Source organism: Agrobacterium sp. 6Ca8 (assembly GCF_055382765.1).
Window position 1 is genome coordinate 1953027 of record NZ_AP026434.1, and the last position, 57671, is coordinate 2010697.

Annotated in this window: 53 protein-coding genes, 1 tRNA gene and 2 pseudogenes (2 of these 56 cut by a window edge); 44 read left to right on the forward strand and 12 right to left on the reverse strand. The window is 59.7% G+C overall.

Annotation, left to right across the window (positions count from 1 at the left end):
• A protein-coding gene (locus ACZ5A6_RS23040; RefSeq protein ID WP_004431639.1) for an MFS transporter crosses the window boundary here: on the reverse strand, positions 1-846 show its 5' portion. The gene continues 459 nt to the left of window position 1, outside the view; only the first 846 of its 1305 coding nucleotides appear in the window; the start codon lies at positions 844-846; the stop codon falls past the left edge of the window.
• A 222-nt stretch (positions 847-1068) separates the two neighbouring features.
• Between ACZ5A6_RS23040 and ACZ5A6_RS23045 the strand changes: the two genes are divergently transcribed.
• From ACZ5A6_RS23045 to ACZ5A6_RS23065, 5 genes are all read left to right on the forward strand, one after another.
• Positions 1069-2184, forward strand: coding sequence for an RHE_PE00001 family protein (locus tag ACZ5A6_RS23045; protein WP_174060204.1), 1116 nt, complete (start codon positions 1069-1071; stop codon positions 2182-2184).
• A 257-nt stretch (positions 2185-2441) separates the two neighbouring features.
• Positions 2442-2672 (forward strand): helix-turn-helix domain-containing protein, encoded by a 231-nt coding sequence (locus tag ACZ5A6_RS23050; RefSeq protein WP_004431634.1) that lies wholly within the window; start codon positions 2442-2444, stop codon positions 2670-2672.
• A gap of 224 nt (positions 2673-2896) precedes the next feature.
• Positions 2897-4147, forward strand: a complete 1251-nt coding sequence (locus tag ACZ5A6_RS23055; protein WP_174060203.1) for an adenylate/guanylate cyclase domain-containing protein — start codon at positions 2897-2899, stop codon at positions 4145-4147.
• 232 nt (positions 4148-4379) lie between these two features.
• Entirely contained in the window at positions 4380-5372 is a 993-nt protein-coding gene (gene iolG / locus ACZ5A6_RS23060) for an inositol 2-dehydrogenase (RefSeq protein ID WP_464111416.1), read from the forward strand.
• Positions 5373-5636: 264 nt separating this feature from the next.
• Positions 5637-6521 (forward strand): DMT family transporter, encoded by an 885-nt coding sequence (locus ACZ5A6_RS23065; protein ID WP_174060201.1) that lies wholly within the window; start codon positions 5637-5639, stop codon positions 6519-6521.
• 23 nt (positions 6522-6544) lie between these two features.
• On the opposite strand, the gene ACZ5A6_RS23070 is transcribed toward ACZ5A6_RS23065, so the two are convergent.
• Positions 6545-7600, reverse strand: coding sequence for an ornithine cyclodeaminase (locus tag ACZ5A6_RS23070; protein ID WP_065688790.1), 1056 nt, complete (start codon positions 7598-7600; stop codon positions 6545-6547).
• Between the two features lie 13 nt (positions 7601-7613).
• On the reverse strand, positions 7614-8534 hold the full coding sequence (rocF, locus tag ACZ5A6_RS23075) for an arginase (protein WP_174060200.1): 921 nt from the start codon (positions 8532-8534) through the stop codon (positions 7614-7616).
• Positions 8535-8666: 132 nt separating this feature from the next.
• On the opposite strand from rocF, the gene ACZ5A6_RS23080 reads away from it, so the two are divergent.
• Together ACZ5A6_RS23080 and ACZ5A6_RS23085 are read left to right on the forward strand one after the other, a co-directional pair.
• A complete protein-coding gene (locus tag ACZ5A6_RS23080; RefSeq protein ID WP_004431612.1) occupies positions 8667-9104 on the forward strand; it encodes an Lrp/AsnC family transcriptional regulator in 438 nt (145 codons plus the stop codon).
• A 123-nt stretch (positions 9105-9227) separates the two neighbouring features.
• Positions 9228-9301, forward strand: a tRNA-Gln gene (locus ACZ5A6_RS23085).
• A gap of 122 nt (positions 9302-9423) precedes the next feature.
• Here ACZ5A6_RS23085 and ACZ5A6_RS23090 read toward each other — a convergent pair.
• The 5 genes from ACZ5A6_RS23090 to bioB are packed head-to-tail and all read right to left on the reverse strand — an operon-like array spanning position 9424 to position 14516.
• Positions 9424-10410: a beta-ketoacyl-ACP synthase III gene (locus tag ACZ5A6_RS23090; protein WP_174060199.1), complete on the reverse strand. Its 987-nt coding sequence runs from the start codon at positions 10408-10410 to the stop codon at positions 9424-9426.
• A 2-nt stretch (positions 10411-10412) separates the two neighbouring features.
• Positions 10413-11726: an adenosylmethionine--8-amino-7-oxononanoate transaminase gene (locus ACZ5A6_RS23095; RefSeq protein ID WP_174060198.1), complete on the reverse strand. Its 1314-nt coding sequence runs from the start codon at positions 11724-11726 to the stop codon at positions 10413-10415.
• Entirely contained in the window at positions 11723-12361 is a 639-nt protein-coding gene (bioD, locus tag ACZ5A6_RS23100) for a dethiobiotin synthase (RefSeq protein ID WP_004431604.1), read from the reverse strand. Before bioD ends, ACZ5A6_RS23095 begins: the two co-directional genes overlap by 4 nt.
• Complete coding sequence (locus ACZ5A6_RS23105; RefSeq protein ID WP_464111417.1) at positions 12358-13500, reverse strand: 8-amino-7-oxononanoate synthase; 1143 nt, start codon at positions 13498-13500, stop codon at positions 12358-12360. The genes bioD and ACZ5A6_RS23105 overlap by 4 nt, the downstream gene beginning before the upstream one ends.
• A complete protein-coding gene (gene bioB, locus ACZ5A6_RS23110) occupies positions 13497-14516 on the reverse strand; it encodes a biotin synthase BioB (RefSeq protein ID WP_065688784.1) in 1020 nt (339 codons plus the stop codon). Before bioB ends, ACZ5A6_RS23105 begins: the two co-directional genes overlap by 4 nt.
• A 222-nt stretch (positions 14517-14738) precedes the next feature.
• Here bioB and ACZ5A6_RS23115 point away from each other — a divergent pair, with 222 nt between their 5' ends.
• The 9 genes from ACZ5A6_RS23115 to ACZ5A6_RS23155 all read left to right on the forward strand — a co-directional run bounded on the left by ACZ5A6_RS23115 (position 14739) and on the right by ACZ5A6_RS23155 (position 21708).
• Positions 14739-15185: an acetyltransferase gene (locus ACZ5A6_RS23115; protein ID WP_174060197.1), complete on the forward strand. Its 447-nt coding sequence runs from the start codon at positions 14739-14741 to the stop codon at positions 15183-15185.
• 105 nt (positions 15186-15290) lie between these two features.
• The gene (locus tag ACZ5A6_RS23120) at positions 15291-16190 is read left to right on the forward strand and encodes a helix-turn-helix transcriptional regulator (protein ID WP_174060196.1); all 900 of its coding nucleotides are present in this window, start codon (positions 15291-15293) and stop codon (positions 16188-16190) included.
• Between the two features lie 123 nt (positions 16191-16313).
• Positions 16314-17237, forward strand: coding sequence for a hypothetical protein (locus ACZ5A6_RS23125; protein ID WP_013762015.1), 924 nt, complete (start codon positions 16314-16316; stop codon positions 17235-17237).
• 88 nt (positions 17238-17325) lie between these two features.
• Entirely contained in the window at positions 17326-17739 is a 414-nt protein-coding gene (locus ACZ5A6_RS23130) for a hypothetical protein (protein ID WP_174060226.1), read from the forward strand.
• An 87-nt stretch (positions 17740-17826) separates the two neighbouring features.
• Positions 17827-18057, forward strand: coding sequence for a hypothetical protein (locus ACZ5A6_RS23135; protein ID WP_004431588.1), 231 nt, complete (start codon positions 17827-17829; stop codon positions 18055-18057).
• Positions 18054-19517: a TolC family protein gene (locus tag ACZ5A6_RS23140; RefSeq protein WP_112191898.1), complete on the forward strand. Its 1464-nt coding sequence runs from the start codon at positions 18054-18056 to the stop codon at positions 19515-19517. The genes ACZ5A6_RS23135 and ACZ5A6_RS23140 overlap by 4 nt, the downstream gene beginning before the upstream one ends.
• A 14-nt stretch (positions 19518-19531) precedes the next feature.
• Positions 19532-20881, forward strand: coding sequence for a multicopper oxidase family protein (locus tag ACZ5A6_RS23145; RefSeq protein ID WP_149916418.1), 1350 nt, complete (start codon positions 19532-19534; stop codon positions 20879-20881).
• A gap of 41 nt (positions 20882-20922) precedes the next feature.
• Positions 20923-21399: a cupredoxin domain-containing protein gene (locus ACZ5A6_RS23150; RefSeq protein ID WP_149916417.1), complete on the forward strand. Its 477-nt coding sequence runs from the start codon at positions 20923-20925 to the stop codon at positions 21397-21399.
• 24 nt (positions 21400-21423) lie between these two features.
• Entirely contained in the window at positions 21424-21708 is a 285-nt protein-coding gene (locus tag ACZ5A6_RS23155; protein WP_004431579.1) for a copper-binding protein, read from the forward strand.
• A 140-nt stretch (positions 21709-21848) separates the two neighbouring features.
• Here the strand turns inward: ACZ5A6_RS23155 and ACZ5A6_RS23160 are convergent, their stop codons facing one another.
• Positions 21849-22634 (reverse strand): phosphatase PAP2 family protein, encoded by a 786-nt coding sequence (locus ACZ5A6_RS23160; RefSeq protein WP_464111418.1) that lies wholly within the window; start codon positions 22632-22634, stop codon positions 21849-21851.
• 170 nt (positions 22635-22804) lie between these two features.
• Here ACZ5A6_RS23160 and ACZ5A6_RS23165 point away from each other — a divergent pair, with 170 nt between their 5' ends.
• The 14 genes from ACZ5A6_RS23165 to ACZ5A6_RS23230 all read left to right on the forward strand — a co-directional run bounded on the left by ACZ5A6_RS23165 (position 22805) and on the right by ACZ5A6_RS23230 (position 40459).
• Positions 22805-23503 (forward strand): response regulator, encoded by a 699-nt coding sequence (locus tag ACZ5A6_RS23165; RefSeq protein WP_115062526.1) that lies wholly within the window; start codon positions 22805-22807, stop codon positions 23501-23503.
• The gene (locus tag ACZ5A6_RS23170) at positions 23500-24657 is read left to right on the forward strand and encodes an ATP-binding protein (protein ID WP_112290724.1); all 1158 of its coding nucleotides are present in this window, start codon (positions 23500-23502) and stop codon (positions 24655-24657) included. Before ACZ5A6_RS23165 ends, ACZ5A6_RS23170 begins: the two co-directional genes overlap by 4 nt.
• Positions 24658-24977: 320 nt before the next feature.
• Complete coding sequence (locus ACZ5A6_RS23175; RefSeq protein WP_112290721.1) at positions 24978-26006, forward strand: 2-dehydropantoate 2-reductase N-terminal domain-containing protein; 1029 nt, start codon at positions 24978-24980, stop codon at positions 26004-26006.
• 48 nt (positions 26007-26054) lie between these two features.
• A complete protein-coding gene (locus ACZ5A6_RS23180) occupies positions 26055-26633 on the forward strand; it encodes a TetR/AcrR family transcriptional regulator (RefSeq protein ID WP_112290719.1) in 579 nt (192 codons plus the stop codon).
• Positions 26630-27232: a 2-hydroxychromene-2-carboxylate isomerase gene (locus ACZ5A6_RS23185; protein ID WP_112290717.1), complete on the forward strand. Its 603-nt coding sequence runs from the start codon at positions 26630-26632 to the stop codon at positions 27230-27232. The genes ACZ5A6_RS23180 and ACZ5A6_RS23185 overlap by 4 nt, the downstream gene beginning before the upstream one ends.
• A gap of 121 nt (positions 27233-27353) precedes the next feature.
• The gene (locus ACZ5A6_RS23190; RefSeq protein WP_112290714.1) at positions 27354-28760 is read left to right on the forward strand and encodes an FAD-binding oxidoreductase; all 1407 of its coding nucleotides are present in this window, start codon (positions 27354-27356) and stop codon (positions 28758-28760) included.
• 18 nt (positions 28761-28778) lie between these two features.
• Positions 28779-31073: a molybdopterin guanine dinucleotide-containing S/N-oxide reductase gene (locus ACZ5A6_RS23195; protein ID WP_112290711.1), complete on the forward strand. Its 2295-nt coding sequence runs from the start codon at positions 28779-28781 to the stop codon at positions 31071-31073.
• A gap of 462 nt (positions 31074-31535) precedes the next feature.
• The gene (locus ACZ5A6_RS23200) at positions 31536-33185 is read left to right on the forward strand and encodes an ABC transporter substrate-binding protein (protein ID WP_112290708.1); all 1650 of its coding nucleotides are present in this window, start codon (positions 31536-31538) and stop codon (positions 33183-33185) included.
• A gap of 37 nt (positions 33186-33222) precedes the next feature.
• Complete coding sequence (locus ACZ5A6_RS23205; protein WP_003518071.1) at positions 33223-34230, forward strand: ABC transporter permease; 1008 nt, start codon at positions 33223-33225, stop codon at positions 34228-34230.
• On the forward strand, positions 34227-35075 hold the full coding sequence (locus tag ACZ5A6_RS23210; RefSeq protein WP_464111419.1) for an ABC transporter permease: 849 nt from the start codon (positions 34227-34229) through the stop codon (positions 35073-35075). The genes ACZ5A6_RS23205 and ACZ5A6_RS23210 overlap by 4 nt, the downstream gene beginning before the upstream one ends.
• Positions 35054-36793, forward strand: a complete 1740-nt coding sequence (locus ACZ5A6_RS23215) for a dipeptide ABC transporter ATP-binding protein (RefSeq protein WP_003518066.1) — start codon at positions 35054-35056, stop codon at positions 36791-36793. The genes ACZ5A6_RS23210 and ACZ5A6_RS23215 overlap by 22 nt, the downstream gene beginning before the upstream one ends.
• Positions 36790-37869 carry an LLM class flavin-dependent oxidoreductase gene (locus ACZ5A6_RS23220; protein ID WP_112290705.1) on the forward strand — a complete coding sequence of 360 codons (1080 nt, stop codon included), beginning with the start codon at positions 36790-36792 and terminating at the stop codon, positions 37867-37869. The genes ACZ5A6_RS23215 and ACZ5A6_RS23220 overlap by 4 nt, the downstream gene beginning before the upstream one ends.
• Before the next feature lie 192 nt (positions 37870-38061).
• Positions 38062-39165, forward strand: coding sequence for an LLM class flavin-dependent oxidoreductase (locus tag ACZ5A6_RS23225; RefSeq protein ID WP_003518064.1), 1104 nt, complete (start codon positions 38062-38064; stop codon positions 39163-39165).
• Positions 39166-39277: 112 nt separating this feature from the next.
• Complete coding sequence (locus ACZ5A6_RS23230; protein WP_025595261.1) at positions 39278-40459, forward strand: acyl-CoA dehydrogenase family protein; 1182 nt, start codon at positions 39278-39280, stop codon at positions 40457-40459.
• A gap of 25 nt (positions 40460-40484) precedes the next feature.
• Here the strand turns inward: ACZ5A6_RS23230 and ACZ5A6_RS23235 are convergent, their stop codons facing one another.
• Positions 40485-42005, reverse strand: coding sequence for an MFS transporter (locus tag ACZ5A6_RS23235; RefSeq protein WP_025595262.1), 1521 nt, complete (start codon positions 42003-42005; stop codon positions 40485-40487).
• 142 nt (positions 42006-42147) lie between these two features.
• Here ACZ5A6_RS23235 and ACZ5A6_RS23240 point away from each other — a divergent pair, with 142 nt between their 5' ends.
• The 5 genes and pseudogenes from ACZ5A6_RS23240 (at position 42148) to ACZ5A6_RS23260 (ending at position 45932) form a co-directional block, all read left to right on the forward strand.
• Entirely contained in the window at positions 42148-43005 is an 858-nt protein-coding gene (locus tag ACZ5A6_RS23240) for a LysR family transcriptional regulator (protein ID WP_003518061.1), read from the forward strand.
• A 1-nt stretch (position 43006) separates the two neighbouring features.
• Positions 43007-43492, forward strand: a pseudogene (locus ACZ5A6_RS23245) (aromatic-ring hydroxylase C-terminal domain-containing protein); the annotation flags it as partial.
• Positions 43493-43637: 145 nt separating this feature from the next.
• On the forward strand, positions 43638-44420 hold the full coding sequence (locus tag ACZ5A6_RS23250) for a pyrroline-5-carboxylate reductase (RefSeq protein ID WP_112290702.1): 783 nt from the start codon (positions 43638-43640) through the stop codon (positions 44418-44420).
• A 43-nt stretch (positions 44421-44463) separates the two neighbouring features.
• Positions 44464-45308, forward strand: a pseudogene (locus tag ACZ5A6_RS23255) (PhzF family phenazine biosynthesis protein).
• 27 nt (positions 45309-45335) lie between these two features.
• Positions 45336-45932: an NUDIX domain-containing protein gene (locus ACZ5A6_RS23260; RefSeq protein WP_065663190.1), complete on the forward strand. Its 597-nt coding sequence runs from the start codon at positions 45336-45338 to the stop codon at positions 45930-45932.
• A gap of 145 nt (positions 45933-46077) precedes the next feature.
• Here ACZ5A6_RS23260 and ACZ5A6_RS23265 read toward each other — a convergent pair whose 3' ends face one another.
• Together ACZ5A6_RS23265 and ACZ5A6_RS23270 are read right to left on the reverse strand one after the other, a co-directional pair.
• Positions 46078-47001 (reverse strand): SMP-30/gluconolactonase/LRE family protein, encoded by a 924-nt coding sequence (locus ACZ5A6_RS23265; protein ID WP_162696521.1) that lies wholly within the window; start codon positions 46999-47001, stop codon positions 46078-46080.
• Positions 47002-47036: 35 nt separating this feature from the next.
• Positions 47037-47750 (reverse strand): GntR family transcriptional regulator, encoded by a 714-nt coding sequence (locus ACZ5A6_RS23270; protein ID WP_003518055.1) that lies wholly within the window; start codon positions 47748-47750, stop codon positions 47037-47039.
• A gap of 106 nt (positions 47751-47856) precedes the next feature.
• Here ACZ5A6_RS23270 and ACZ5A6_RS23275 point away from each other — a divergent pair, with 106 nt between their 5' ends.
• The 9 genes in view from ACZ5A6_RS23275 to ACZ5A6_RS23315 are tightly spaced (at most 57 nt apart) and all read left to right on the forward strand, a layout consistent with a single transcriptional unit that may run on beyond the window.
• Positions 47857-48909 (forward strand): Gfo/Idh/MocA family protein, encoded by a 1053-nt coding sequence (locus tag ACZ5A6_RS23275; protein ID WP_112290700.1) that lies wholly within the window; start codon positions 47857-47859, stop codon positions 48907-48909.
• Positions 48902-49918, forward strand: a complete 1017-nt coding sequence (locus ACZ5A6_RS23280) for a Gfo/Idh/MocA family protein (RefSeq protein ID WP_112290697.1) — start codon at positions 48902-48904, stop codon at positions 49916-49918. Before ACZ5A6_RS23275 ends, ACZ5A6_RS23280 begins: the two co-directional genes overlap by 8 nt.
• The gene (locus tag ACZ5A6_RS23285; RefSeq protein WP_013761991.1) at positions 49915-50988 is read left to right on the forward strand and encodes a Gfo/Idh/MocA family protein; all 1074 of its coding nucleotides are present in this window, start codon (positions 49915-49917) and stop codon (positions 50986-50988) included. The genes ACZ5A6_RS23280 and ACZ5A6_RS23285 overlap by 4 nt, the downstream gene beginning before the upstream one ends.
• Positions 50989-51010: 22 nt before the next feature.
• Positions 51011-52279 carry an ABC transporter substrate-binding protein gene (locus ACZ5A6_RS23290; protein ID WP_065663186.1) on the forward strand — a complete coding sequence of 423 codons (1269 nt, stop codon included), beginning with the start codon at positions 51011-51013 and terminating at the stop codon, positions 52277-52279.
• Positions 52280-52336: 57 nt separating this feature from the next.
• Positions 52337-53305: a carbohydrate ABC transporter permease gene (locus ACZ5A6_RS23295; protein ID WP_003518048.1), complete on the forward strand. Its 969-nt coding sequence runs from the start codon at positions 52337-52339 to the stop codon at positions 53303-53305.
• On the forward strand, positions 53298-54341 hold the full coding sequence (locus ACZ5A6_RS23300) for a carbohydrate ABC transporter permease (RefSeq protein ID WP_464111420.1): 1044 nt from the start codon (positions 53298-53300) through the stop codon (positions 54339-54341). Before ACZ5A6_RS23295 ends, ACZ5A6_RS23300 begins: the two co-directional genes overlap by 8 nt.
• 23 nt (positions 54342-54364) lie before the next feature.
• On the forward strand, positions 54365-55444 hold the full coding sequence (locus tag ACZ5A6_RS23305; RefSeq protein WP_112290694.1) for an ABC transporter ATP-binding protein: 1080 nt from the start codon (positions 54365-54367) through the stop codon (positions 55442-55444).
• 38 nt (positions 55445-55482) lie between these two features.
• Complete coding sequence (gene araD / locus ACZ5A6_RS23310; RefSeq protein ID WP_003518044.1) at positions 55483-57207, forward strand: L-arabinonate dehydratase; 1725 nt, start codon at positions 55483-55485, stop codon at positions 57205-57207.
• A 16-nt stretch (positions 57208-57223) separates the two neighbouring features.
• On the forward strand, positions 57224-57671 hold the 5' portion of the coding sequence (locus ACZ5A6_RS23315) for an NAD-dependent epimerase/dehydratase family protein (RefSeq protein ID WP_112290692.1). It continues 350 nt past the right edge of the window; the window shows 448 of its 798 coding nt (coding positions 1-448); its start codon is at positions 57224-57226; its stop codon lies beyond the right edge, outside the window.

A 57671-nucleotide genomic window follows, 5' to 3' on the forward strand; every position in this document is an offset into this window, starting at 1 on the left:
TTCGGTCGCGCTTTCCTTGCTGAAGCCGGAGGTATTGACGAGGAATTTCTGCAGATAGGTTGTGTAGGCGTAAAAGGCGAGCGTGCCGCCTGATGTCAGCGCCATGACCATCATCGCTTCCCGCGGATAATGCTTGAACAGCGCCCATCCGCTCGATTTCGGCTTGTCCGCGTTGCCCGCCTTGGCATTTTCAAAGGACTGCGTCTCGGCAAGGCCGCGACGGATGTAAAACACCGCAATTGCAAGAACGCCACCGATGAAGAAGGGAATGCGCCAGCCCCAAGCGCCGAGCTGCTCGGGTGTCAGAACCCGCTGCAGAACCAGCAACACCGCCAGCGCCAGAAGCTGGCCTGAAATCAGCGTTACATACTGGAAACTGGAGAAAAAGCCGCGACGATTCTTGCCGGCCATTTCGCTGAGATAGGTCGCGCTGGCGCCATATTCACCGCCGACACTGATGCCCTGCAGCAGGCGGGCAAACACCAGAATGGCAGGCGCTGCAATGCCGATCGTCTCATGGCCGGGTGTAATTGCGATCAACAGCGAGCCGAGGCACATCAAGGTAACGGACAAGGTCAGGCCGGCCTTGCGGCCCTTGCGGTCGGCATAGGTTCCCATGAACCAAGCACCGATGGGCCGCATCAGAAATCCGACGGCAAAAACGGCGGCCGCGCTCAGCAATTCAGCGGTCTGGTTTCCGGAAGGGAAAAACACCGGCGCGAAATAAAGGGTGAAGGCCGAATAAACGTACCAGTCGTACCATTCGACGAGGTTGCCCGCCGATCCGCCGATAATGGATTTCAAACGGGTTTTCTGATCCGGTGCCGTAGCGGGACCATTTGCCATAATATTCAAGGTAAACTCCAATTCATCTCGCCTGGAGGTGGAAGGGCGAACGGAAGGTGTGATAATTTGTCGCTCTCGGAGGGGGTATATACCCGCCATATTGCAATGCGCAAGTTTACGCCGCATCGCAGCATGGCAATGGCAGCGTCTACTCGCCATCTTCCGCGTCGGACCATTCTAATACGCCTTGTCACCCGGCCGTGCTCAAACTAAAAAATATCAATGATTTACGATACATCGGACATCCATATCGAAAAGCTTCTCATCCCAGCCGCGCGCGCCGGTGAAGCGCTGGCACGACTGGACGAGAGGATAAGCCGGTCGCCGATGAAACACGGCTTCATCGAAAGGCAGGACTTTACCGACGCGATTTCCTCCATGTGGGTGGATGGCGAACTCGTCCATATGGAAGATCTGGTCCTGCATGACGCCCATATGGATGTGCGGGCGCCAACCCATGAAATGACGGCGGCGCACCGGATCGTCCGCTCAAGGCGGCTGATTTTTTCAAACGCGCCAGGCTGGGCCTTCACTGCACCAGGCCTTTCCCGTCTGCGCGGAAGAATGGGAATTGCCGCCGACGCGACGGCATTTACCCCGGAAACGGTGGATCATTCCGGCAACGAAGAGTCTGATGCAGACGGCGAGACACCGCTGGACGGGGCCTTTTCCGAGCTGGACGCACTTCTGGCGCGAAGCGCCGCGACCTTGGACGCGATCACCGCCGGCACCACCCTTGCGCCGGTGACACATCGGGAAGAGGCCCATCCGATGATCAACGATCCCGACTGGGACGAGGAGGAAAGGCTGAAGGAATGGCGGCAGGTCCTTGGCCAGACGGAGGAGTTGCCCCCGATCCTGCGCACCGCAATCCTGCTGGATGCCTGGAATATGATCGAGGTTCTGCAACGCAGCCCCTGGCTCGGCAGGCTCATGGCCGCCGCTTTTCTGCGCGACGGGGCTGTCTCTCCCGACCACCTGCCGGCGCTCAGCGCTGGGCTTCGTGCCGTCCCGCGCGAGCGCCGGCACGCCAGAAACCAGACGCAACGCCTAGTCGCACTTCTCGACAGCTTTTACGAGGCGGCGCTGGCCAGCATGAAGGAACATGACAGGCTGACCCACGCCAGAGAACGCATGATGCGCAAGCTGGCCGGCCGACGCTCGTCTTCGCGTCTTCCAGAGCTGGTGGAGCTTGTCGTCTCCCGGCCGGTGGTTTCGGCGGCCATGATAGTCAGGGAACTCGGCACCACGCCGCAGGGCGCGATAGGGCTCGCCAATCAACTGGAGTTGAGGGAGGTTACGGGCCGCGGCCGCTTCCGTGCCTGGGGCATGCTGTAGCACAAGCCGCCAGTCTTCATCCGCCTAAACCCCGGAAAAATAGTATTTTTCTCAACCCCTTGTTCCTGCGGTGAATCCCGCAGGAATCCTGCGATCACGAATCTTAACAAAATTTAACTATTGCGTAGGTGGATGAAGCGGCTATGTTCTCGCTGCGTTGCAACACGATTTTTCTCCGGTAACGCGGTCGCATTCGGCTCCGGCAACCTTTCTTTGCCATCCGCATTAAAGTGTCCACCATGAGGGAGATGCAAAAAATGACAATTTCAGTCTCACAACTCGATTCCGATCAAGAAACAGATGCTCCTTTCGCCCGAAAAGTCCTGATGGCGCGCAATCTCGCCGGATATACGGTCGATCAACTTGCCATCACCTGCGGCCTGACGGCCAATGAAATCCGCGCCCTGGAAGACGGCTCAGACAGCGATCCTCTGCGCATCAGGCGCGTTGCCGCCGCCCTGCATATTCCAGTCGAAACCGTTATCTAATCGTTCACAACGATCCGAACCAAATCTCAGCGCCGCCGGGGACGATGTTCACGCAACATCCGGGCGGCGCGCGTAACGGTTTGAACGCTACAAGTCTCTCCGGAACATTTTCCGCTCCGCTCTCTTAACATTTCCGTTATCCGGCACCACATGATGTCCGCACGGGACATGTTCGCCATGTGGCCCGCCTGCGCGAGAGCACCAATAATTTCCGGAATCCTGCCATGACACTCAGCCTTAACACCGAAGAACGGGTTTCTTCAGCATTGGATGAATTGTGGCCAACGGAGAAAACGGAAATTCTCGACTGGCTCGTCACCGGCACGAAGGACGAGCGCTTTATCGATGAGATATTCTTCGAGCTGTGTAGCAGGTTGCGCGAGAGTGGAATTTCCATAGCGCGGGGCGCACTTGCCTTCCGCATTCGTCACCCGCAATGGCTTGGCGCGCGCATCCTGTGGAAGGCCGGCATATCGTCGGCCGAGATCACCACCTATGGCTATGGGGCGGAGAGCTCGCCCGAATATCTGAACAGTCCCATCAACGACATCCATCAGGGCGCAACCGAAATCCGCCACCGGCTGACCGGCGACGAAATCGAGCCATCCGCTTATCCGATCTATGAGGAATTGCGCGCCGACGGGCTGACGGATTATTTCGCCTGGCCGATCGAACATACGTTCGGCAAGCGCCATGTCGCCACTTTTTCCAGCGATCGGCCCGGTGGCTTTTTGGAAGCGGAAGTCCTTGCGTTGAAAAACCTGCTACCGGCGCTCGCGCTGGTCAGCGAAATTCGCCTGAAAAACCGCATGACGCGCACCCTGCTGGAGACCTATGTCGGGCCGCATGCGGGCGAAAAAATCCTCAATGGTGCAACGACGCGCGGCAGCGGCATAACGGTCGGCGCGGCGATCCTGATCTGCGACCTGCGCAACTTCACCCATATTTCCGACCTCTGGCCGCGCGATGATGTGATCGAGTTGCTGAACGGTTATTTCGACGCGATGTGCGATCCGATCGAGGAATTCGGTGGTGAAATCCTGAAATTCATGGGCGATGGGCTGCTGGCGATTTTCCCGCTCAGCGATCCGCAGGCTTGTGAAAACCTGCTGAAAGCCATTGCCAGCGCACAGAAAAGTCTCGTTGCCCTCAACGACATCAATTGCCAGAAAGGCCATGACCCTCTGGGTTACGGCATCGGCGTCCATGTCGGCGATGTCATGTATGGCAATATCGGCTCGAAAACCCGCCTCGATTTTACCGTCATCGGTCCGGCCGTAAACATCGCATCACGGCTTGAAACCCTGACCAAGGAAACCGGCCGCAACGTCCTGTTTTCCGAAGAATTTGTCCGTATGGCCGGACACGAGGATAAGCTGGACAATCTCGGCCCATGGCTTCTGCGCGGCCTTGAAACCCCGGTCGAGGTTTATGCGCTTCCCCAACAGGAGGTCGTCGCACCCTCTGTCAACTGACTGCCGGTGGGGACTTTGTTCCCGTTTCAACGCTTTCTCAACGCAGCGCTCACCCGTGCTGCGCAACCTCCCGAAGAGATCATTTCGGCTGCCCTGCCCGTCGTCAAAACGCTTGACACGCCTCCGGTGTCGATCTAGCAAAATAGAACATATATTCCATATCGAAACATTGTTTGCGTTCATATTCTGTCTTTCCGGGAGTGGAAGACGGGTGTGAGGAACCGGAGGAAAGATGGTTACGAAATTGGCACTGCTCGGCGCTGGACGGATCGGCAAGGTCCACGCCAATGCGATCACCACCGACAGCCGTGCGAAGCTGGTGGCCGTTGTGGACGCCGTTGCCGGTGCTGCGGAAGCAATCGCCCGCGAAGCGCAGTGCAAGGTCAGCACAATCGACGAGGTTCTGGCTGACAAGACGATCGACGCCGTCATCATCTGCACGCCGACCAACACCCATGCCGATCTGATCGAGCGTTTCGCCCGTGCCGGCAAGGCCATCTTCTGCGAAAAACCCGTCGATCTGGATGTGGCCCGTGCGGAAGCCTGCGCCAAGGTGGTTGAGGAAACCGGTGCAAAGGTGATGCTCGGTTTCAACCGGCGTTTCGATCCGCATTTTCAGGCCGCGCACAAGGCAATCGAGGATGGCCGCATCGGCAAGGTCGAAATGGTGACCATCACCAGCCGCGATCCCGGCCCGCCGCCAGCCGAATACATCAAGGTTTCCGGCGGCATTTTCCGTGACATGACTATTCATGATTTCGACATGGCGCGGTTCCTGCTCGGCGAGGAAGTGGAAAGCGTATTCGCCACCGGTTCCGTTCTCGTCAATCCGGAGATCGGTGCACTCGGCGATTTCGATAGCGCCAGCATCATTCTGACGACGAAAAGCGGCAGGCAAGCCAGCATTTCGAATTCGCGACGCGCGACCTATGGGTATGACCAGCGTATCGAAGTGCATGGTTCGCTCGGTTCGGCTGCGGCCGAGAACCAGCGGCCGGTCTCCATCGAGATCGCCAATGCTGAGGGCTACACCCGCCCGCCGCTGCATGATTTCTTCATGACGCGTTATACGGCGGCCTACGCGGCGGAAATTACCGCTTTCATCGATTGCATCGAAAACAATGTGGCTCCGTCACCCTCCATCAAGGATGGGCTGATCGCATTGAAACTGGCCGACGCTGCGCTGAAATCCGTCACCTCGAAGGCGGCCGTGATGATCGGCTGATCGACGCAGAAATCACTCCGTAACCGACATCCTGTCCGCGGTGCGTTAACGCATGGCGGACAGGAAAACAGCTATTCGCAAAGCTTTCGCCAGCATAGGCGCCACCCGTGAACTTGACCGGGCAGAGGCAGTCTTCGGACTTGCATGGCAGCTATTCGGAAAATAAGGTTGTCTGACAAGATACGGCCAGACCATATGGCTGCTATTCACCTTATTCACGCCGAATCCTCTTTTTGCCGGCAACAGCCGGACAGTGGTTTATTTATGCCATCACCCAAGACCGGTTATCTTTATGCGCTCATAGCATTCACGATCTTTGCAGCGCAGGATGGCATATCCAAACATCTTGGCAGTTCTTATCCGCCCGTCTTCGTCGCAATGCTTCGATACTGGGCCTTCGCCGTCTTCGTTTTGTTGATGGCTGCAAGGTCCTCTGGCGGCATTCGGGGCGCTGTCATGGCAAACCGTCCGTGGCTGCAGATCAGCCGCGGCGTCCTTCTTGCCGTGCAGATTGTTTTTTCCATTTTCTCCTTCGCCGTTGTCGGGCTGGCGCACAGCCACTCCATCCTCGCTTCGGCGCCGCTGATCGTCGCCGCACTGTCCGTGCCGTTGCTTGGCGAACATGTGGGCTGGCGGCGCTGGTGCGCCATTTTTGTCGGCTTCATCGGCGTTCTCGTCATTCTGAAACCTGATGGCGAAGGGTTCGACAACCGCCTGCTGATCACTTTCATCGCCGCCTTCATGCTTGCGCTCTACAGCGTCCTGACCCGCCTTGGCAGCAAGAGCGATTCAGCGATGACGAGCTTCTTTTATACCGGCGTGGCCGGTGCGGCAGCACTGACGCTGGTGGGTCCGTTTTATTGGGTTAGCCTCGCACCCCAGGATTGGGGCTGGATGCTGGCGCTGTGCATTACCGGCATGAGCGGCCATTATTGCCTGATCAAGGCATTCGAGCTGGCGGATGCGGCCTCCGTGCAGCCGTTTTCCTATTACCAGCTCGTGCTCGTCTCCATCATCGGCGTCACCATCTATGGCGAGGTCGTGACATCCAACATGGTTCTGGGTGCTGCAATCGTGATCGCCGCCGGTCTCTTCACCATCTGGCGGGAACATGCCGTTGCCCGCAGGGAACGCAGGCGGGCTGGCTGACGTCATTCCGGTTGAACGTCCTCTCAGGCGAGAGCCGCCTCGCAGCGCAACAGCATTCCAAACAGGTCGCGCGGCTCATCCGGATCGGCCAGCAGATCCAGTTCCGTATAAAGCCCGGTGGCGGCCAGTTTCGAGCGCACATAACGCAGCGCCGAAAAATCCTCGGTCGCGAAACCAACGCTGTCGAACAGCGTGATCTGCCTGTCGTTTACCCGTCCCTGCTTTTGACCGGCAATGACCTGCCATAGTTCTGTGACAGGGTAGTCCGCTGGCAATTGCTGGATTTCACCTTCGATGCGGGTCTGCGGCGGGTATTCGACAAAAATGTCCGACCGCAGCAGAATGTCCCGGTGCAGTTCCGTCTTGCCAGGACAATCGCCGCCGACGGCATTGATGTGAATGCCAGGACCAACCATGTTGTCGGTCAGGATCGTCGCATATTGCTTGTCAGCCGTGACGGTGGTGATGATATCAGCACCTTCCACCGCGCCCTGCGCACTATCGCAAATTTCGATGGTAAAGCCCTGCCCGGCAAGATTGCGGGCGCATTTTTCGCTGGCGGTCCGGTCGATATCGAAAAGCCGCACGGTGTCGATGCCGAGAATGGCCTTGAAGGCCCGCGCCTGGAACTCGCTCTGCGCGCCATTGCCGATGATGGCCATCGAGCGGGCATTTTTGCGGGCTAGGTGTTTTGCAGCGACAGCCGAAGTAGCAGCGGTGCGCAGCGCCGTCAGAATGGTCATTTCGGTCAGGAGCAGCGGATAGCCGTTGCCGACATCGGAAAGCACCCCAAAGGCGGTCACCGTCTGGCGGCCCTCCTTCATGTTTTTCGGATGGCCGTTCACATATTTGAAGCCATACAGCGTTCCATCACTGGTCGGCATCAGCTCGATGACGCCCTCTTGGGAATGCGATGCGATGCGTGGCGTCTTGTCGAAACTTTCCCAGCGGCGGAAATCCTCTTCCACCACGTCGGCCAGCTCGCGCAGAAACGTATCGATCCCCACGCGCAGCACGAGTTTCATCATATGATCGACGCTGACGAAAGGTACGATATTAAGGTTCGGTATAATCGTCATTGCATCATCCCCCTCAGCCGGCCCGCGTCGGGCGGTCCATAACCCGCTTGCCCATCAGGCTGGCAGCCAGGTCGACCATCAGCGTCGCCGTCCTGCCGCGCTCATCGAGAAACGGGTTAAGCTCCACGAGATCGAGACTGCACACAAGCCCGCTATCATGCAGCATCTCCATCACCAGATGCGCCTCACGGAACGTCGCCCCACCCGGAACCGTGGTGCCGACCGCAGGCGCGATAGACGGTTCCAGGAAATCGACATCGAGACTGACATGCAACAGGCCGTTTGCCGCCTGCACCCGCGCAAGGAATGCGCGCAGCAGAACCGCGACACCATGTTCGTCTATCGAGCGCATGTCGTGAACGGTGATGCCGCTGTCTTCCAGTGCGGCTCTCTCGGCTGGATCGACGCTGCGGATGCCGATCATGCCGATATTTTCCTCAGGAACCGCATGGGAGAGCGGCGGAAAGTAACCCGAAAATCCGTCGCGACCACTGAAATAGGCGACCGGCGTGCCATGCAGGTTGCCGCTGCGCGTCGTTTCAAGCGTGTGGTAATCGGTATGGGCATCGAGCCAGAGCACGAAAAACGGCCGGCCACTCTCCGCCACCCGCCGCGCCATGCCGGCGACGGTGCCCGCGGAAATTGCGTGGTCGCCGCCAAGAAAGATCGGCACGGCGCCAGCACTTTCTCGATAGGCGGCCTCCGTCAGCGCCTCGGTCCAGGCCACCGTCTCAGCGAGATGATGCACCGCCGGATTGGGGTGGTTAAACTCCCTCAGCGGCGCCGGCGTCACATTGCCGGTATCCACCACCCGATGGCCCAAATCTTCGAGCGCCCGCGTGAGACCGGCGATGCGATACGCACTCGGCCCCATCTCACACCCCAATTGCCCGGCTCCGATTTGCAACGGCGCACCGATCAGCCTGATATCCATTTGAGCCCTCGCTTTTATAAACCGATAACCTCACTAAACCACACAGACATGGCGGAATGAACATCGAATATTGGCAATATTATCGAAATAGGCTATCGATTTGGTCAAATCTATTTATCAGAATGGATACCAATGGATGATCTCGACGAACGGCTCGTGACCCTTTTGAGGCATAACGGCAGACGCAGCATTTCTGATCTGGCGATCGAGACGGAAACCTCGCGCGCAACGGTACGCTCACGCATCGAAAAAATGGAAAATGACGGCACTATAATCGGTTACACCGTCATCCTGCGTGCCGATGCGGTGGAGGCGGCGATCCGCGGCATCATGATGATCGAGATTGAAGGCCATGTGACGGACCGCGTCATCCGCACGCTCGGCGGTTTCCCGGAAATATCCGAAATTCACAGCACGAACGGCCGCTGGGACCTGATCGTAGAACTTAACGCCGCCACTCTCAGCGATTTCGACGCGGTGCTCCGCCGTATCCGCCTTGTCCCTGGCATTACCGGCAGCGAGACCAGCCTTCTGCTCTCCACCCCACGCTCCACCCGTGCGCGGCTCTGACGCAGGAGACAGACGCAAAAGAGCGACGAAAACGCATTTTTCGATTTTTTCGACTTGCGCCTCGCAAGAAATCATCTATATGACGACCCACCAAAGCGAACGCGGTAACCCGCTTCAGGCTTTTGGGGAATAGTTCAATGGTAGAACGACGGACTCTGACTCCGTTAATCTTGGTTCGAGTCCAGGTTCCCCAGCCAAATTTCTCCAAACAAAATCAAACTGTTTCGAGCACTTGAGCTGCATCACCGCGCTCTGCCTATATCTGCCGACGTTGTACGCGCGGCTCGATCCGACTCAGACATTTCCGTATCCAGCTGGCCTAGCCTCGATACACCACCGCCCCCCCAGTCATCCCCGCCCCTGCCGCCGTCAATAACAGCGTTTCACCCTCCGCGATGGGCCGCTCAGCATTGGAAACGGAAAGCGAAAGCGGAATAGTGGCGGCAGAAGAGTTGCCGAAGGTTTCGACTGTACGTACCGTCTTTTGCCGGTCGATGCCGATATTGCCGCAGACGGCATCGAACATGCGGGCATTGGCCTGATGCGGCACGAACCGCTGGATATCGGTGGCCGTCATTTCTGCGCGTTGCAGAGCGCGCTGTGAGGTCTGCGTCATTGTTGCGACGGCACGGGAAAAGACCTCGCGGCCGTCCCGCATCGTCATCAGGGTATCTTCAGCCTCTGTATCAATGGAAAAAGGCTGGCTGCTGCCGCCCGCCGCGATCTGGATCAGGTCGTAACCGCTCCCATCCGAAACGAGATCGGCAGACAAAAGGCCGCGCTGCGCATCCCGGCAGGGGACAAGCACGACGGCGCCGGCAGCATCGGCGAACAGAACCGCAGTTGCCCTTTCCGCCGGATTGATACGACGGCTTAAGATATTGGCGGCAACAACAAGCACCGCGCGGCCGTGCGTGCGGACAAAACCATCCGCAAGAGTGAGCGCATAGAGAAAACCGGAACAGGCCCCGGCAAGATCGATCGCCCCGGATTGTGTGAGGCCCAACCGGTGCGCAAGCAGCGGGGCCGAAGGCGGCAAAAGATGGTCTGGCGTGGACGTCGCAAGCAATGTCAGTGCGATATCCTCGGCGCCAATTCTCGCGTTTTCCAGTGCCATGCGGCCGGCCTTTTCGGCAAGGCCGCTTAGCGTCTCGCCCTCTTGCGCCCAATAACGTGTGCGGATCCCCGTCCGACGCTCTATCCAGCCAGCCTCCAGCCCAAGACGCGTCTCAATCTCCGCGTTGCGGACACATCGCACTGGCACGGCATGCCCGAAGCCAGCCATGCGGGAAGAACGGGTCTGCATTGTCAGGCCTTTCGGAGACGGTTTTTGATCGCGGCCGCGCCGGGTTCTCCCAGAGCGGCTTCAGTCACGATCGAGGCGACTTCGTCCATGGCGTCAAAGGCACGGGTGAGGTCTTGCGCCGTCGAACAATAGGGCGGCATCAGATAGAGCACATTGCCGAGCGGGCGGATGATGAGCCCGCGCTCGCGGAACAATTGCCGCATGCGTGGCCCCGCCTCCGCGAGATAACCGCCGGAGGGCACGACGAGGTCAAGCGCTGCGATCGCTCCAATCTGGCGTATGTTGGTGAAGCGCCTGTCATCCGCAAATCGCCCGAGATTGTCGCGCAGCACTTCTTGCAGTTGACCGATGCGCTGCACCACTGGCTCATCGCGCCAAACCTGCAGATTGGCGACAGCGGCAGCGCAGGCAATCGGATTGGCGGTGTAGGAACTCGAATGGAAAAAGGTCTTGCGGCGATCGGTCGAGAAGTGCGCGTCGAAGATTTCGCCACTGCACAAGGTCGCTGCCAACGGCAGGGAGCCGCCGGTCAGCCCCTTGGAGGTGCACAGAATATCCGGTGAAACTCCCGCCTGCTCGCAGGCGAACATGGTTCCTGTCCGGCCCCAGCCCGTCATCACCTCGTCGGCGATGACAAGGCAACCGTAGCGTTCGGCAATTTGTTTCAGTCCGGCGAGCACCTCCGCACGGTAAATCTTCATGCCACCGGCACCGAGAATAAGCGGCTCGATCAGCAAGGCGGCGACTCGGCCCGAACGACAAAAGCTCTCGAACATGTCGAGCGTCTCCTGCTCACAATCCGCTTCTGGAAAAGCAAGCCGGTCGACGCCGAATAGCAGTGGTTCATACGCAGCATTGAACACGCCGCGTTCGCCCGTCGACATGGCGCCGATCGTATCACCGTGGTAGCCGTGCTCCATGACCACGATGCGATCTCGCTTTTCACCGCAATTGTGAAAATAACCGAGCGCCATTTTCAGCGCCACTTCCACCGAGGTCGAACCGCTATCGGAATAAAACACATGTTCCAAGCCGGCAGGCGCGAGTTCGATCAGCCCTTTGGCCAGCGTTTCGGCCGGCTCGTGCGAAAACTCGGCGAAAATGATCTGGTCGAAGGTCTCGATCGCTGCGCGGATGGCGGACATGATTGCCGGGTGCCGGTGGCCGTGAGTGATGACCCACCAGGATGAAATTGCATCGAACAACCGCTGGCCATCCTCATCGACCAGATAGGAGCCCTCCGCCGAGACGATGCGTTTCATCGGCGGTTCCAGCCCGTGCTGGGTGAAAGGATGCCAGACGCGGGAACGGCTCATGCCGGCACCTCCAGGAAATCAGCGAGATCGAATTGTTGAGCGAATGCGTGGTGCAGCGCCTCGGCAGTCATCTCCGGTATGCGAGGCAAGCGGCCAAGCGAGCGAACTCGGCCGATATCGGCGATAATGCGCTGATTTTCCCGGTTCTCATCACCGATGAAGACCACGCCGTGCACCGGAATGGCTCTCAGCCGCAGCGCCTCGAGCGACAGCAGCGTGTGGTTGATGGTGCCGAGTGAGGTTCTGGCGCACAGGATCAGCGGAATTCGCCAGCGGGCGAAAATATCGACAAACAGCAATGTGTCGGTCAGCGGCACCAGCAGGCCGCCCGCCCCTTCGATCACCAGCGGCCCATCCGTTTCCGGCGGCAGCAAAAGCTCGGGCTCGATCGTGACATTGTCGAGGCGGGCCGAAAGATGCGGTGAGGCCGGCATTTTCAGGCGATAGGCCTCCGGCAGGATGCGCGTGCGCGGCACGCCACCCATCCGCTCCACCACCTCGCTGTCGGTCTCTTCCTCGAGCCCGGATTGCACCGGCTTCCAGTAATGGGCTTGCAATGCGTGAGTAAGCGCCGCAGAAAAAACCGTCTTACCGATACCCGTATCGGTGCCCGAGACGATGAAACGAAGGCTCATCGTTCCCCCTCCATGGCGAGGGCGAGCAGCCCGACCATATCGGCGATCTGGCTTTCCTCGACATTGAGCGTGATGGCTATGCGCAGGCGTGCCGTGCCTTCCGGCACCGTTGGCGGGCGGATAGCGCGCACGTCGAAGCCGCCGTCTCGCATACGCGTGGCGATCTTCAGTGCACGCGCATTGTCACCAATCATCACCGGCAATATCTGCGAGCCGCCGGGCGTCACGCCCAGCCGGGATCGTAATTGTTCGCTGGCCAAATTTATCAGTTCTTCCAGACGGATGCGCCGCCAGGGCTCGTCGGCGACGATCCGCAAGGCCTCCCGCACAGCCGCCGCCATCAGCGGTGACGGCGCGGTCGAATAGATGAAACCGCGGGCGCGGTTAGTAAGGTAATCGGCAAGAACCGCAGGCAGACTGATAAGCGCGCCGGAAAGACCAAGCGCCTTGCCGCAGGTGTGCAGCGCCACGACATTACCCCGACCTTCCAGTTCAGCGGCCAGGCCGCGCCCGCCCGGCCCGAACACGCCGGTGGCATGCGCCTCATCGACGACGAGAAAGCCGCCATGTCGCCCGGCGAGGTCGGCAAGGGCCGCAACCGGCGCCCGGTCACCATCCATGGAATAGAGGCTCTCCACCGCGATCCACGGGCGACCTTTGCCGCCCGCCTGCCGCCATCGGTTTATTTCCCGTTCGAATGCCTCAACCTGATTATGCGGCACAGCGACCGCCTTCGCCTTGCCGGCGGCAATGCCGTCATGCACGCTGGCATGGATCAGCGCATCGTAGAGAACGAGGTCGTCCCGCAGCGGCAGTGCGGAAAAAAGTGCGACATTGGCGGCAAATCCGCTACCGAAATAGATCGCCCTCTCAGCGCCGAAAAATACCGCCGCCTCCGTTTCAAGCGCCTCATGTTCGGGATGGTTGCCACGAAGCAGCCGCGAACCACCTGCACCCACAGGCACGCCCCTCTCGATTGCGTCAGTGATCGCCGCCTTCAGCCGGGGTGCATCGGCAAGCCCGAGATAGTCGTTGGAGGTGAAGTCGATACCCTGCCGGGGCGCTAGCGCCCGCAGGCGCGACTTGCGGTGCAGACCGGCAAGCTTCAGCTCATAGGCGGAGAGCGCCGACGAATTCACCGGGTCTCTCCCGCTTCCGCCGTTTGCAACGCCATCGGCTTCAGGCCCAGCCGCCGGAACAGCGCCGTATCGTGATCTTCCCCCGGATTATCCGCCGTCAGCAGCGTCTCGCCGACGAAGATGGAATTCGCCCCGGCCAGAAAACAGAGCGCCTGCATCTCATCACTCATTTCGGTACGTCCGGCGGAAAGCCTCACATGCGAACGGGGCATGAGGATGCGCGCAAGCGCAATGGTGCGGACGAAGTCGATCGGATCAACCGGAGCGGCCTTGGCAAGCTTCGAGCCGGGGATCGGGATCAGCATGTTGATCGGCACGCTTTCCGGCGGAACCGGCAGATTAGCAAGGGTTACCAGCATGGAAATACGGTCCTCGACCGTTTCTCCCATGCCGAGAATGCCGCCGGCGCAGACCTTCATGCCGGCATCACGAACATTGGCAAGCGTTTCCAGCCGATCTTCGAAGGTGCGGGTTGTGATGATCTCCGAATAGAACCGCTCCGACGTATCGACATTGTGATTGTAGTAATCTAGCCCGGCGTGAGCGAGACGTTCGGATTGTTCCGGCGTCAGCATGCCGAGCGTCATGCAGGTTTCCATGCCGAGCGCCTTGACGCCTTCGACCATGGCCACCACCGCCTCCATGTCGCGCTCCTTAGGGTTGCGCCACGCCGCCCCCATGCAATAGCGCGTCGCCCCGCCCTCTTTCGCCTTGCGCGCCTCCGCCAGCACTCGCTCCACCTCCATGAGTTTGGAAGCCTTCAGACCTGTTGGATTGCGGGCGGACTGGCTGCAATAACCACAATCCTCCGGGCAGCCGCCGGTCTTGATCGATAAAAGCCGGCTCATCTGGATGGCGTTGGCATCGAAATGGCGACGGTGCACCTGCTGTGCCCGGAACAGGAGGTCATTAAATGGTAAATTATAGATAATTTTTGCTTCTTCGAGTGAAGGATCCGCTTTGATTGAGGGAATCTGCGCCTGATTTTGTTCAATTTCCGTGATAATCTGATTCATCCGACGATCTTTCCTTCAAATAAATAGATAGAACTTATTTTTATCTATTTTTTTATCGGACCCTTTTGCAAGGACTTTTTTCGAGAAAAACGTCAGGCACCGGAGATCGAAGAAATATGCGGGATAAGACTGCGGCGTTTGGCTGCGGGGATTTAGCGAATGGGAAAACGCCTTGCGAAAAGACCCATGGCGCAAAAACGCCGCAATTGCTAAGGGTGAGGCATGATCACATTTCGTCCCGCCAACGCTCGCGACACGGCCCGCATCCTTGAAATATGGCGTAAGGCCGTAGACGCTACCCATGATTTTCTTCACAGAGCGGATCGCGCCGCAATCGAGGAAGAAGTGACGGCTTTTCTTCCCGAGGCCGCTTTGATGCTCGCCGTCGATGCGTCGGATAAGCCTCTCGGGTTCATGTTTTTGCATGAAGGGCACATGGAAGCGCTTTTCATCGATCCGGATTATCACGGCAGAGGCATCGGCAAGGCGCTCGTGCAGGCAGCGCTTGCCGCACACCCCGCGCTGACCACCGATGTCAACGAACGGAATACACAGGCCATGGGCTTTTATCGCCGGCTCGGTTTCAAGCCGACGGGACGCTCCGACCTCGACGGGCAGGGACGGCCCTATCCGCTCGTCCATCTTGGGTTTCGCGCAACCGAACAATAAGCCGCGGGGACATGGCTCATCTGGGGGGAGCAAGCCACGAACACCATCATCCGTTTCGCAACCGAGGATTTTCAGCCCGAGCACCGCTTCGACCAATGGCGCGAAGTGCGCGGCAAAAGCCTGTTTGGCGTAACGATCGAGCTTGCGCCGGATCGCCGCCAGGCCTTCAGCGGGTCGTTTCAGGCGCGCTCTGTTGCAGGCGCCGTCGTAAGCGAAATGCGCGCTTCCTCTTACCGGGTCAACCGCACGGAAGCCGATATTGCCCGCATTGCCGGCGACAGCCTCTGCATTGGCTTGCAGGTAAAGGGTTCGGGGTTGCTGCATGCCGGTCGAGACAGGATCCATGCCGTTAGCGGCGGTGATTTCACCATCAACTATTCGGACTTGCCCTATGACGCGATACCGGGCGGTGAGGCGGATTTTCACTACAAGATGCTCAAGATCCCTGTCGATGACGAAGTCATGCTTGGCCGACCGGCCGATGACCTGTTCGCCACGCGTTACGCCGACAAGACCGCCTTCTCCCGGCCGTTCCGGGCGCTCTTCAACGCGCTGAACGCCGAACGCGGCAGGCTCATCGATCCCGTGCGCGATGTGACGCATATCGCTCGATTAGCCATGACGGCGCGTGGACGGCTTTCGCCTGCAATGCCGGAAGTGCGCGCCGCACTCCGCACCGGGCTTTGTTATGCGGCCCAGGACATCATGATGCGCAAAAAGTCCTGGCAGAACCTCACGCCTGCCGCAGTGGCAAAGGAACTGGGCATTTCACTTCGGCAACTGCACGTCGTTTTCGAAGGCGCGGAGCTGTCTTTTTCCCGCACGCTCGCCTCCATGCGGATCGAGGAAGCGCGACGCCTGCTGCTGGAATCTCCCGCCCTGACAATCACGCAGGTCGCGTATGGCAGCGGCTTCGACAGTCTTCCAACCTTTTACCGGGTGTTCAGCAGCACCTATGGCATGACGCCCGGCGAAGCCCGCGCCACGGGCATGCCGACGGCCTAAAAGTGTCACCTCTGCGCGCAATGAGAAGACGCCTCATCCCGACCCCTGTAAGGCCGATGGATCATCCAATCCTCATTACACTCCGCAAGGAGGGTGGTGCCGGCAATTCGAGGAGCGCTGCCCATGACCAATTTTTTCGATTTCGCGATCTCCGGGTTGCCGGACGCCTCCGCCGTTGGCCGCAGGCTACCACCCAGCGAAATCGACCGGTTGCTTCAAACGGGTGCTTTCGCGGCAGCACTACGGCTGCTGGCGGGAAGTTTCATCACCCTCTACGAAGGTTCGCCCGACATGACCGCGCTTTTCGCCACGCGCCAGAGCCGGCTTCTTTGCCACGCGCTGTTGGCGCTCTATTTTCAAAAGCGCAAGACCGGAACGGACGAACCCGCCCTGACGCGGGAAGATTTCGGCCAACTCGCGCTCCAACACGGCATTGCCAGCCATGATGTCGCCTATGCCTTCTTCAAAGAGGCGCTGAAACGCGGCCTGACAAGACCGGCGCACCAAGCCGGCGAAAAGCCGGCCGATGGCGTGGTGCCTTCACCGTCCACCCTGGCGATGCTTGCCCAATGGTACGACGTGCATTTTCAGGCGCTGGACCTCATCGATGAGGGGTTCAGAGCCTCTCGGTTTATCGAGCGATCCGAAACCATGCTCGCACACATCCATCCGCGCGTGGCGCAGGCGCTGCTGTCCAATCCGGAAGTGCGCTGCCCGGGCCCGCTTTCCATCATCTTCAACTGGTTCGACGCGGGCGGGCTGCTGATGGACCGCCTGATCGCCGGGATCGACTGGGAAAAGCCGACAGAACAGGGCAGACACCTGACGGATGTGAAAACACCATCGCAACTGGCGGCATCGCTCTCCCTTTCCCGAATCCATGTCAGGCGCAAGCTTGACGCGGCCGAACTGATCGGCGGCATCGGCTGGAGCGGACGGAAGGGGCGTTCCGCTCTCTGGATATCCCAGGGCTTTTACGAGGAATATGCCCGCATGCAGGCGCGTAAACTCCTCATTCTCGACGATGCCTTTATGGAGACAGTGTGAGGTTTAAGAACCGGCAGACGTGCTATTTATTGATGGTTATGAGCGATATCCATTGACAAACTTCAGGACTGCGGCTCTTCTACAGGGCATGCGTGGGATGTTGCGAACATCGAAATTGACGGCACTGCTGTTTCGACTGGTGATGATATTGTCACTGGCGGGATACAGCGTTTCCACCGTCAATGCCGCAATGCATGGTCCCGATACCGCGGAAATGCAGACCACCCAATCCGCCATGATGATGGATCACGGCGCGATGATGGACCATGGCGGTTTGGCCATGATGTCCAGCGACCACCATAATATGGATACGGCAGACCACGACAGCGGCGTCAAAAAGCCCGTGAAGCCGGAATGCTGCAACGATTTCTGTCTGGGCATGGCGGTGCTGATTGCGCATGACGCCCTTGGCGGACCAGTCGTCAATTCCATCCGTTCCTTCCTTGACGACAGCAAGACCGTGGGCCAGATCCCGCTGCTTCACCGTCCACCGAATATCTGAACAGGCAAAGCCCGCCTCTCGGGCAATGATCGTGCGTGAACGGCTTTAGCGCCGTCGCGCCGTTGCATCTCCTGTTCGGAAATTACCATGAACCCTATCTACATCGTGGTTGCAGCGCCCCTTTTATTGGGCGGCTGCACAGCCACATCCTCGATGAACGAGGCCGCCTCGTATGAAGACGCGGCAAACCCGTCGCTAGGCGTCACCCCTCTGCGTTATCAGACACCGGTCACAGGTTACTCGCACCGTGCTCCGGTGGACCCGAAGCCCTGGCGAAACCAGAACGATGCGCAGGCTCCGAAAGGAGACGCATCATGACGCTACGCGTGATCAAACTCACGGCTGTCCTTTCCGTCCCGCTCGTTCTTGGCGGCTGCGTCACGGCCGCCGACTACACCTCGAAGAACGCAGGCTTCACCACCGTCTCGGCCAGGGCGACCGAGGCGACAGGAAAGCAGACTGTCTGGATACAGAACCGGGCCGAGGCACAGGCAACCGCAACCCGCGTCAAATCGCTGATGTCAGCGAAAACAATCGATGTCGAGACGGCGGTTCAGGTCGCGCTCCTCAACAACAAGGGCCTTCAGGCGGCCTATGCCGATCTGGGTGAATCGGCCGCAACCGCCTGGCAATCGACCATGCTGGTCAATCCGAGGGTCGGCATCGGATTGACGGGGATCGGCACTCCGGGGCTCCGGGCCTACAAGGCGATCGAGGGTGTGATCGTCACCAATATTCTGGCACTGGCCACGCTCAAACAGAATGTCGAGATTGCCGATACCGGCTTCCGAAAGGCGCAGCTCGCAGCCGCGCTGAAGACGTTGCAATTGGCGGCAGATACCCGCCGCGCCTGGATCACGGCGGTTGCTGCCTGGGAAAATGTCGGCCAGCTGGCGCAGGCCCAGACAGCCGCGGATGCCGCCTCGGAACTTGCAAGGAAGCTTGGCGAAGCAGGCTCGCTGAACAAGGAAGGCCAGGCTCGCGAGCAGGTCTTCTATGCCGAACTGACCGGCCAGATCGCCAAGGCGCGGCTTGAAGCCCGGCTTGCGAAGGAGGAACTGACAAGGCTGATGGGCCTGTGGGGCGCGGACATAGACTACTCCATCCCCAACCGCCTGCCCCAGCTTCCAAAGGATCTCGTCAAACGTGAGATGATCGAGGCCGAGGCGCTGCAACGCCGGGTGGATTTGCAGATGGCGAAGCTCGATCTGGAATCGACCGCCCGGTCGTTCAAACTCACAGAAGCTACCCGATACGTTACCGATCTAGAACTTCGTTCCGGCTTCGAGACCGAACGCGAACTTGAAGACGGCGAAAAACACAAACAGACGACCGGCAATGCCGAGCTGGAATTCGTCATTCCGATCTTCGATTCCGGTCGGGCAAGAATGCGGGAATCCGAACTCGCCTATATGCGCGCAGCAAACCTGCTGGCCGAAAAAGCGGTCAATATCCGCTCCGAAGCCCGCTCCGCCTATCAGGCCTATCGCTCGAACTACGACATCGCCCGGCACTATCGCAACAGCGTGGTGCCGCTGCGGACCAAGATCGAGGAGGAGTCGCTGCTGACCTATAACGGCATGCTCACCAACACCTTCGAACTGCTCGCCGACAGTCGCGAAAAGGTCAATTCGAACCTGCTCGCCATCAATGCCAAACGTGACTTCTGGCTCGCGGAAGCCGGCCTTGCGCCCGCCATCTACGGCGGTGGCGCGGGTACGGCAGGCGCGGAGACCGAAGTTGCCGCCACTGGTGGCGGCAGCGGTGGCGGACACTGAGAAAGGAAACGACCATGTTCAATAGAAGAAACTTTCTGGGCGTCGGCGCCGCAATGGTCTCCACGGCGGCCTGGGCAAAGACATCGAATAGCAGCCTGCCGGAAGCGGCCGTGATGGAAACGGCAGCGACGCAAGCCCCCGTCAACCCCACTACCGGTCCCGATTACAATCCGGTCGTCACCCTCAACGGCTGGACCCTGCCTTTCCGGATGAACAATGGCGTCAAGGAATTCCACCTTGTCGCCGAGCCAGTGGAACGCGAGATGGCGGAGGGCATGACGGCCCGCCTCTGGGGCTATAACGGCCAGTCACCCGGCCCGACCATCGAGGCCGTAGAAGGCGACCGGGTGCGGATTTTCGTGACCAACAAGCTGCCGGAACATACAACGGTCCACTGGCACGGCATGATCCTGCCATCAGGCATGGACGGTGTCGGCGGCCTGTCGCAACCGCATATCCCCGTTGGCAAGACCTTCGTCTACGAGTTCGAGCTCGTGAAGTCCGGCACCTTCATGTACCACCCGCATTCAGACGAGATGGTGCAGATGGCGATGGGCATGATGGGCTTTTTCGTGGTCCATCCAAAGGACCCGACCTTCATGCCTGTTGATCGCGACTTCGTGTTCCTGATCAACGCCTTCGACATCAATCCCGGCTCCTACGTTCCGAAAATCATGACCATGACGGACTTCAATCTGTGGTCATGGAACAGCCGGGTATTTCCGGGCATCGATCCGCTGGTGGTCTCCAAGGACGACCGGGTGCGTGTCAGGGTCGGCAACCTGACCATGACCAACCACCCGATCCACATGCACGGTTATGATTTCGAGGTGACGTGCACGGATGGCGGCTGGGTGCGGCCCGAGGCCCGGTGGCCGGAGGTCAGCATCGACATCCCCGTCGGCGCCATGCGGGCCTATGAATTCGACGCCAAATATGTCGGCGACTGGGCGATCCATTGCCACAAGTCGCACCACACGATGAATGCGATGGGACACGATGTCCCGACCTTCATCGGCGTCGACAAGAAGACCGTCACCGAAAAGATCCGAAAGGTGCGGCCGGAATACATGCCGATGGGTACAGCCGGCATGGCCGATATGGGCGCGATGGAGATGGAAATCCCTGAGAACACCGTTCCCATGATGACCGGCTGGGGTCCGCACGGCCCCATCGAAATGGGCGGCATGTTCTCCGTGGTGAAGGTCCGCGAAGGCATCTCCGCGGGCGATTACTCAGATCCCGGCTGGTACCAAAACCCGCCCGGTACCCAGGCCTGGGAATGGACCGGCGACGTGCCGGATACCGAAAAGACCAATGATCCGAAAACACAGATCACGCCGAAACCGATGAAACACGGCTGATCGTGCAGACCATATCCCCACCAGAACCAAGGAAAAATTCGATGACCAGACTGAAACTTGCACTGCTTCTCACCGCTCTTGCCACACCCGCCTTCGCATCGGGCACCCACGGCGGCGGCCATGAAGCGATGGCGATCGGCGAACCCGGCGACAAATCCAAGGTAACCCAGACCATACAGGTCACCATGAGGGAAACGCCTGATGGCAAGATGCTGTTCACGCCCGCCAAGTTCGAATTCAAGAAGGGCAAGACCGTTCGCTTTGCCGTGAAGAATGTCGGCGAGCTGGACCATGAATTCATTCTCGACGAACAGAGCGCAAATCTGGAGCACAAGGCCGCCATGGCAAAGGCCCCGGAGATGGAACACGACAATCCGAACGCAATCAGCCTTGCGCCGGGCGAAAGCGGCGAAATCATCTGGAAATTCACCAATGACGGCATGTTCGAATTCGCCTGCCTGAAGCCCGGACATTACGAGGCCGGCATGCGCGGCGATCTCAAAGTTTCGGCCAAGTAACCAATCGAAAAAAGGAATCTGACCATGAAGACAATCGTTAAAATTACCCTTGCAGCCGCTCTGTTGCTTACAGCCCCCTTTGGCGCATTCGCACAGGAATTCACCAAGGGTACGGTGAAGAAGGTCGACGCTACCGCCAAGAAAGTCACCATCATTCATGAGGAACTGAAGAACCTCGACATGCCCGCCATGACGATGGTGTTCCGCGTCAAGGACGATGCCCTGCTCGCCAAGCTCAAGGAAGGCGCGAACATCGAGTTCATCGCCGAACGTGCGGATGGCAAGCTGGTCGTAGCCCAAGTGAAATAAGGCAGTCCTCGTCCGCACATGCCCGTACCAGACCACAGGCACGGGCATGTGCGATTTGAACAGGCGGCGGACGAACCCCGGACACAAATTTATTGCTCGGGGCATGACCTTTGTTCGGCGCTATGCCGTATTCCCATGAATTAGCGCAGAAACGCAGTGTCGATTGTGTTCCCATGCTTCGTGAACAGCCGATGCAGTGGGAGGAACACGGCGAGCATCAGTGGCCATGCAATCAGGACATCGGAGAGAAAATGTGCGCCCATAGCTGCCCTGTTTAGGGAGCAAAGCACGATGAACGGCATCAAGATCGCCGTGGCGCTCAGGCGAAATTTTTCCGGCAGGAAGATGATGAACGCCAGCAGGGCGATTGCGGACGCGCTTTCGCCGGATGGAAAGGAGCAGTTGCGCGAACAGCTGCCATCGAGGGAAAGAACGGGCGTAAAAAACAAATCCGCCCCGAATTCACTGATATGCCGCGGTCTGGCACGTCCGAACAGGTTTTTCAGCACATGCACGGTCGCACCCGGCCCAAGCGCATAAAAGGTGAGAACAAGTAGCAGTTTGTGAGGGCGGATGGCACGCCGCACGCCGGAGACAAATGGCGTGGCAAGGAGCAGGCAGACAAGCGTGGACAATAAAATGGCGGGAAGTGCGCGGTTCAGATCGCGGACGGAAATCAGGAATTGATCCTCGCCAAGACGAAAACCATCTGTCCAGAACCAGCGACTGGCGTCAAGATCGATATCCGGCCTGACAGTGAAGAAGACCATCATTGCAAGCGTGGTCGAAAGCGCGAGCAGGGATGGGCTGCCGGAAACCCATGCGAAAGTCTGGCGCGCCGTGGGGATGACGGCAAAGCGGAACTTCGGTTTTTCGGGCCGGCCTGGCCATTTCTGTTCGGTCTTATGGGAGAGATACTGGTGCATGGCCAGCTTTCTTCTGTAGAAATGTCAAGGTTCTGCGGAGGAAGTCCCAAGACTGAGAGGAAAAGCGTGCCTGCCGCATCTATCTCGTGAGAAGGCTCTTGCCCGGCGCTTTGCGTCGGCTTAGCGTCCCGGCAATAAAGCGGTAATATCAGTAAGTTCGTAAGGTCAGCATGGACAAAGGTCTCATTCTCATCGTCGAAGACGACCCCGACATCATGCAGATTCTGGACGCCTATCTCATTCGTGACGGATACAGAACCGTTAGAGCCGGGGATGGCGAGACGGCCATGACGCATTTCTCCATGCTGCGGCCGGATCTCATTCTTCTCGACATCGGGCTACCGAAGCTCGATGGCATCGATGTGCTGACACGCATACGGCGGGAGCGTGATACACCGATCATCATGGTCACCGCCCTTGCCGAAGATATGGACAAGCTGACCGGTCTGCGCCTGGGTGCCGATGACTACATCGTCAAACCTTTCAACCCGCAGGAAATGGTCGCCCGGGTGAATGCCGTTCTAAAACGCTCGCGTCAGCCAACTGGCGGAGGAATCCTGCGTTTCGGCGCCATCGAAATAGATACCGAAGCTTACATCGCGGCTGTTTGCAGCGATGCGGGACGAACCGTTCTGCCGTTGACGCTCAGCGAATTCAGAATTCTTGCCCATATGACGCGTCGCCCCACCTATGCCTTTCAGCGGGCCGATCTTCTGGATGCCTGCCTGCCGGAAAGCGATGCGCTGGCACGCACGGTCGATACGCACATCGCCAATCTGCGTAAAAAACTGTCGGATCACGGTGCTGGCGGTTATCTGGTGTCGGTGCGCAGCATCGGCTACCGACTTGCCAGGGAGCAGACATCATGAGGTTCCGGCGGCTCCGCCTGCGCACGATGACGGCGATCACAATCACCACAATGCTCATCTTTGCGGTTGCGTTGGTCTATTTCGGCGTTTCCTGGTATTCGGACACCATTGAGGAGCGCATCCTTGCCCAACTATCGCCTGATGCCGCCAAGGCTTTCTCGGATATTGACCGGGGCGTGATGCCGGATCAGAGCCAGCTTCAGGCCCTTATCGAGGTTTTACCGGGCCTGGAGGACCAGGCAGATAGCGAACTTCTCAAATCGGTGTTCCTCTTTGGATTGCTCGGTGTCTTCCTGTGCAGCTTGCTTGGTTATTTCATCTCCCGGCGCATTGCAGCACCTCTCGGCGAACTTGCCGACGCGGCGCGGCGCATGGCGACCGGCGACTTCAGCGGAGGCGCAAAGATCAAGGCGAGCCGCATCGCCGAAGTCGGATTTCTGGTCGACAGTTTCGAGACTTTGACGCAGGAGCTTCAGATGATGGAGCGCCGGTTGAAGTTCAACACCATGGCGGTAGCCCACGAGCTGCGCACCCCGCTGACCATCCTGCAAGGCCGTTTACACGGCATTGCCGATGACGTCTTTCCGCTCGACAAGCAGGCCATTCGCCACCTCATCGGCCATGTGGAAGGACTTGCGCGTCTCGTCGATGACCTGCGGACGCTCTCGCTGGCAGAAACCAACAGTCTCGTTACGGAGATGCGGCCACTCGATCTCGCTACCGAATGCGCGGCCGTGGCGGAGGCGGCACGGCCTCTTCTCGAAGAGGCAGGAATTCGTCTCGATATGTCGCTGCAGACGGCTCCAATTTGCGGCGACCCTCAACGCCTTCAACAGCTGCTGCTCATCCTGATGGATAATGTACGCCGCTATGCGGCGAGCGGGAAGAGCCTCTTCTGCTCGACCGGAGTCCGGGAAGGACGTCCCTTCATAACAATCGAAGACAAGGGGCCGGGTTTCCCCCCCGGCATCGAGGCACACGGCATCGAACTCTTCTGGCGCACAGAGCCGTCGCGTGCACGTAAGACCGGTGGCACCGGCCTCGGCCTGTCGATTGCTCGAGCGATCGCAAGGGCGCATGACAGCGATTTGCAGATAGATCCGCGACAGGACGGCGGAACCGTCGTCACGGTTCTCTTCAAGGCGGCCTCCTGAAAAATCCCGGCGAGTTGATGCTCTCCCGCGCGCGCTGACGGTGTGCTTCGTTGGGGCTTATTCCAGGGTTTCGCCGCGCCAGGACTGCTGTCGGGAATAAGGTGATCGCAAATTTTCCTTACGCCGAATTATTTTCTATAAAATAGATAGAAAAAGAACGACCTGTCTTTCTTGAGGCGCTCCTCATGCCTAGTTTAGCTGTCATCATTGGTCGCCATCAGGGAGGACCGATGTTGAGCGAAATCCCGTATCGATCCAGCAAACCGCACCGCTGCAATTGATACTGGCGCATTATCGGCCCGGTTGAATTGGAGGAAAAGGTGACACGATACGTTATCATTGGCGCAGGCGCGGTTGGCGCGAGCCTTGCCGCACAGTTCGAGCTTTCCGGCATCAAATATGCTCTGGTCGGACGCGGCGCACAAATTGCCTCCATCATTGAACAGGGGCTGAGCTACCAACGCCCCTCAGGCACGCAGCAAATAAGGCTGAACGCCTTCGACGTATCTGCTCCGCCGGACCTGGCGCCCGACGATATCCTGCTGCTGACCGTCAAAACGCAGGATGCGGCAGCCACTCTGGCAGACTGGTCATGGCGACAGGTATCCGGCGTGGAAGGTCTAACAGCCACGCAGTTGCCGGTGGTTACCTTTCAGAACGGTCTGGCGACGGAAGCGCTGGCGCTCAGGACCTTCGCCAATGTCTACGGCGCCAGTATTCTGACCCCTGCCCGGTTTACACAAACCGGCGCGGTTGCGGCGGCCGGCAATCCGCAGGTCGGCGTGGTCACGATCGGGCGCTTCCCGGCCGGTTCCGACGAAACGGCGAAGGAGATTGCCGCAGACCTCACACGCGCTAATTATCTTGCGGAAACCAGCAGCGATATCCGCCGCTGGAAATCGGCAAAACTGCTTCATAACGTCCGCAATGCGCTGGATCTGTTCGACGGAGAAGACGATCTGCGAGCATCGATCGCCGAAGCGCTGGTCAATGAAGCCCGCCAGACGCTTGAGGTAGCAGGCTACAATCTCGCCTCTCCCTCTGAACGGGCTGTCGATATTTCAGGCTGGAGCATCGCTCAAAACAGCGGCATTCAGCCCGGCCAGCAATCGACCTGGCAGAGCTTTGCCCGGGGCGCTTCCAGCGAGGTCGATTTTCTCAACGGTGAGATTGTGCTGCTCGGCCGTCTGCATAACGTCGCGACACCGTATAACGAGGCTATCCAGTCTCTTGGCGGCAGGCTGGCGCATCAGGGCGCCTTCTCGAAGGCGGTGCCGCTTGACGCGATCCTCTCTTTTGTCGGGCAGCTCCACGAGCGCGACAAAACCGGTCTCGCCGCCGCGCAATGATGCGTGCGACCCGTTCTTCCCATGAAACCACCAAGCTGAAGCGATAAAATGAGAGAAGCCATTCCAGACCAGATTCTCACCGCCGCCGGAGCGCTGTTTTATACCGAAGGTATCCGGGCGGTCGGTATCGACCGCATCATCGAAGAAGCGAAGGTCGCAAAAGCTACTCTCTATCGGCATTTTCCGTCCAAGGATCATCTTGTCGCGGCCTATCTTCAGGATCGCCACGACCGTGTCATTCGCTCGCTGAAGGATGTTCTGACAGCGACTATTGATCCAAGGGACCAACTGCGGGTGATTTTCGAGCGGCTTTACGAGAAGGCCGACAGCCCGGAATTCAGGGGCTGCGCCTTTGCACTCGCGGTTGCCGAACACGGCGATTCCGAACGCGTCGTCACCGTGGCTCGAACCCACAAAAGAATGGTGCGGGATATTTTCGAGACCGTCATGTCGAACGCGGGGGTGCGACTGGATCAGGCGGCCTCCCACCTTTCGCTTCTTTACGAAGGCGCACTTGCCACCGTCGCGGTCGGGCGCGATCCGCATGCCGTACTCATCGCCCGGGACTGTGCGCTCTCGGTATTCGATCTCGCCACCGGCGAGATATTCTCAGGAGACAAGATATGACCAAGACCATCGACTACTTCTTCGGCATCGGCTCCCCCTGGGCCTTTCTCGGCCTGGAGCCTTTCGCCGCGCTCGCCGCCGAGCACAACGCCACGATACGGCCCTATGTCATCCCGCTGATCGAGGATAATGGCGCCATCTACTCACGCAACCGTCCGGAAGCGCGCCGCGCCTATTGGACGAAGGATTTGAAGCGATGGGCGGCACTGCGCGGCAAGTCCCTTAACTTCGACAATCGCGCCGCCCTTTCCGATCCCACGCCGGCCGGCTTCATGGTCATTGCCGCGATCGATGCGGGCGAGGACTGGTTGAGGCTGACCAAGGCGCTTCAGGAAGCTTTCTGGGAAGGAGGCGAAGATATTGGCAATGCCGAAGTTCGCCGCGCAATCGCTGACAAAGCTGGTTTCGACGGTGCGGCGCTGGACGAACGCGGCGGAAGCGATGCCGTGGAAGCCATCCGGAAAGCCAATTATGAGGCCGCAAAGGCAGCCGGTGTGTTCGGGCTTCCGACATTCCGCTACGAGGACGAACTGTATTGGGGACAGGACAGCCTGCCTTTCCTCGAACGTCATCTCAAGGGCGAAAAACTGGCCGCCTGATCCCCGCCGAAAACCGGGTGACTGTCACGCCGTGGCCGCAACCCGGCCATGGCTCTCTCCAGACCATTCCCGTGGAGTTTCTCATGTCTCTTTTCCCGCCCTCTTCGCGCGGAGTATCGCGATGAGCGCACTGCCTCCCGCTCTCTCGGACGCTTTGCGCAACCGTTTCGGCGAGCATTTTTCCACCGCGCAGGCATTGCGGGAACAACACGGCCGTGGCGAATCCCACCATACGCCAGCGATCCCGGATGCCGTCGTTTTCGCCGAGAGCACGGATGATGTGGCGGAAGCCGTGCGGCTTTGCGCCGCTGAAGGTGTTCCCGTCATCGCCTTCGGCACCGGCACTTCCCTCGAAGGCCATCTGACGGCAGTGCGTGGCGGTGTCTCGGTCGATCTGTCGCGCATGTCGAAAATCGTCCGTATCAGCGCCGAGGATCTCGATTGCACGGTGGAGGCCGGCGTCACGCGCGAGCAACTGAACACGCACCTGCGCGACATGGGCCTGTTCTTTCCGATCGATCCTGGCGCCAATGCGTCCATCGGCGGCATGGCGGCAACCCGCGCTTCCGGCACAAACGCCGTGCGTTACGGCACAATGCGAGAAAACGTGCTGTCGCTGACAGTCGTCTTGCCGAACGGCCAGGTCATCCGCACCGGCGGGCGGGCGCGTAAATCATCAGCAGGTTATGACCTAACGCGGCTGTTCGTCGGCTCCGAGGGGACGCTCGGCATCATCACGGAAGTGACGTTGCGACTCTACGGAATTCCCGAAACCATCTCGGCTGCACTTTGCTCCTTCGAAAGCGTCGAACAGGCAGTTGCGGCAGCCATTACGGTCGTGCAGCTCGGCATTCCAGTTGCGAGAATGGAATTAATGGACCGTGGCCTGATCGAGGCCGTCAACGCCTATTCCAGTCTTTCCCTCAAGGTCGAGGACACGCTCGCCTTCGAGTTCCACGGCTCGCCTGCTGGCGTGAAGGAGCAGGTCGAGATGGTCGCTGCCATAGTGGAAGACAATGGCGGCAGGGATTTCGAATGGGCGAATGCGCCGCAAGATCGCAACCGCCTCTGGAAGGCGCGCCACAACGCGTTTTACGCCGTGGTCTCGCAGCGCCCGAACGCCAGGGGCTGGTCTTCCGATGTCTGCGTGCCGGTATCCGAGTTGAGCGGCTGCATCGTCAGGACCCGGGAATTGCTACGCGACTGCAGCGTGCCCGCCGCCATTCTCGGCCATGTCGGCGATGGCAACTATCATGTGGTCTTCGCCGTAGACCCTGCAAATCAAGCCGAACTCGACGAGGTGGCGGCAATCAACAAGAAGATGGTGCAGCACGCCATCTCGGTTGGCGGCACTTCCACCGGCGAGCATGGGGTTGGCACCGGCAAGATCGCTTATCTGCGGCAGGAACACGGCGACGCGGTGGACCTCATGGCCATCATCAAAAACGCCATAGATCCGGCCGGCATCATGAACCCGGGCAAGATCCTGCCGAGCCAAGACTTGCCCAGCCGCCGAGAAACGCTTTGACCGTGCGGGATTTCGCAGATGGATAATTACAAGACCCACAGCTCCCACTGGGGCGCCTTTTCCGGCAGCTACCGGAATGGCAAGCTCGATATCCGTCCGCATCCGGACGATCCACACCCCTCGCCCTTGCTCGCCAATCTGCCGGCAATCGCCGATAGCGCCGCGCGCATCCGGCGTCCGGCGGTCAGGCGCGGCTGGCTGGAGGGAAAACCGGGCAACGCGCAGATACGCGGGGCGGACGACTATGTGGAGGTCGATTGGCCGCAGGCGGCGGACCTCGTCGCGAAGGAACTTCAAAGGGTTTACGGCGATTACGGCCCACAGGCCGTGTTCGGCGGCTCCTACGGCTGGTCGAGCGCCGGACGTTTCCATCACGCGCAAAGTCAGGTCCACCGTTTTCTGAATACGCTTGGCGGATATGTGCGCTCCGTCAACACGTATAGTTCCGGCGCGGCGATGGTCATTATTCCGCATGTTCTCGGACCCTATGATCATTTCGACCGCAAGAGCGTTACCTGGGATGCAATCGAGCGCAGCAGCGAATTGATCGTCGCCTTCGGCGGCATGGCGATCAAGAATACGGACGTGCATGGCGGCGGCAACAGCGTGCATATCGTGCCACAGAAGCTGAATGGCGCACGTGCACGCGGCGCGCGATTCGTGCTGATCAGCCCGCTAAAAGACGATTTTCCGAAAGACCTCAATGCGGAGTGGCTGCCGGTCATACCCGGTACCGATGTCGCGCTGATGCTCGGACTTGCGCATGTTCTCGTCACCGAGGGCCTGCACGATCGGGCGTTTCTTGACCGCTATGCCGTCGGCTATCAGCGTTTCGAAGACTACCTACTCGGCCGGACCGATGGTGTGGCGAAAAGCCCCGAATGGGCTTCCGGGCTCTGCGGCATCGGCACGGAAACTATTAGGGAACTCGCCCGCACCATGGCGCGCGCGAGAACATTGATCACTGTCAGCCATTCGCTTCAGCGCGCCGATTATGGTGAGCAACCCGTCTGGCTGGGGATCGTTCTTGCCGCCATGCTCGGTCAGATTGGCCTCGACGGCGGCGGATATTCCTATTCCCTCGGCGCTTTGGGCAATGTCGGGAAGAACCTGCTGGCCGTTCCCCTGCCGACACTTAACCAGTTCAAAAACCCGGTCGCGGATTTCATTCCGGTCGCGCGTATTGCCGACATGCTGCTCAATCCTGGTGGGGAATTTCACTATAACGGCCAGAGGATGCACTATCCCGATATCCGCTTGGTTTACTGGGCGGGTGGTAACCCGTTCCACCACCATCAGGATATCAACCGGCTACGGGCAGCGTTCAGACGGCCCGAGACCATCATCGTGCACGAAACCGCATGGACATCATCTGCGCGGCATGCCGATGTCGTGCTGCCGGCGACGACAACTCTGGAGCGCGACGACATTGGCGCCGCCGACCGCGATCCTCTGATGATCGCGATGAAAAAGCTGATCGAACCGGTTGGTGAGGCGCACGACGACTACGAAATCTTCTCCGAGATCGCGCGCCGGCTCGGCAAATTCGAAACCTTCACCGAAGGCCGTAGCAGCCGGGAATGGCTTGCCTTCCTCTATGAAACAACGCGTGGGGCGCTTGCCGCCGGTGGGCATGAGGCTCCCGATTTCGAAACGTTCTGGGAACGTGGAGAGATAGGTCTGCCGCTCAAGCCGGATGACGGAGGGCCTGCGCGTGCCTTCCGTGATGATCCCATAGCCTTCCCTCTGAAGACACCATCCGGTAAAATCGAAATCTTCTCCGAGACGATCGAGGGTTTCGGCTATGACGATTGCGGCGGCCATCCGCAATGGTATCCCGGCAGGACGAAACCGGAAGACGAAGCGCTCTATCCGCTGCATCTGGTCTGCAATCAGCCGCATCAGCGTCTGCACAGCCAGCTCGACTATGGCGCTTTCAGCCGCTCCACCAAGATTAAGGGCCGGGAACCCGTGCGCATCAACCCCGAAGATGCAGCCCGCCGGGGCATTGCCGATGGCGATATCATCAGGCTGTTCAATAGTCGTGGCAGCTGCCTCGCCGCAGCCGTCCTGAGCACGGATGTGCGCAACAGCGTGATGCAGCTGGCAACGGGTGCGTGGTTCGAACCGCATGACCGGCATGCAGAGCAAGCGATGTGCATTCACGGCAATCCGAACATCCTGACGCGCGACATCGGCACCTCGAAACTGGCGCAGGGATCGACCGGTCAGATTACCAGAGTGGAGGTCGAACGTTTTGCCGGTGAGGCGCCTCCGGTGCGGATTTTCGAAAAGATGGCATTTGCAAAATAAGTGAGGGACCGGTGTTCCGGCACTGCCGGAAAAATCGCACCGCCAACGTATTCCGGGCGTCGGAAAAGCTGATCCTACCACCTTCGGAAACCGCGGCAAAATAATCCATTAATTCGATAGAAAAAGAACAACTGGTCTTTCTCCTTCTGGCCACCCTGCTACGTTAGACATCAAGAACCGAATTTCAAAACAAGGGACCGCGTCATGACCGCACGATGTATCAGCAAGCACGGCCTGCGATCGAACGAGCCGTCAATGGCTAAAAGTAACGGCTAAGCCGTAACATCGGTCGGACCCTCCAAGAGGTAACGCAGGCACATTTTTCCCGATTTCAGGACATTGAAACCACCGGCAAGGCTGTCGTGTGAAGCCTTTCGTGTGCCCGCAAAAGACCGGCGCAGAGCGGCGATAGTTCCTGAAATCACAAAGACAAGAAACAACGCGACCAATCAGGATTTCTTAATGACGATACGTTCTTCGCTTTTTTCCTTCTCCCGTCGGGGTCTGCTGACCACCACTCTCGCAGGGGCAATCGCGCTTCTGACGACGATGGCGCCTGCTCCGGTTGAGGCAGCAGATACCCCCCGCAATGGCGGCGACATCACCTTCCTCATCGATTCTCTCGGCGACACCTGGATCCCGAACAACAGCGCCATTTCCAGCTTTCAGGGCCATATCTGGGGCCATGTCGCCGACAAGCTTCTTTATGTCGATGCCGATGGTAAGGTCAGCCCCTGGCTTGCCGAGCGCTGGGAGCAGAACGACAATGCCACCGAATTCACGCTTCACCTCAAAAACGGCGTGACCTTCTCCGATGGCACACCGCTGGATGCAGCGGCGGTCGTCGCCAATCTCGACATCTGGTATGCCGGACGCAAGAGCGAAGGCATCAACCCGATCGGTCTTTTCCCCAAGACCTACGACCATGCTGAAGCGGTGGACGCATCCACGGTGAAGGTCTTCTTCAAGAAGCCGACGCTCGGCTTTATTCCGACGCTCGGTTACCACGGCTCGATCCTGATCTCGCCGAAGACCATCGCCCAGCCCGCCACCCAGCAGGCCGATCTCAGCAAGACTTCCGGCAGCGGCCCCTATGTGGTCGAATCCTGGAAGGAGGGAGATTACGTCAAGCTGGTCAAGCGCAAGGATTACAATTGGGGTCCTGCCGCCGTTGGCCACACCGGCCCGGCCTTCCTCGATTCCATCACCTATAAGCTGGTGTCGGAACCGTCGTTGCGTGTCGCCTCGGTCCAGTCCGGCCAGGCCGATGTCGCCTATAATGCTTCGCCGCAGGAACTGAAGTCACTGCACGAAGAGGGCTTTACCGTCGCAACGCCGCGTTATCTCGGCTTCGTCAACGGCTGGGCGGTCAACACCAAGCTTCCGCCCTATGATGATGTGAAGGTTCGCCAGGCACTTCAGGCCGGCGTAAACCGTCAGGAAATCATCGACACCGTCTATACGCCGGACTGGAAGCTCGCCACGTCCTTCATCCAGAGCAACGTGCCGGGCGCGACCGACCACAGCGCACTTCTCGCTTACGATCCCGCCAAGGCCGAAAAGCTACTCGACGAGGCGGGCTGGGTCAAGGGTGCCGATGGTATCAGGACCAAAGACGGCAAACCGCTGTCGCTGACGATCCACTCCAATCCCTATCTCGCGACATCCAAGTCGGTCGATGAACTCATCGCCCAGCAACTCGGCAAGCTCGGCTGGAAAGTCGCTATCCGCGCTTACGACGTCGTGACCTTTGGTGAAAAGGTCAAATTCGGCGGTGCGGCGATCCCGACCTATGAGGTGACGCGCAGCTTCATCGATGCAGGCACCGTCGCCAGCATTCTCACCAACGCCAATAATGGCGAGAACTGGTTCGCCCTTGACGACCGCGACGCGACGCTCAACGGATTGCGCGACAAGATCGCCGGCGCCGGCTCTGTCGACGAGCGCAGCCCGCTTCTCGATGAGCTGCAGAAATATGTCCTTGAGCAGGGCTATTTCATTCCGCGAACGCAGATCGTGCAGCGGATCTACGTGCAGTCCCCGAAGCTGAAGGGCGAAGTGTATAACGGCGTGGCTTATGCCAGCTACTACACCGCCTCCATCAGCGACTGATGCGCACAACAAGGCAACGTTGAAGGAGGTCACCGGCATGAGCAATGCCTACCTAACCTACGCCGCAAAGCGGCTTGGCCAGGCGGTCGTCGTCATACTGCTGGCCTATGTCTTCACCTTCGTGGTCGTCAGCATCCTGCCTGGCGACCCGATCACCAGCGTGCTCCGGAACCCGCAAAACGGGTTCACCGAGCAGGAGATCGCGGAAATCATCGCCGCGCAGGGCCTCGACAGACCGGTTCTCGTGCAGCTGTGGTCGTCCCTGTCGGGGTTTCTGACTGGCGATCTGGGCATGTCGATGCGCTCCAACCGGCCGGTGGCGACCCTCATCGCTGAAGTGCTGCCATCGACACTGATCCTTGCATCCACGGGACTTGCCGTCGCCTTGATTCTGGCAATGGCCGTTGCTTACGGAACCCAGGTGGTACCAAAGCGCTACGGCCAGGGATTGCTACGAGCTTTCCCATCGCTGTTTCTCTCGACACCGAATTTTGTGATTGGCCTGATACTGATCCATCTCTTCGGCTTTCAGCTGCGCCTCTTCCGCGTTATCGAACCAGATAGCTTCTGGGCAACGGTGTTTGCCGCAATCACAATCGGAATTCCTTTCTCTGCGCAAATCGCCGAGGTGCTTATAGCGAACCTCGACAGGGAGGCAGAACAGGAATACGCGGCCGTCGCCCGCAGCCGCGGCATCGGACAGGCGCGGCTGTTTGCACAGCATCTGCTCAAGCCTGCCTCGTTGCCCGTCGTCACCGTGATCGCCATCACCGTCGGTGAACTGCTTGGCAATTCACTCATCACCGAGTCTGTCTTTGGGCGAACCGGTCTCGGCAGCCTGGTGCAGCGCTCCGTGAGCACGCAGGACCTGCCTGTCCTGCAAGCGATCGTTTCGCTGGGAGCCGTGGTGTTCGTGCTCGTCAACCTGATTGCCGATCTTCTTTATCCCCTGCTCGATCCACGCGTGCAAATTCTCGGCGCGCGAAAGCCTCGCTTGGCCATTACAGAGGATTCCTCCACCACCACCAAGGCGGTGACACCATGACTTTCGCCTCGAACGCTTCCCTGCCGGGTGCGACCCCTGCAAACAGGCTGACAGGCCTGCGGATACCGCTGACCGTCGCCTTGTCCTTCGCCATTATCGCGCTCGTCGTCGCCTGGTCACTGGCGCCCGGCCTGTTTACCAGTCACAGCCCGGTCGTCGGGGTGCCGACGGACAAATTGCTCGGCCCAAGTCTTGCGCATCGGTTCGGCACCGACCACCTTGGCCGCGATGTCTACGCACGCGTCGTTTATGGCACGTCCTCTTCCGTCTCCAGCGCGCTCGTCGCGGTCGTCATCGGCGTCTTCGCTGGCGGTCTCATCGGGCTTCTTGCGGGCTTTCTCGGCGGCTGGGTCGATATCACACTTGCCCGGCTGGTCGATGTTCTCTTGGCAATTCCAAAGTTTCTGCTGGCGGTGATCGTGGTCACCGCCATCGGTTTCGAGACCATCAATGCCGCCATCGCCACCGGCGTCTCCGCCGTGGCGGTCTTTGCCCGCGTCACGCGTGCGGAGGTCATCAAGACCAGACAGGCGACATTCGTGGAGGCTTCGTACCTGCTCGGCGGCTCGCGCTGGTTCATCCTTCTGCGCCATGTTCTGCCCAACGCGTCACGCTCGGTGCTGCCGCTTGCCGTGTTGCAGTTCGGCGAGTCGATCCTCGTGATCGCAAGCCTTGCCTTTCTCGGATACGGCGACCCGCCGCCCGCCTCCGACTGGGGCCTGCTGATCTCGATCGGCAAGGATTACCTCAAATGGCCGTGGCTCGTATACGCCCCCGCCTTCGTCACAATCGCGACCGTCCTCTCTGTAAACAGGATCAGCCGATGGCTACGCAAGACAGACTGACCACCACTATCGCCCGCCCCGTTACCTTTGCGGCCAGACCGCAGCCGCAGCAGGCTCCTGTCCCGCTTCTCCGGGTCAACGATCTTTCTGTTGCCTATGGAGGCCAGGAGGTCGTCAGCAATGTCGGTTTCGAACTCGGCCGTGGCAAGAGCCTTGCCCTCATTGGCGAGTCCGGTTCCGGCAAATCGACAATCGCCCGCGCGGTCCTTCGGCTTTTGCCAAGCGGGGGACATGCCACCGGCCACGTCACCTTTGGTGATCAGGAGATATTGGGACTGCCAGAGCGCAACTTCCGACCGCTGCGGGGACGCGCCATCGGCTTTGTCCCGCAGGATCCAGGCAATTCGCTCAATCCGGTGCGGACAATCGGCGCGCAGGCCATGGAGGCGGCCGCACTTCTCGACGAGCCTGACAAGGCGATCCGCAAGGCCCTCATTCTCGAGACCTTCGCGCAGGTGGGATTGGAAAACCCGGGTGTTGTCTACGAGTCCTACCCGCACCAATTATCCGGCGGCATGTTGCAGCGGGTGCTCATAGGCCTTGCGGTTCTGCCGCGCCCGTCACTTCTGGTCGCAGACGAGCCAACGTCTGCGCTCGATGTGACGATCCAGAAGCGGATCCTCGATCTGCTCTCGCGGTTGCAGCACGAGCTGGATATCAGCCTGCTCCTCATCACACACGATCTGGCGATCGCCGCCGAACGGGCGGATTCGCTGGTAGTCCTGAAGGGTGGCAAGGTTCAGGAAGCCGGAAGCACCGCATCGGTGTTTTCCGCACCGGCCTCTGCCTATGCAAGGAAGCTGCATGCGGACGTGCCGGCACTCAATCCGGATCGCTACGCCCGGCTGCGCGATCCGGGTTTCCGTCTGCTGAAGGCAGAGTCCACCACGACGCCAAAGATCGCGGTCAATGCCGTCACCAAGAATTTCAGGGTCGGCGACAGGGTGCTGACGGCGGTCAACAACGTCTCCTTCAACGTGCCTGCAGGTACCACCCATGCGCTGGTTGGCGAGTCCGGCTCTGGCAAGACGACAACCATTCGGCTGCTGCTTGGCCTCGAGGAACCCGACACCGGCACAATATCGGTAGCCGGCGAAGAATTGACCGGCCGCTCCCGCACGTCGCTGCGTGCAACCTGGCGCCATCTTCAGTTCGTCTACCAGAACCCGTTTACCTCGCTTGATCCCACCTGGAGTGTCGAACAGCTGGTGCGCGAGCCGCTTGATCGTTTCAAGATCGGAACCCGTGCGGAACGGCTCGAAACTGTTCGTGAGGCTTTGGCCAATGTGGGCTTGAGCGAACACCTTCTCAACCGCAAGCCGACGGCCCTTTCGGGTGGCCAGCGCCAGCGCGTTGCCATTGCAAGGGCGCTGGTTCTCCGACCGGATGTGATCGTGCTCGACGAGCCGACCTCCGCACTTGATGTCAGCGTCCAGGCAGACATCGTCGATGTGCTGCTCTCGCTGCAGGCGAAGCTCGGCCTGACCTATGTTTTCGTCTCCCATGATCTGGCACTGGTACGCCAGCTCGCCCACACCGTTTCGGTGATGCAGCGCGGGCGTATTGTCGAACATGGAACGGTCGTCGATATCTTCGACAATCCGCAGCACCCCTATACCGCGTCGCTGCTGGAATCGATCCCATCCGGTGCCGCAACCATCGCCCGTGCGCCACAGCCGCTGCCCCGGCGGGTTCACGATAAGGAAAAGATCGCATGACCATCGCTGCACCCATCGATACTGCGTGCACGTCCTTCCGCCCCAAACAGCGGCTCGGCTTCAATACCCGCGTATCTTTCAGCGACGATGCCGGGCCGGCGCAGGGGCTGCGTGAGGGTATCGAGCTGTTCAAGGCTGCCGAACAACTGGGCTACCAGTCCGGCTGGGCCTATCAGCGGCATTTCGATCACTATCTGTCCTCGCCACTTCCGTTCTTCGCCGCTGCCGGCCAGCATACCCGGCATATTACGCTCGGTTCTGCGGTCATCCCCATGCGCTATCAGGATCCGATTCTGCTTGCCGAGGCGGCCGGCACGACCGATCTTTTGATTGATGGGCGACTGGAACTTGCCATTTCGACCGGCGCAAACGCCGCCTTTGACGCGGTATTCGGCACGGTCGACACCGATGCCCGCACAGAGGCCAGACGTCGTCAGGCCCGCTTCCTCTCGGCAATCGCTGGCGATGTCCTGCACCGTGTCGAAGGCGGCCAATCCAACCCGGAAGGCACGGCACTGCGTGTCACGCCGCATAGCCCTACACTGCGTTCGCGCATCCGGCAGGGTGCAGCAAGCATTGCTTCGGCTGTGCAGGCGGCGGAACTCGGCATCGGCCTTATCTCGGGAACCGTCCAGCACGACCAGGCAGAAGGCGAGAGCTTCGGGGAATATCAGGCCCGCATCATCGAGGCCTTCCGTTCCACATGGCGCAAGACATGGACAACGGAACCGCCGCCGGTCGCCGTCGCCGCCTCCATCCTGGTTGGCACCACGGCCGAGCTTCGCGAAAAATACGCCGCCTATGATCTGGAGCGGCGTACCAAGGGTATTGCCGCGTCTCGCCCCAAAGGCGCTCTCGAACAGGCAGCCCAGCCAGCGGGGTTTCAAATTTCGCCCGTTTTCCAGGGCACGCCCGATCAGGTGCTGGAATCGGTATTCAACGATCCTGGCCTTGCAGCAGCCGATGAGGTCGTGCTGTTTTTGCCGCCTGCCTTCGGTCTCGCCGAAAACATACAACTGCTGACCGATCTGGCGGACACGGTGGCTTCGAGCCTGGGCTGGGCGCCCACCTTGTAACCGTTAGGGCACCGAGCGATTGCCACTTCGTGGCAGCGACTTGAAGACGGAAACGCGGCGGCGGTTGCTGGTCCTATATCGAAGGCCGTCGCAGGGAATATTTTCTACATATTCGATAGAAAAAGAAAGACCTGTCTTCCTCGTTCCTGCGCCGCGCCCTAACATGCTTGCATTGAACCTGAAGGAGCGCCCATGTCCGCGGAATTTATCAGCGTAAGCTTTCCCAATGCATCGAACGATCTAAACCCCGTTCCAGACGCACCTGTGGATCCTGTTTTTCTGGAGCGCTATGCCCGCGCCCTTGATGATTACGGTTTCAACTATACGCTGATCCCCTACTCCTCATCGTCTTTCGATCCTTTCACGCTGGGCGCCACGGTGCTCGCGCACACGAAAAACATCAAGATCATCGTCGCCCTGCGGCCGAACACGGTTTATCCCACAGTTGCGGCCAAGTCGCTCGCGACGCTCGATCAGTTGAGTGGTGGACGTGTCGTGGTGCACTTCATTGCCGGCGGCAGCGATGAAGAACAGGCGCGTGAAGGCGACTTCCTCAACAAGGAAGAACGCTATGAGCGCCAGGAGGAATATATCCGCATCCTGCGCCTGGCCTGGACCTCGAAAGAGCCCTTCGACTTCGACGGAAAATATTACCAGTTCAAGCAATTCCGCAGCGCGGTGCGGCCCACAAACGGGCTTATTCCGATTTCGCTCGGCGGCTCCTCGGACGCCGCCTATCGCATCGGTGGTTCGCTCTGCGATATCTTCGGCCTGTGGGGAGAGCCGCTTGCCGAAACCAAGCAGCAGATCGAGCGGGTCTATGCGGAAGCCGCAAAGGCGGGCCGCACGGATCGCCCCCGGATCTGGGTCACATTCCGGCCGATCGTCGCCGAGACGGACGAGCTTGCCTGGGAAAAGGCTCACAGAACTCTGGATCGGTTGAACGAGAACCGCCAGAAAGGTGTAACACGCGCACCGCTCAACGCGCCGCGCCCGGCCAATGTCGGTTCGCAACGGCTTCTGGAAATCGCCGCACGCGGCGATGTGCATGATCGCGCCCTCTGGTATCCGACGGTCACCGCCACCAATGCCAGCGGCGCCACCACTGCGCTGGTCGGTTCGCCACGCACCATTGCGGATTCCATCCTCGACTACATCGATCTTGGCGCTGACCTGATCTCGATCCGCGGCTACGACAATTACAACGACGCGGTGGATTATGGCCGCTACATCCTGCCGCTTGTCCGCGAAGGCATTCGCGAACGGGAAGATGCGAAGAAAAAGACCGCTGCATAATGCCGCGATCCGGCCCGGTCGCCTGACCGGGCATTTTTTTGAAGTGCAGACGGAGCCAATCGCCCCTGATGGGGAAATGGTATTCCCCACAGCCAGAGAGCCTCGACCACGCATGTCTCATGACCCAACTGTCCTAGACGCAACCGCTCGCATCCTTGAACAGGCCGCACCGGATGCGGACCAGACTGGCCAGTTTCCCTGGACGGGTATCCGTGCCGTTCACGAAAGCGGCCTCCTCGAAAGCACGGTTGCGACACGTTATGGCGGCCAAGGAGCGACGCTTGCCGATACCGCCCACATTCTCGCGGCACTTGGCCGGGGCGATCCTTCCGTGGCGCTGATCAGCGCCATGACGATCTTTACCCATCTCGCCCAGGCCGCGAAAAACCACTGGCCCGAAGATCTCTACCGGCGGCTTCTGATGGACGCCAAACAACGGCCGTTGCTGCTCAATGCCGCGCGTGTCGAGCCGGAGCTGGGGTCGCCGGCGCGCGGTGGCCTGCCCGCGACGCTCGCCCGCCGGACAAACAATGGCTGGTCTATCACGGGCCGAAAACGCTTCGTGACGGGCGCATATGGTCTCACGCATTTCCTTGTCTGGGCGCATACTGACGAAACGCCGGCGCGGGTGGGAACATTCGTGGTGCCGAACGGGTTGCCGGGCATCAAGGTCATCGAGAACTGGCAGAGCCTCGGCATGCGCGCTACGGGATCGCACGATGTCGAATATGCCAATGTCGAAATCCCGGCGGAAAACGTCATCGACCTCGTCGATCCATCGGTCGCCCAGCAGGACAACCGGGCGCATGCGGCACTCACGCTGGCTTTGACAGCGCTTTACCTCGGCGTAGCAGAAGCCGCTCAGGCCAAGTTCATCCGCTTCGCGCATGAGCGTGTGCCGGCCAATCTCGGCCATCCCATCGCCCGCACGGAACGTTTCATAACGCTTTCAGGCGAAATCGATCTTCTGGTCTCCGGCGCCCGCCAGATCATTTTCGGCACGCTCGAAAACAACAATGGCGATGCGGAAGGATTCATCAGGGCAAGGCTGCTTGCCGGCCGGCAGCTGCGTGATGCCGTCGAGATCGCAGTGCGCGGCATCGGCAATCCAGGTCTTGGTAGCGAACTGGGCCTCGAACGACATTTCCGCGACATCCAGACGGTGCTCGTCCATGCGCCGCAGGAGGATACGTCGATTGCGATTTTGGGGCGCTCCGCCTTTGGCCGCTGGAGCCGCGAGGAGACTGCGGCCGCCCAACCTTCGGCAGGACTGCAAATCCTGAAATCCGCCTGACTATCGTCCCAGCGCCCGGGCACCACTAACCGTGGGCAAGCTTTCGCGCCGGGCCGAAAACCACAAAGCTCAGAGCGGCGAGCAACCAGACACTGATGCCAGCATAAAGCATGACCAGACCGAAACCGTCCGCGAGTGCCTGATGGACGAGTGCATCCGAAACACGCTCCACCGACGATCCCGCGGTTCCCGCCGCGATCTTCTCCGCGAGCGAACGCAGGGCGGGCAAATCCGCGCCGGACGGCAGGTTGGCCCTAAGCGACGACCAGACGCCCTCAACCAGAATGAAGCCCATGATCGGGATGTTGATGGCAAGCGAGATCATTCGCGCGCTCATGTCGATGCCGGAGGCCATGCCGGAACGGGCAGCGGGAACGGCACCGGTTGTCGTATTGGTGACCGGCGTGTTGGTGAGGCCAAGCCCGACACCGGACAGGATGCAGCCGGGCAGCATGGTGAGCCAGCTCGCATCTGCGACACTGCTGCCAAGTTTCATCAGCATGAAACCGAGACCGATGGTGAACAGCCCGGCCGGGACGACAAGACGGGGTTGATAACGCAGCGACAGACGCTCGGCCAACGGCGGTACGACCAGCGCTGGCAGCGTATAGGCAAGCAGACCGAGACCGGCGGTGACGCTGTCATAACCAAGGCCCGCCTGAAACCAGATCGGCAGATAGATCATGAACGGCCAGAAGCTGATGTTCATCGCCGCCGAGCCGATAATCGCGCCGGAAAATGGCCGGATGCGAAATACGGAGAAATCGAACATCGGCCTTGGAGTGAGCTTTTCGACGATCACGAAGGCGATAAAACTCGCGACTGATAGACCAAGGATCAGAAGTGCCTTTGAACTGGCAAAGCCGAGTTCCGGTCCTTGGGTGATGAAAAACGCAAGGCAGAACACGGCAACCGAAAGTGTGGCGATACCGGCAAGATCAAGACGGGTCGCATCCGGATCACGCGATTCTTCCACACCGCTTGCGGCAAGGAACAGTGTCAGGATGCCGAGGGCCACGTGAACGAGGAATACCCACTCCCAGCTCCACAGCGCAACGATGGCTCCGCCGATGATCGGCCCGAAACCCAGCCCGACGCCGGAGACAATACCCCACCAGCCGAAAGCCATTCCACGCTCGCGGGCCGTGCGGAACTGATGTGACAGAATGGCGATCTGGCATACCAGCATCGCTCCACCGCTTAGTCCCTGAAGGAAGCGTGCGCCGATCAGCACCGCCACGCTTTCAGTCATGCCGCAGGCGAGGGAGGAAATGGCGAAAGCGACGATGGTCGCGATGAAGACGCGTTTGCGACCGAAGCGGTCGGCCAACGCGCCGGTTGCCATCAGCACCATCGTCACGCCGATCGTATAGGCGTTCATGATCCACTGCAGCTGCCGGAAATCCGCGTGCAGCACCTGCTCGAGCGTCGGCAGGATCGCCGGCACGCTGGAGATTTCCAGCCCGAACATCAGAGCGGAGAGACAGACGGCAGCGAGCGCAATGGTACTTCTACTCCGGGTTGGGGCGGTAACGGCAAGGGTCATTCTTCAGCCTTTCGTGGTTCGGACTGAAGCATCAGAAGACATGCACGCTTCGATCCGTGTTTTGCAGAGTCCAAGGCAAATTAGTGAAAGCTTGACCATAACTGAATTGGATGCTTGGATATTTCAGAGACAACAAATTTGGATGATTAAAGTGACCACTCTGGATGTGGATGCCGTTCAGGCTTTCGTCACCATCGCCGATCTGCAGAGCTTCACCCGCGCTGCCGAAACGCTCGGAACCACGCAGGGTGCCATCAGCGTCAAGCTCAAGCGACTGGAAGACCGGCTCGGCCAGCGGCTTCTTGAGCGGACGCCGCGTTCGGTGCGGCTTTCCGCGCAAGGCGCCGTGTTTCTAACACCAGCCCGCGAATTCCTTGCCGCGCACGATCGCGCCATGGCAGGGCTTTTTTCCACGCGCCGACGCTTTGGCCTTGGCATCGCCGCCCATGTTGCCGGGCCGGAAGTGCCAACGCTGCTGGCGCGGCTCAACGCGCACGATCCGGGACTGACGATAGAAGTGCGGATGGACAATTCCCGCACGTTGCTGGATGCCTTCGACCGCGGCGAGATCGATGCTGCAATCATCCGGCGCGAGGATGACAGGCGTGATGGCGAAGTGCTCGGGCCAGAGCATTTCGGCTGGTTCGCAGCCCCGCAATTCGAGCATCGTCAGGGCGAGCCGCTGCGACTGGCAGCGCTTTCGCCCGCCTGCGGTGTACGTGACATCGCCGCTCGTGCTCTTGATTCCGCCGCCATCGCGTGGACGGAAGTCTTTCTTGGCGGCACCTCATCGATGGTGACCGCGGCCGTTTCGGCAGGTCTCGCCATTTCGGCATTCTCCTGCCGCCTGGCGCCACCCGGTACAATCGAGGTCAGCCAGCGTTTCAGCCTCCCGCCGCTGCCTTCCACCGAGATCGTGATGTTCTCGACCCTTACCGACAGCAGATCCCGTGAGGCGCTGCGCACACTGGCCGCCGCTTTCCGGGAGCATCGGCCGTGACTGTGAGCGACACCCAGTGGGTGCACAGGTCCTTGACTGGTCGCGCGCCCAGGTCGCACTGATGCGCCCAAGCCGGAGTACACGGGCGCTGGAAGCCATCATCCGCGATCTCATCGAGACCCGCGACGGCGCGACATATTTCGCCGAGCGCGTATGGGGCATTTCCCTCCGCTACGAGCTAGGCGGCAACGATCCGCTGGTGGGCTGAAGCGTTCCGGACTTCGCACTGGCGGACGGGAGGAGCACCGGCGAACTTCTGAGAGAGGGCAAAGGTCTGCTTTTGAATTTTAGCGTGGACGCATCGCTTGAAGCGCTGGCAGGCCGCTGGAACGGCCGGATTTCCTATGTCGCCGGCAATGCCATCGATCAATTGGGCTTGAGCACAGTCCTGGTGCGCCCCGATGGTATCGTCGCCTGGGCCACGGAGTCTGCTCCGGACAAGGAGAAATTCGCAAGGGCAGCAGCCCGTTGGTTCGGAGAGATTTAACGGGTATGTGAGGTGGCCGATCCGGTTGCCACGCCATTTCTTCGGCAGATATGCCAGCCCCCGGCAATCTAGAGATTGTTTCATTGCCTTCCTGCGTCAGCCGTACCGATGTATCGTTCCTTCCTATCAATGCAATGGAGTCATCATGTCCCTTCCCCAGAAAATCGGCTTTATCGGAACCGGCGCTATCACCGATGCGATGGTGCGGGGGCTCCTCAGCACGCCTGCCGCCGTGCCGCATGTCATGGTATCCCAGCGCAGCGCGGATATCTCGGCCAGGCTTGCCGCCGATTTCCCGCAGGTGATCGTCTCCAGCGACAATCAGGCGATTGTCGACGGCTGCGATACCATCGTTCTGGCCATCCGCCCGCAGATCGCCGAGGACGTCATCCGGCCGCTGCGGTTTCGCGAGGGGCAGAAAGTCATAAGCGTCGCTGCCGCAACCGGTCGACATGCACTGCTTGACTGGATCGGCGTGGATGTGCGCCTGACCCAGGCGATCCCGCTGCCTTTTGTCGCCCGCCGCAAAGGCGTCACGGCCGTTTACCCCTCCGATGCGGATACCGCCGCGATCTTCAACGTGCTCGGCAATGCGGTGGAATGTGAAACAAAGGCGGAATACGACCTTCTCGCCGCCGCAAGCGCCCTGATGGCAACCTATTTCGGCATTCTGCAACAGACGACGGAGTGGTTGGCCGAAAACGGCCTGCCGGAAGAAAAGGGCCGCGCCTATCTTGCACCCCTCTTCGCCGGCCTCTCCGAAGTGGCGCTGCTTGCCGGCAAGGACACGGACTTTACCGATCTCAGCCGCGAATTCGCCACCAAGGGTGGCCTGAATGAGCAGGTTCTTCAGGACTTTGACGGCAATGGCGGTTCGAGCGCATTGAAGCGGGCATTGAGCCGCGTGCTGGAACGGATTACGCAATAGACATTCCGCGCCGACAATCGATCCGAACTGAAAGAACGATGCCATGACCTTTACTATCCATATGATCGATGTATTCGGCTCCGGCCCGCTTTCTGGCAATCCGCTGGCGGTCGTCACGGGTGCAGACACCTTGACCACGGATGACATGCAGCGATTGACGCGGTGGTTCAATCTGTCCGAAACCACGTTTCTGCTGCCGCCCACCCACCCCAGGCTGATTACCGTGTCCGGATATTCTCACTGGACCGGGAGATGCCTTTTGCCGGACACCCTACGCTCGGCACTTGCCATGCCTGGCTTTCCGAAAACGGCCTGCCCAAAAGCGAAACGGGCATCGTTCAGGAATGCGGTGCCGGTCTGGTCACGATCCGGCACGCGCATGGTCGACTTTCCTTTGCCGCTCCGCCCCTTATCCGTTCCGGCGCGCCGACACCCGCAGAGCTGGAAGAGGCCCGGCAGCTGCTGGGAATAGAGACCCACGACATTGTTGATGCCGCATGGATCGACAATGGCCCCGGCTGGTTGGGGATCAGGCTGGCATCGGCTGAGAAGGTGCTTGCCCTTGAGCCGGTCCGCAGCTGGCCCGGCCGCATTGACGTTGGCGTCGTTGGTCCGCACGCAAATGGCGGCGAAGCCGCCTTCGAGGTTCGCGCCTTCTTCAGCGATCATCTGGGCGCCATCGCCGAGGATCCGGTCACCGGAAGCCTCAACGCCTCGCTGGCGCAATGGCTGTTTGCGACAGGCGTGGTCGCGGAAGACTATGTCGCCGCCCAGGGCACACGTCTTGGCCGTAAAGGCCGCATTTACCTGACCCGCGATGATACCGGCCAGATATGGGTCGGCGGCGAGACGCGCACGCAAGTCGAAGGCCGGCTGCACGGCCTTTGAAAAGACAGATAATGACGAGGTGATTTGATGAATAGCAGTGTTTACCGCCCGATTTCGCAACGCGTATTGGCGGATGATTGGGGACGACTGACCAAATATGAGTATGAACTTCAGCTAAGGGACGGAAGCTGGCAACGGCAGACCCGGGAGGCTTATGATCGCGGCAACGGAGCGACATGCCTGTTGTACAACCCCGCAAACGACCATGTTTTGCTCACCCGCCAGTTCCGTTTGCCGGTTCTCTTGAACGGCGGCCTCGAGTCGCTGATCGAGACACCGGCGGGGCTGCTGGAAGGCGCTGAACCGGCAGCGCGCATGCGTGCGGAACTGATGGAGGAGACCGGTTATGAGGTTTCCGAACTCACCCATCTGTTCGATATCTATATGAGCCCCGGATCGGTCACCGAATACCTCGCCTTTTTCTACGGCGAATATGCCGAGAACCACAAAGTGGGCACAGGCGGCGGCTCCGCGGACGAGGGAGAAGACATAGACGTGCTGGAAATCGCTCTGCCAGAAGCTATGCAGATGATCGGCCGCGGCGATATTCGCGACGCCAAGACCATCATTTTGTTGCAGCACCTCACCATCCGGCTTTCGCAGGAAAAGCACGGAACACGCTGATCTCGACCGCAATATCTACCAATGCGGAAGCGATGCTGATTACGGCCAGACTACAGGATCAACAGGACGAATTTGCCTGACGTAGACTGGCCGAAATCCATCACTTGCGTTGGGCAACAAAGATCAAAGACTTACGATTTGGGCTTCACCTGCCATCCTCAAAACGGAATGCGGGAAAGCCCTTGATGTCGGACGGAATGACCCAAACGCCACCGGAAAGAGGTACCTCGCTCAGCCTGTCTTGCGTCATGTTATGGCGGTGCGATGTCACGAAAAGCGAGCCGAAATCCGGCCCGCCAAAGCAGGGCATCGTTGGATGCGGAACAGGCATCCTTACCGTCCCGATCTGTTGACTGCCGTCTTCCGAGAAAATGTTCAAAACGCCGGCAGAGACACCCGCGCTCCAATATCGGCCGCTTATGTCAAGACATCCACCATCGGGCCTTCCGGTCTCTTCCTGCATTTGTGCGACGAGCACACCTTCATCAAATACACCGTTGGTTTTGTCGAAATTCCGCCTGCGTATCCATTTCTGCACGGAATCGCTTTGCCACATGACGGAACCGTCCTGCGAAAAAGCGAGGCCGTTGGGACATGTCAGTCCGGTCTGGATACGTTCGGCCCCGTTATTCGTAATACGCCAGAGCTCTCCATGGGGCTGCATCTGCGAGAGCGGGACATTGTGCATGGTACCAACCCAGAAAGCTCCATCCGGACCGACACGTCCGTCATTCAGCCGGCAGGCGATGCCTTCAGGTGCGGGAATGGAATGAAGTGTGCGCCGCGCGCCGCTTTCCGGATTGAGGATGAGTATATCCATCCCGCAAGCGGCAATCAGATCACCGCTCTGACAGAGCCCAAGACTGGAGACGGTTTCCGGGAACGTCCATTCACGATACTGGACGCCGCCCAGCCCAGCTGAACGTAGCTTCTTGCCAAGAATGTCGCACCAGAACAGGACCTGACGTCTTTCGTCCCACACCGGGCTTTCCGCAAGAATGCTGATTTCGTCGCACAGGAGTCCTGCCTGATCGATCGCAGGCGCGTTGTCGAAATTTGCTGTTGTCATTTTCTGTCTGAACCGTTGAATTGCGCGGCGTGGCGTTATTCGAAATATTCCTGATGTGCTTCGAAGATCTGCGACAGAATGCCGAGGACGCGGCGGAGATGCTGGCGCAGATAATCCACCGCGCTCTCCTCCTCACGCGCCTTTATTGCATTGTAGACGGCCTCATGCTCCGTCAGCAGTCTGGCCATGTGTGCTTCGTCGGTAATCGCCAGCGCTCGCAGGCGGTCTAGCCCAGCCTTTTCCCGGATCAACAGGGTCTCCAGCCTTTCGAGGCCGGTTGCGGCGGCAAGGGCGCTGTGGAACTGGTCGTCATGGATACGGAAGGCCTTTTTGTCGCCAAGCTCCATCGCCACACGCTGGCCTTCCAGCGCATGCAGGATTTCCTGGTCCGCTTCGGCCGGAATGCCGGTCTGGCAGAGCCTGCGGGCAGCGGCAACCTCCAGCGCCTCACGAATGAACTGCGCGCTGCGGATATTTTTGTCCGACAGTCTGGAGACATAGGTCCCGCGGCTCGGCAGGGTGACGATCAAACCGTCATCTCGCAGCCGGCTCAACGCCTCGCGCACCGGGGTGCGGCTGGAGTTGAAGGACTGGCCAATCTCGTTTTCCGACACGGCTTGGCCCGGAAACAGCTCCCTCGAAAGGATGGCAGATTTCAGCGCCGAATAGATCTGGTCCACAACCGGGCGGTTGAAATCCAGTCGTTCCATCATCGGCACCGTGCCGCCTGTCATCGGGATCTTTGGCATACGCTCTCCAAATGTCTTTCTCTATAACCGGTATACCGGAACACTGGTGTGTTGACAACCGGCATACCGGTATGCAATTGAATGGCCATGGGAAGGAGGCTCCCGAATGCAAAATATCAAGACCTGCGTCATCGTTGGTGCCGGAATGGTAGCGAAGACGCATGTGCTTGCCTGTGCGGCAAGCCCTGAAGAAATCCGCCTGAAAGCGATTGTCGACGGTGGCTCCGGCCGCGCTAAAGCGCTGGCTGCCGAAGCGGCAAAACACACCGGTCACCACGTTGCCGTATACGCGTCAATCGAGGAAGCCGCGCGTGACGGCGATGTCGATTTCGCCATCATCGCAACGCCGCCCAATGCCCGCGCCGATATCGTCGGTCCGCTTGCAAAAGCCGGCAAACACATTCTTCTCGAAAAGCCTGTCGCCCGCAACACGCGGGAAGCGGCCGATCTGGTAGCGCTCTGCCGCGATGCGGGTGTAACGCTCGGTATCATTTTCCAGCACCGCATGCGCGCCGCATCGCAAAAGGCACGCGAACTGGTCGCATCCGGCACGCTCGGCGAACTAGGCCTTTGCGAGATTTCGGTGCCGTGGTGGCGTACCCAGGCCTATTATGATGAGCCGGGACGCGGCACGCTTGCGCGTGACGGCGGCGGCGTTCTGATATCGCAGGCAATCCACACGATCGATCTGGCCCTGAGCCTTGCAGGCCCTGTGGCCCGCGTGCAGGCCATGGCGGCAACGACGCGTTTTCACAAGATGGAAACCGAGGATTACGTATCGGCCGGCCTTCGTTTCAAAAACGGCGCCGTCGGCTCGCTCGTCGCGAGCACCGCAAGCTTTCCCGGTGCGCCTGAATCCATTCTTCTCCATTTCGACAAGGCAAGCCTGCGGCTCGCATCCGGCCTGCTGCATGTCGACTGGCGCGACGGCCGCCAGGAAACCTTCGGTGGTGCCGCTTCCGGCACCGGCAGCGGCGCCGATCCCATGGCTTTCACGCATGAATGGCATCAGGGCGTTTTCGACGATTTCGTCGACGCCATTTCTTCAGGGCGCCCGCCGGTCGTCACCGGTGAAGCAGCTCTTTTGTCTCACAGACTGATCGACGCGATCATCAACTCAGCCGAAACCGGCAAGGAAGTGGAACTGCAGGATGAGTAAACCAATCAAGTTCGTGGCTCTCGGCATAGAGCACAGGCACATTTTCGGCATGGCGCAGAACATGCTGGATGCCGGTGCGCAATTCGCGGGCTGGTGGACGGAAGGCGAGCCGGACGTGGTCGAAGGTTTCGTAAAGCGCTTCCCGGACGTGCCGCGTGCTGCCTCCAAGGAGGATTTGCTGGCTGACCAAACCATCGATCTCGTCATCATTGCCGACATTCCGTCCAAGCGTGCCGATCTTGCCATCGCTGCCATGGAAGCGGGCAAGGACGTCATGTCCGACAAGCCGGGCTGCACCACGTTCGACCAGCTTGAGCGCCTGCGCCAGACCGTTGCCAAGACCAAAAGAATCTGGACCGTCGATTTTTCCGAGCGCTTCGAAGTCCCGAGCGTCACGAAAGCCGCCGAGCTGGTTGCACAGGGTGCCATCGGCCGCGTCATCCAGACGGTTGGCCTTGGTCCGCACCGCCTGAACCGACAAATCCGCCCGACATGGTTCTTCGAACGCGAGGCCTATGGCGGCATTCTCACCGATATTGCCAGCCACCAGATCGACCAGTTCATGGTCTTTACCGGCTCCACCGAGGTTGAGATCGTATCTGCCACCGTTGCCAATTACGCCAATCCGGGCGATCCGGGCCTGCAGGATTTCGGCGAAGTCGTGCTGCGAGGCGACAAGGGCCATGGGTATATCCGCGTCGACTGGTACACACCCGATGCACTGCCGACATGGGGTGATGGCCGCCTGACGATCCTCGGTACCGAAGGTTACATCGAACTGCGCAAATACGTCGATGTCGGCAACACCGAGGGCACAGACCGTCTGATCCTCGTCAATGGCGACCGTTGCGAATATATCGACGCATCCGGTGCCGGCCTGCCCTACTTCGCCCGTGTATGCGACGATATACGCAACCGCACGGAAACTGCCATGACGCAGGAACACGTCTTCAAGGTTTGTGACCTCTCGCTTCAGGCGCAGGCCAAGGCTGAAGGAACCGCAGCATGATCGGCGTCGCCATTATCGGCGCCGGTATTGGCGCACAGCATCTGAGCGGTTATCTGGCGCTGCCGGAACGTTTCACCGTCAAGGCGATCTGCGATCTTGATGTGGAGCGGGCACGGGCGGTGGCTGGCGAAGGTTCTTCCATCCGCATCACGGCGGATCTCGAAGAAGTCCTCGCCGATGAAAGCATTTCGCTCATAGACGTCTGCCTGCCGCCGCATCTGCATTTCCCCGTAATGCTTAAGGCCCACGCGGCCGGCAAGGACGTGGTCTGCGAAAAGCCGCTGGTGCGTTCGCTGGAGGAAGCAAATGCGCTGATGGAATCTGTCAAGAAGACCGGACGGCGCGTCTTTCCGGTTTTCCAGTATCGTTTTGGTCCCGCCCTGCGGCAGCTGCGCGCCCTCATCGACGCCGGACTTGCTGGCAAAGCCTATGTGGCAAGCTCGGAAGTTCACTGGAACCGTGGCGCGAGCTACTACGACATTCCCTGGCGCGGCACCTGGAAGGGTGAATGCGGCGGCGCGATCCTCGGTCACGCCATCCATGCCCACGACCTTCTGTGCCATGTCCTAGGTCCGGTGGAACAGGTCTTCGCCATGGCCGACACCCGGGTGAACAGGATCGAGACGGAAGACTGCGCTGCCATCAGCTTCCGCATGAAGAGCGGCGCGCTCGCCACCAGCTCGGTCACGCTTGGTGCAGCCGACGACACGTCCCGTCTGCGGTTCTGCTTCGAAGGCTTCACGGCCGAAAGCGGAACGCTGCCCTATCGTCCGGCGGAAGATAAATGGCACTTTACGGCGCGGGCGCCGACCACGCAGGACCAGATCGACGCCGTCCTCGCAACAGTAGAAGATGGCGAAAACGGCTTTACCGGTTTTGTCGAGGCGATTGCCAATGCGATGGAGGGTCGCGCGGGCAAGGAAGTGACGATTACGGACGGCTTGCAGTCCATCGAACTCGTAACCGCAATCTACACATCGGTACAGGAAGGCACGGCCGTTCGCCTGCCGCTGACCGCTGACAATGAGCGGCTCAAGGGTTGGGCTCCGCGCGCGTCCGCCACGGCATAATCATCTAAAGGGAGGAAACCAGATGAGCAGAAAATACAGCCTGGCGTTTGCCTTGGCCCTGGGGACGGCATCTTTTGCCGGTGCCGCTGAGGCACAGGAAGTTCGCTTCACCTGCGCCTATGACGGCAACGGCTGCGAAGTCCTGAAGGACATCCTGTCGCGTTACGAAAAACAGCATCCTGACGTCAAGATCGTTACGGATATCGTGCCCTACAAGGCGCTTCTCGAAGGCCTGCCGGTGCAGCTCGCCGGCGGCAGCGGCCCGGATTTCGCAACCGTCACCGATCTTGGCGGCCTCAATCGCTATTATCTCGACCTGACGCCCTACGTGGATGCGAAGTACTGGCAGGACAATTTCGGCGATGTGCTGAAATGGTATCGTAGCGGCCCGGACGACAAGGGCATCTATGGTATGCAGACGCAGCTTACCATTACCGGCGCCTTCATCAATCGCACCTTGTTCGATCAGGCGAAAGTCGCCGTTCCCGGCAAGGATGCGACTTTTGACGACTGGGCGAAGGCCGCAAATGAAGTGGCCAAAGCCACCGGCTCGCCATACCCCATGGCGATCGACCGCTCCGGTCACCGTATCGCCGGTCCGGCTATTTCCTACGGTGCGAAACTTTTCGACGCCGACGGCAAGCCGATCCTGGTCGACGAGGGCTTCACCACTTTCGTGAAGAAATTCGTCGAGTGGAACAAGGACGGCACCATGGCGCGTGACGTCTGGGCCGGCCAGGGTGGCAACACCTACCGCGATGCGGCGCAGGAATTCATCAACGGTCAGCTCGTCTATTATTATTCCGGCAGCTGGCAGACAGCGCGCTTCGACAGTCAGGTCGGCGATGCTTTCGACTGGGAAGTCGTGTCGCAGCCATGCGGACCGGCCGCATGCACCGGCATGCCGGGCGGAACGGGTATCGTGGGCTTCAAGCAGACCAAGAACCCCAAGATCGTCGCGGATATTCTGAACTTCCTCGCGCAGGACGAAAATTACCTCGATTTCACCGTCCGTACCCGCAACGTCCCGGCTCACAAGGCCGTCGGCGCAAAGCCTATCGACTACACCGGCGCAACCCCGGCGACCCAGAAGGCCATGAACGCGTGGCTGGATCAGGTCCCTGGTATCAGCCCCGTCGCCTACGCCTATCAGGGCTACAAGAACAACCGTGCGATGTTCAACATTTCCGTCCAGCGCGTCACGCAGGCGATTGTTGGCGAAAGCTCGGTTGACGACGCCATGACACGTGCGAAGGCCGATCTTGAGGAAGCGTTGAAACAGGCGAAGTGATCCATCGCCTTCCGGCGCGGCCTTGCCGCGCCGCGCCGGATCGAAGGAGGACCATCAATGTACAGACTTCTTGCGCCCGTCATGGGCATCATAGAGCTGCCTTTCGCCCTCTTGCAGAAAATGCTCGGGCATCGGCGCATCGCATGGGTGTTTCTGACACCCAATCTCCTGTTGTTTGCGGTCTTCGCGTTTTTGCCGATCGTTCTCAACATGGCTTATTCAGTGACCGGCAGCGAGCATATCCTGCTGTCGGAACGCCCCTCCGTGGGCGGCGAAAACTTCTCGGTCCTTCTCTCGTGCCAGAACTATTTCGATCCCAATTCCTGTCAGCGCGATCTTTTCTGGCGCTCCGTCTGGAACACGCTTTTCTTCGTGGTGCTGCAGGTCGGGTTCATGGTGGGCTTCTCGCTGATTACGGCGGTCGTGCTCAACCGTGACATCAGGGCACGCGGTTTTTTCCGCGCCGTCTTCTTCTTTCCCGTGCTGCTTTCACCGGTGGTCGTGGCGCTGATATGGAAGTGGATATTGCAGCGTTTCGGCGTCCTGAACGCTGCGCTCGATTCCCTCGGTATCGGTTCGGTGGACTGGCTGCTGGAGGCCAACCTTGCCTTTGGATGGTCGGTATTCCTGTCCGTCTGGGCGCATATGGGCTTCTACACGCTCATCCTGCTTGCCGGCCTTCAGGCCATTCCGCGCGACGTCTATGAGGCGGCACAGCTGGACAAGGCAAGCCCGTGGCGGATTTTCCGCCGGATCACAATGCCGCTTCTCGCCCCGACCATGCTCGTGGTTCTCGTATTGTCCCTCATCAAGGGCGTACAGACCTTCGATGAAGTCTTCGCATTTACCGGCGGTGGGCCGGGTTCTGCGACGACCTTCATCATTCAATTCATCTATCAGACTGGTTTTGCCGGAACACCCCGCAACTTCGGACTGGCCGCGGCCGCGTCGCTGCTGCTTGCCGTGGTTCTCGTGGTGCTGACTGCCCTGCAATTCCGGGCCAACAGGAGCAAAGTCGATGGCTAGGATTGGCGCATTTCTAACCCGCACACGCGGCAGAAACGGCAAATTGCACTGGACCGACTGGCTGTCCTACGCCTATCTCGGCGTTGCCGCTCTGATGATGTTCGGACCCGTTCTCTGGCTCGTTCTCTCCTCCTTCAAGACGGAAGCCGACCTCCAGCGGTTTCCGCCGCGCCTGCTTCCCTATGCGCAGGAAACGGTGGTCATTGACGGTCAGGCCGCACCTTTGCCGGCCTTTGTCGACAAGGAAGGCCGCAAGCTCGGCATGATCAGGCGCGTCGGGCTCGTCGCCCAGGTGGTGGATCCGGCAAAGCCCGGCGAAGTCATGAAGATGCCGTTCAACGAGCTGCGCCCGGCCGAGAAGGTTGCACTGGCGACGGAGAACTACACCGAGCTTTTCCAGCGCTTCAACTTTCCGCTTTATTTCTGGAACTCGACCTTCATCACCGTGACGTCGACCGTCATCATGCTGATCGTGAACTCCATGGCGGCCTTTGCACTGTCGAAATACAGCTTCAAGGGCAGAGGCGTGGTTCTGGCACTCGTCGTCGGAACGTTGATGATCCCGCAGACCGTCGTGCTCGTTCCGCTTTTTCTCATCACCAGCCAGCTCGGCATGATAAACAGCCTGTGGGGTGTGATCATTCCAGGAGCGGCCACACCGACCGGGGTATTTCTGCTGCGCCAATACATGCTGACCATCCCGGATGAAATCCTCGATGCGGCACGCATGGACAAGGCCAGCGAATGGAAAATCTACTGGCGCATCATCCTGCCACTGTCTGCACCGGCGCTCGCGGTGCTCGCCATCCTCGCCATCATGTGGCGTTGGAACGACTTCCTGTGGCCGCTTATCGTGCTGACGCGCAACGACAATTTCACCCTGCAACTGGCGCTCAACTCCTTCCAGGGAGAAATGACGACAGAGTGGAGCAATCTGCTGGCCATGACGGTGCTGACATTGGCGCCAATCGCGCTGGTCTTCATGTTCCTGCAAAAATATATCGCCACCGGCATCGCATCGACCGGCGGAAAATGATCCTCAAGGGAGGGAATGACACAATGGCAAGTATAGAGCTTCGTCAGGTCAAAAAAACATATGGCGCCCTCGACGTCATCAAGGGTATCGATCTTGATATCAAGCACGGCGAGTTCTGTGTTTTCGTCGGCCCGTCCGGTTGCGGAAAATCGACGCTGCTGCGCATGATCTCCGGTCTTGAAGAGCTGAGCGGCGGCGATATCGTCATCGGCGGCGACGTGGTGAACGCGGTTCCGGCTGCCGATCGCGGGCTTGCCATGGTGTTCCAGTCCTATGCGCTCTACCCGCATATGACGGTTCGGGAAAACCTGTCCTTCGGCCTGGAAAATATCGGCACGCCGAAAAAAGACATCGTCGAGAAGGTCTCACAGGTGTCCAAGATGCTGCAGATCGACCAGCTGCTTGAGCGGCGGCCCAAGGATCTGTCGGGCGGCCAGCGACAGCGCGTCGCGATCGGTCGCGCTGTCGTGCGCGAACCGCGGGTTTTCCTGTTTGACGAGCCGCTGTCGAACCTCGATGCGGAACTGCGCGTGGATATGCGCGGCGAGATTTCTAGCCTGCATCGGCGTCTTGGCAATACCATGATCTATGTGACCCACGATCAGGTGGAGGCCATGACGATGGCCGACAAGATTGCCGTGCTGCGCGCCGGAAAGCTCGAGCAGTTCGGCGTTCCCCTCGATCTTTATAATCGCCCCGCAAACCTTTTCGTAGCAGGCTTCATCGGTTCGCCGAAGATGAACTTCTTCGCCGGCGAAATAGTAGCAGAAGGTCAGCCGTCCCTTAAAATCGCGACCGGCGAATTGATCCCGTTGCCGCAGAGCGGCTTTTCCTACGCACCCGGCCAGAAGGTCACGCTCGGCATTCGCCCCAACCATGTGCAGCCCACACCGGATGGTGCGGTGACCATGTCCGTGCGCACGGCAGAGCAGCTCGGCGGGGAATCCTATCTCTATGGCAACCTCGGTGACGGCAGCCACGTCACCCTGCATCTTGCGGGGCAGACATCGACATCGGCTGGCGAAGTCATCCGCATGTCGGCGCCGCTCCAACATATCCACCTCTTCGATACGAAAAGCGGGCTGACGCTGAAGCAGGACTAAGCCTCCGTCGCCACGCCCCGTAAAGCAGGACCTTTGACATGACCGACAAAAAACTCCGTTCCTCCCGCTGGTTCGCGCCTGACGATCTGCGCAGTTTCGGCCACCGCTCACGCATGATGCAGCTTGGCTATTCGGAGGAGGATTTTGCCGGCAAACCCGTCATCGGCATTCTCAACACCTGGTCGGAGCTGAATACCTGTCACTCGCATTTTCCCGAACGTGTGAAGGATGTAAAGCGCGGCGTCCTACAGGCAGGCGGCTTCCCGGTCGAGATGCCCTCGCTTTCGGTCGATGAGAGTTTCACCAAGCCGACCTCCATGCTCTATCGCAACATGCTCGCCATGGAGACGGAGGAAATGATCCGTTCGCATCCGCTGGATGGCGTGGTGCTGATGGGTGGTTGCGACAAGACCACCCCCGGCCTCGTCATGGGAGCGATCTCGGCCGGCGTGCCGATGATCTATCTTCCGGCCGGGCCGATGCTGCGCGGCAACTATGCCGGCAAGGTGCTGGGCTCCGGCTCCGATGCCTGGAAATACTGGGACGAGCGCCGGGCCGGTAACGTGACCGATGAAGAATGGCGCGGCGTGCAGGGCGGCATTGCCCGCTCCGCCGGCGTCTGCATGACCATGGGTACGGCATCGACCATGACGGCAATCACCGATGCGCTCGGTCTCACTTTGCCCGGCGCTTCCTCTATCCCGGCGGTGGACGCCGAACACCAGCGCATGTCGGCAGGCTGTGGCCGTCGCATTGTGGAAATGGTGGCCGAGGAGCTGACCCCGGATCGTATTCTGACTGCGCCCGCGTTTCGGAATGCGGCCATCGTTGCCATGGCGACCGGTTGTTCCACCAATGCCGTCGTGCATCTGATTGCCATGGCGCGCCGCGCTGGTGTGCCGATGACGCTGGACGAGCTGGACGAACTCGGCCGCGTGACGCCGCTTATCGCCAATGTCCGCCCCTCCGGCAAAGATTACCTGATGGAGGATTTTTATTATGCGGGCGGTCTGCGAGCCCTGATGAAGCAGATCGAAAGCCGTCTGGACTGTTCCGTGCTCACCGTTACCGGCCGCAGCATGGGCGAAAACCTCGAAGGCGCGCGGGTCTATAATGACGACGTCATCCGCTCGCTGGATAACCCTGTTTACGCCGAAGGATCGCTTGCCGTTCTACGCGGCAATCTCTGCCCGGATGGTGCTGTGATCAAGCCCGCCGCCTGCGATCCGAAACTTCATTTCCATGAAGGTCCGGCGCTGGTCTTTGATAGCTACCCTGAGATGAAGGCGGCAATCGACGATGAAAATCTAGATGTGACGCCCGATCACGTTCTGGTTCTGCGTAATGCGGGCCCGCTTGGCGGCCCCGGCTTTCCCGAATGGGGCATGCTGCCCATCCCCAAGGCGCTGATCAAGAAGGGTCACCGCGATATGGTGCGCATCTCCGATGCCCGCATGTCAGGCACCTCCTATGGCGCCTGCGTTCTTCATGTCGCGCCGGAAAGCTTCGTCGGCGGGCCGCTTGCCCTGCTGAAGACCGGCGATATCGTGCGGCTCGATCTGCCCCAGCGCCGTCTCGACATGCTGGTCAGCGAAGAGGAGATCGCCCAGCGTCGGGCTGCATGGCAGGCGCCGCCGCCGCGTTACGAGCGTGGTTATGGCTACATCTTCTCGAAACACGTTACCCAGGCGGATGCCGGATGCGATTTCGATTTCCTGCAGACGGATTTCGGCCGCACCGCTGGCGAACCCGACATATTCTGAGACGGGAGCGCGCAAAATGATGAAACGTTTGCTGATTACGGGCGCCGGCGGCAAGCTGGGCAGCATGTTGCGCGGCAGGCTCGGCCACCTCGCGGAGATCATCCGCGTTTCGGATGTGGTTGATATGGGTGCGGCGGCAGCGAATGAAGAGATCATCCGCTGCTCTCTGGAGGACGGTGGCGCCGTCCATGCGCTGGTGAAGGATTGCGACGGCATCGTCCATCTCGGCGGCATCTCCGTCGAAAAGGCTTACGATCCCATCGAGGCCGCCAATCTGCGCGGTGTCTATAATCTTTACGAGGCAGCAAGGCTTGCTGGCATGCCACGCATCCTGTTTGCCTCCAGCAATCACACCATCGGATATTATCCGCAGGGGGAGCAGCTATCGCCGCAGACGCCGCTTTTGCCGGATGGCCTTTACGGCGTCTCGAAGATTTTCGGCGAGGCAATGGCGAGCCTCTACC

Coding starts and splice junctions, on each gene's coding strand:
- ACZ5A6_RS23290 (WP_065663186.1), top strand. CDS start 51,011: ATGAGCAGAAAATACAGCCTGGCGTTTGCCTTGGCCCTGGGGACGGCA.
- ACZ5A6_RS23080 (WP_004431612.1), top strand. CDS start 8,667: ATGGATGATCTCGACGAACGGCTCGTGACCCTTTTGAGGCATAACGGC.
- ACZ5A6_RS23135 (WP_004431588.1), top strand. CDS start 17,827: ATGAACCCTATCTACATCGTGGTTGCAGCGCCCCTTTTATTGGGCGGC.
- ACZ5A6_RS23125 (WP_013762015.1), top strand. CDS start 16,314: ATGACCAATTTTTTCGATTTCGCGATCTCCGGGTTGCCGGACGCCTCC.
- ACZ5A6_RS23225 (WP_003518064.1), top strand. CDS start 38,062: ATGTCCGCGGAATTTATCAGCGTAAGCTTTCCCAATGCATCGAACGAT.
- rocF (WP_174060200.1), bottom strand. CDS start 8,534: ATGGATATCAGGCTGATCGGTGCGCCGTTGCAAATCGGAGCCGGGCAA.
- bioD (WP_004431604.1), bottom strand. CDS start 12,361: ATGAGCCTTCGTTTCATCGTCTCGGGCACCGATACGGGTATCGGTAAG.
- bioB (WP_065688784.1), bottom strand. CDS start 14,516: ATGAATCAGATTATCACGGAAATTGAACAAAATCAGGCGCAGATTCCC.
- ACZ5A6_RS23305 (WP_112290694.1), top strand. CDS start 54,365: ATGGCAAGTATAGAGCTTCGTCAGGTCAAAAAAACATATGGCGCCCTC.
- ACZ5A6_RS23160 (WP_464111418.1), bottom strand. CDS start 22,634: ATGCACCAGTATCTCTCCCATAAGACCGAACAGAAATGGCCAGGCCGG.
- ACZ5A6_RS23115 (WP_174060197.1), top strand. CDS start 14,739: ATGATCACATTTCGTCCCGCCAACGCTCGCGACACGGCCCGCATCCTT.
- ACZ5A6_RS23150 (WP_149916417.1), top strand. CDS start 20,923: ATGACCAGACTGAAACTTGCACTGCTTCTCACCGCTCTTGCCACACCC.
- ACZ5A6_RS23090 (WP_174060199.1), bottom strand. CDS start 10,410: ATGCAGACCCGTTCTTCCCGCATGGCTGGCTTCGGGCATGCCGTGCCA.
- ACZ5A6_RS23300 (WP_464111420.1), top strand. CDS start 53,298: ATGGCTAGGATTGGCGCATTTCTAACCCGCACACGCGGCAGAAACGGC.
- ACZ5A6_RS23205 (WP_003518071.1), top strand. CDS start 33,223: ATGAGCAATGCCTACCTAACCTACGCCGCAAAGCGGCTTGGCCAGGCG.
- ACZ5A6_RS23295 (WP_003518048.1), top strand. CDS start 52,337: ATGTACAGACTTCTTGCGCCCGTCATGGGCATCATAGAGCTGCCTTTC.
- ACZ5A6_RS23185 (WP_112290717.1), top strand. CDS start 26,630: ATGACCAAGACCATCGACTACTTCTTCGGCATCGGCTCCCCCTGGGCC.
- ACZ5A6_RS23280 (WP_112290697.1), top strand. CDS start 48,902: ATGAGTAAACCAATCAAGTTCGTGGCTCTCGGCATAGAGCACAGGCAC.
- ACZ5A6_RS23220 (WP_112290705.1), top strand. CDS start 36,790: ATGACCATCGCTGCACCCATCGATACTGCGTGCACGTCCTTCCGCCCC.
- ACZ5A6_RS23210 (WP_464111419.1), top strand. CDS start 34,227: ATGACTTTCGCCTCGAACGCTTCCCTGCCGGGTGCGACCCCTGCAAAC.
- ACZ5A6_RS23180 (WP_112290719.1), top strand. CDS start 26,055: ATGAGAGAAGCCATTCCAGACCAGATTCTCACCGCCGCCGGAGCGCTG.
- iolG (WP_464111416.1), top strand. CDS start 4,380: ATGGTTACGAAATTGGCACTGCTCGGCGCTGGACGGATCGGCAAGGTC.
- ACZ5A6_RS23145 (WP_149916418.1), top strand. CDS start 19,532: ATGTTCAATAGAAGAAACTTTCTGGGCGTCGGCGCCGCAATGGTCTCC.
- ACZ5A6_RS23215 (WP_003518066.1), top strand. CDS start 35,054: ATGGCTACGCAAGACAGACTGACCACCACTATCGCCCGCCCCGTTACC.
- ACZ5A6_RS23270 (WP_003518055.1), bottom strand. CDS start 47,750: ATGCCAAAGATCCCGATGACAGGCGGCACGGTGCCGATGATGGAACGA.
- ACZ5A6_RS23065 (WP_174060201.1), top strand. CDS start 5,637: ATGCCATCACCCAAGACCGGTTATCTTTATGCGCTCATAGCATTCACG.
- ACZ5A6_RS23240 (WP_003518061.1), top strand. CDS start 42,148: ATGATTAAAGTGACCACTCTGGATGTGGATGCCGTTCAGGCTTTCGTC.
- ACZ5A6_RS23190 (WP_112290714.1), top strand. CDS start 27,354: ATGAGCGCACTGCCTCCCGCTCTCTCGGACGCTTTGCGCAACCGTTTC.
- ACZ5A6_RS23230 (WP_025595261.1), top strand. CDS start 39,278: ATGTCTCATGACCCAACTGTCCTAGACGCAACCGCTCGCATCCTTGAA.
- ACZ5A6_RS23095 (WP_174060198.1), bottom strand. CDS start 11,726: ATGAGCCGTTCCCGCGTCTGGCATCCTTTCACCCAGCACGGGCTGGAA.
- ACZ5A6_RS23260 (WP_065663190.1), top strand. CDS start 45,336: ATGAATAGCAGTGTTTACCGCCCGATTTCGCAACGCGTATTGGCGGAT.
- ACZ5A6_RS23265 (WP_162696521.1), bottom strand. CDS start 47,001: ATGACAACAGCAAATTTCGACAACGCGCCTGCGATCGATCAGGCAGGA.
- ACZ5A6_RS23155 (WP_004431579.1), top strand. CDS start 21,424: ATGAAGACAATCGTTAAAATTACCCTTGCAGCCGCTCTGTTGCTTACA.
- ACZ5A6_RS23055 (WP_174060203.1), top strand. CDS start 2,897: ATGACACTCAGCCTTAACACCGAAGAACGGGTTTCTTCAGCATTGGAT.
- ACZ5A6_RS23170 (WP_112290724.1), top strand. CDS start 23,500: ATGAGGTTCCGGCGGCTCCGCCTGCGCACGATGACGGCGATCACAATC.
- ACZ5A6_RS23070 (WP_065688790.1), bottom strand. CDS start 7,600: ATGACGATTATACCGAACCTTAATATCGTACCTTTCGTCAGCGTCGAT.
- ACZ5A6_RS23130 (WP_174060226.1), top strand. CDS start 17,326: ATGCGTGGGATGTTGCGAACATCGAAATTGACGGCACTGCTGTTTCGA.
- ACZ5A6_RS23045 (WP_174060204.1), top strand. CDS start 1,069: ATGATTTACGATACATCGGACATCCATATCGAAAAGCTTCTCATCCCA.
- ACZ5A6_RS23250 (WP_112290702.1), top strand. CDS start 43,638: ATGTCCCTTCCCCAGAAAATCGGCTTTATCGGAACCGGCGCTATCACC.
- ACZ5A6_RS23200 (WP_112290708.1), top strand. CDS start 31,536: ATGACGATACGTTCTTCGCTTTTTTCCTTCTCCCGTCGGGGTCTGCTG.
- ACZ5A6_RS23165 (WP_115062526.1), top strand. CDS start 22,805: ATGGACAAAGGTCTCATTCTCATCGTCGAAGACGACCCCGACATCATG.
- ACZ5A6_RS23050 (WP_004431634.1), top strand. CDS start 2,442: ATGACAATTTCAGTCTCACAACTCGATTCCGATCAAGAAACAGATGCT.
- ACZ5A6_RS23285 (WP_013761991.1), top strand. CDS start 49,915: ATGATCGGCGTCGCCATTATCGGCGCCGGTATTGGCGCACAGCATCTG.
- ACZ5A6_RS23195 (WP_112290711.1), top strand. CDS start 28,779: ATGGATAATTACAAGACCCACAGCTCCCACTGGGGCGCCTTTTCCGGC.
- ACZ5A6_RS23140 (WP_112191898.1), top strand. CDS start 18,054: ATGACGCTACGCGTGATCAAACTCACGGCTGTCCTTTCCGTCCCGCTC.
- araD (WP_003518044.1), top strand. CDS start 55,483: ATGACCGACAAAAAACTCCGTTCCTCCCGCTGGTTCGCGCCTGACGAT.
- ACZ5A6_RS23275 (WP_112290700.1), top strand. CDS start 47,857: ATGCAAAATATCAAGACCTGCGTCATCGTTGGTGCCGGAATGGTAGCG.
- ACZ5A6_RS23235 (WP_025595262.1), bottom strand. CDS start 42,005: ATGACCCTTGCCGTTACCGCCCCAACCCGGAGTAGAAGTACCATTGCG.